Annotated in this window: 42 protein-coding genes, 1 tRNA gene and 1 pseudogene; 26 read left to right on the top strand and 18 right to left on the bottom strand. The window is 43.8% G+C overall.

Annotation, left to right across the window (positions count from 1 at the left end):
• The first annotated feature begins 228 nt into the window (after nt 1-228).
• From H6F42_RS08060 to hemH, 3 genes are all read left to right on the top strand, one after another.
• Nucleotides 229-1,194 (top strand): DUF362 domain-containing protein, encoded by a 966-nt coding sequence (locus H6F42_RS08060; RefSeq protein WP_190398840.1) that lies wholly within the window; start codon nt 229-231, stop codon nt 1,192-1,194.
• Nucleotides 1,181-1,567 carry a response regulator gene (locus H6F42_RS08055; protein WP_190398839.1) on the top strand — a complete coding sequence of 129 codons (387 nt, stop codon included), beginning with the start codon at nt 1,181-1,183 and terminating at the stop codon, nt 1,565-1,567. Before H6F42_RS08060 ends, H6F42_RS08055 begins: the two co-directional genes overlap by 14 nt.
• Before the next feature lie 209 nt (nt 1,568-1,776).
• Nucleotides 1,777-2,790 carry a ferrochelatase gene (hemH, locus tag H6F42_RS08050; protein WP_190398838.1) on the top strand — a complete coding sequence of 338 codons (1,014 nt, stop codon included), beginning with the start codon at nt 1,777-1,779 and terminating at the stop codon, nt 2,788-2,790.
• A 58-nt stretch (nt 2,791-2,848) separates the two neighbouring features.
• Here hemH and H6F42_RS08045 read toward each other — a convergent pair whose 3' ends face one another.
• Nucleotides 2,849-4,036 (bottom strand): DNA double-strand break repair nuclease NurA, encoded by a 1,188-nt coding sequence (locus H6F42_RS08045; protein WP_190398837.1) that lies wholly within the window; start codon nt 4,034-4,036, stop codon nt 2,849-2,851.
• 281 nt (nt 4,037-4,317) lie between these two features.
• Here H6F42_RS08045 and H6F42_RS08040 point away from each other — a divergent pair, with 281 nt between their 5' ends.
• On the top strand, nt 4,318-5,076 hold the full coding sequence (locus H6F42_RS08040) for a HEAT repeat domain-containing protein (RefSeq protein WP_199288954.1): 759 nt from the start codon (nt 4,318-4,320) through the stop codon (nt 5,074-5,076).
• 89 nt (nt 5,077-5,165) lie between these two features.
• Nucleotides 5,166-5,236, top strand: a tRNA-Gly gene (locus tag H6F42_RS08035).
• A 46-nt stretch (nt 5,237-5,282) separates the two neighbouring features.
• On the opposite strand, the gene dprA is transcribed toward H6F42_RS08035, so the two are convergent.
• The 3 genes from dprA to map form a co-directional block, all read right to left on the bottom strand.
• Nucleotides 5,283-6,317 carry a DNA-processing protein DprA gene (dprA, locus tag H6F42_RS08030; RefSeq protein ID WP_242018372.1) on the bottom strand — a complete coding sequence of 345 codons (1,035 nt, stop codon included), beginning with the start codon at nt 6,315-6,317 and terminating at the stop codon, nt 5,283-5,285.
• Nucleotides 6,318-6,460: 143 nt separating this feature from the next.
• On the bottom strand, nt 6,461-7,708 hold the full coding sequence (locus H6F42_RS08025; RefSeq protein ID WP_190398835.1) for a SufS family cysteine desulfurase: 1,248 nt from the start codon (nt 7,706-7,708) through the stop codon (nt 6,461-6,463).
• Between the two features lie 296 nt (nt 7,709-8,004).
• Entirely contained in the window at nt 8,005-8,850 is an 846-nt protein-coding gene (gene map, locus H6F42_RS08020) for a type I methionyl aminopeptidase (protein WP_190398834.1), read from the bottom strand.
• Nucleotides 8,851-8,964: 114 nt separating this feature from the next.
• On the opposite strand from map, the gene H6F42_RS08015 reads away from it, so the two are divergent.
• The gene (locus tag H6F42_RS08015; protein WP_190398833.1) at nt 8,965-10,452 is read left to right on the top strand and encodes a type IV pilus twitching motility protein PilT; all 1,488 of its coding nucleotides are present in this window, start codon (nt 8,965-8,967) and stop codon (nt 10,450-10,452) included.
• Nucleotides 10,453-10,520: 68 nt separating this feature from the next.
• On the opposite strand, the gene H6F42_RS08010 is transcribed toward H6F42_RS08015, so the two are convergent.
• Nucleotides 10,521-11,318: an ABC transporter permease gene (locus H6F42_RS08010; protein ID WP_190398832.1), complete on the bottom strand. Its 798-nt coding sequence runs from the start codon at nt 11,316-11,318 to the stop codon at nt 10,521-10,523.
• Nucleotides 11,319-11,372: 54 nt separating this feature from the next.
• Between H6F42_RS08010 and H6F42_RS08005 the strand changes: the two genes are divergently transcribed.
• Nucleotides 11,373-12,188 (top strand): inositol monophosphatase family protein, encoded by an 816-nt coding sequence (locus tag H6F42_RS08005; RefSeq protein WP_190398831.1) that lies wholly within the window; start codon nt 11,373-11,375, stop codon nt 12,186-12,188.
• 40 nt (nt 12,189-12,228) lie between these two features.
• Here H6F42_RS08005 and H6F42_RS08000 read toward each other — a convergent pair whose 3' ends face one another.
• The 12 genes from H6F42_RS08000 to H6F42_RS22095 form a co-directional block, all read right to left on the bottom strand.
• The gene (locus H6F42_RS08000; RefSeq protein WP_190398830.1) at nt 12,229-12,867 is read right to left on the bottom strand and encodes a histidine phosphatase family protein; all 639 of its coding nucleotides are present in this window, start codon (nt 12,865-12,867) and stop codon (nt 12,229-12,231) included.
• A 71-nt stretch (nt 12,868-12,938) separates the two neighbouring features.
• Nucleotides 12,939-15,386, bottom strand: coding sequence for a phosphoketolase family protein (locus tag H6F42_RS07995; RefSeq protein WP_190398829.1), 2,448 nt, complete (start codon nt 15,384-15,386; stop codon nt 12,939-12,941).
• A gap of 163 nt (nt 15,387-15,549) precedes the next feature.
• Nucleotides 15,550-18,168, bottom strand: a complete 2,619-nt coding sequence (gene adhE, locus H6F42_RS07990) for a bifunctional acetaldehyde-CoA/alcohol dehydrogenase (protein ID WP_190398828.1) — start codon at nt 18,166-18,168, stop codon at nt 15,550-15,552.
• Nucleotides 18,169-18,266: 98 nt separating this feature from the next.
• Nucleotides 18,267-18,596: a type II toxin-antitoxin system PemK/MazF family toxin gene (locus tag H6F42_RS07985; RefSeq protein ID WP_190398827.1), complete on the bottom strand. Its 330-nt coding sequence runs from the start codon at nt 18,594-18,596 to the stop codon at nt 18,267-18,269.
• Complete coding sequence (locus tag H6F42_RS07980; RefSeq protein WP_190398826.1) at nt 18,584-18,844, bottom strand: AbrB/MazE/SpoVT family DNA-binding domain-containing protein; 261 nt, start codon at nt 18,842-18,844, stop codon at nt 18,584-18,586. The genes H6F42_RS07985 and H6F42_RS07980 overlap by 13 nt, the downstream gene beginning before the upstream one ends.
• 80 nt (nt 18,845-18,924) lie before the next feature.
• Nucleotides 18,925-19,665: a pyruvate formate-lyase-activating protein gene (gene pflA, locus H6F42_RS07975; RefSeq protein WP_190398842.1), complete on the bottom strand. Its 741-nt coding sequence runs from the start codon at nt 19,663-19,665 to the stop codon at nt 18,925-18,927.
• A 349-nt stretch (nt 19,666-20,014) separates the two neighbouring features.
• On the bottom strand, nt 20,015-22,243 hold the full coding sequence (pflB, locus tag H6F42_RS07970) for a formate C-acetyltransferase (RefSeq protein ID WP_190398841.1): 2,229 nt from the start codon (nt 22,241-22,243) through the stop codon (nt 20,015-20,017).
• A 225-nt stretch (nt 22,244-22,468) separates the two neighbouring features.
• Nucleotides 22,469-26,068: a chromosome segregation protein SMC gene (gene smc, locus H6F42_RS07965; RefSeq protein ID WP_190398825.1), complete on the bottom strand. Its 3,600-nt coding sequence runs from the start codon at nt 26,066-26,068 to the stop codon at nt 22,469-22,471.
• A gap of 333 nt (nt 26,069-26,401) precedes the next feature.
• On the bottom strand, nt 26,402-29,071 hold the full coding sequence (locus H6F42_RS07960) for a DUF3536 domain-containing protein (protein ID WP_190398824.1): 2,670 nt from the start codon (nt 29,069-29,071) through the stop codon (nt 26,402-26,404).
• A 295-nt stretch (nt 29,072-29,366) separates the two neighbouring features.
• Nucleotides 29,367-29,705: a XisI protein gene (locus H6F42_RS07955; protein ID WP_190398823.1), complete on the bottom strand. Its 339-nt coding sequence runs from the start codon at nt 29,703-29,705 to the stop codon at nt 29,367-29,369.
• Nucleotides 29,690-30,109, bottom strand: coding sequence for a XisH family protein (locus tag H6F42_RS07950; RefSeq protein ID WP_190398822.1), 420 nt, complete (start codon nt 30,107-30,109; stop codon nt 29,690-29,692). The genes H6F42_RS07955 and H6F42_RS07950 overlap by 16 nt, the downstream gene beginning before the upstream one ends.
• A gap of 26 nt (nt 30,110-30,135) precedes the next feature.
• Nucleotides 30,136-30,261: a hypothetical protein gene (locus H6F42_RS22095; protein ID WP_277873833.1), complete on the bottom strand. Its 126-nt coding sequence runs from the start codon at nt 30,259-30,261 to the stop codon at nt 30,136-30,138.
• A gap of 39 nt (nt 30,262-30,300) precedes the next feature.
• Between H6F42_RS22095 and H6F42_RS07945 the strand changes: the two genes are divergently transcribed.
• From H6F42_RS07945 to H6F42_RS22085, 19 genes and pseudogenes are all read left to right on the top strand, one after another.
• Entirely contained in the window at nt 30,301-34,092 is a 3,792-nt protein-coding gene (locus H6F42_RS07945; RefSeq protein ID WP_190398821.1) for a TaqI-like C-terminal specificity domain-containing protein, read from the top strand.
• 56 nt (nt 34,093-34,148) lie between these two features.
• Nucleotides 34,149-34,421, top strand: coding sequence for a hypothetical protein (locus H6F42_RS07940; RefSeq protein WP_190398820.1), 273 nt, complete (start codon nt 34,149-34,151; stop codon nt 34,419-34,421).
• On the top strand, nt 34,418-34,828 hold the full coding sequence (locus H6F42_RS07935; RefSeq protein WP_190398819.1) for a PIN domain-containing protein: 411 nt from the start codon (nt 34,418-34,420) through the stop codon (nt 34,826-34,828). Before H6F42_RS07940 ends, H6F42_RS07935 begins: the two co-directional genes overlap by 4 nt.
• Before the next feature lie 5 nt (nt 34,829-34,833).
• On the top strand, nt 34,834-34,986 hold the full coding sequence (locus H6F42_RS07930; protein ID WP_190398818.1) for a hypothetical protein: 153 nt from the start codon (nt 34,834-34,836) through the stop codon (nt 34,984-34,986).
• A gap of 12 nt (nt 34,987-34,998) precedes the next feature.
• Nucleotides 34,999-35,253: a DUF433 domain-containing protein gene (locus H6F42_RS07925; RefSeq protein ID WP_190398817.1), complete on the top strand. Its 255-nt coding sequence runs from the start codon at nt 34,999-35,001 to the stop codon at nt 35,251-35,253.
• Between the two features lie 63 nt (nt 35,254-35,316).
• A complete protein-coding gene (locus tag H6F42_RS22090; protein ID WP_277873832.1) occupies nt 35,317-35,442 on the top strand; it encodes a hypothetical protein in 126 nt (41 codons plus the stop codon).
• Nucleotides 35,443-35,498: 56 nt separating this feature from the next.
• On the top strand, nt 35,499-35,720 hold the full coding sequence (locus tag H6F42_RS07920) for a hypothetical protein (RefSeq protein ID WP_190398816.1): 222 nt from the start codon (nt 35,499-35,501) through the stop codon (nt 35,718-35,720).
• A gap of 2 nt (nt 35,721-35,722) precedes the next feature.
• A complete protein-coding gene (locus tag H6F42_RS07915; RefSeq protein ID WP_190398815.1) occupies nt 35,723-36,163 on the top strand; it encodes a putative toxin-antitoxin system toxin component, PIN family in 441 nt (146 codons plus the stop codon).
• Between the two features lie 198 nt (nt 36,164-36,361).
• Nucleotides 36,362-36,595 (top strand): hypothetical protein, encoded by a 234-nt coding sequence (locus H6F42_RS07910; RefSeq protein ID WP_190398810.1) that lies wholly within the window; start codon nt 36,362-36,364, stop codon nt 36,593-36,595.
• Nucleotides 36,588-36,932, top strand: coding sequence for a type II toxin-antitoxin system RelE/ParE family toxin (locus tag H6F42_RS07905; RefSeq protein ID WP_190398814.1), 345 nt, complete (start codon nt 36,588-36,590; stop codon nt 36,930-36,932). Before H6F42_RS07910 ends, H6F42_RS07905 begins: the two co-directional genes overlap by 8 nt.
• A 156-nt stretch (nt 36,933-37,088) precedes the next feature.
• Nucleotides 37,089-37,322, top strand: a complete 234-nt coding sequence (locus H6F42_RS07900) for a DUF433 domain-containing protein (protein ID WP_190398813.1) — start codon at nt 37,089-37,091, stop codon at nt 37,320-37,322.
• 286 nt (nt 37,323-37,608) lie between these two features.
• A complete protein-coding gene (locus H6F42_RS07895) occupies nt 37,609-37,950 on the top strand; it encodes a nucleotidyltransferase domain-containing protein (RefSeq protein WP_190398812.1) in 342 nt (113 codons plus the stop codon).
• On the top strand, nt 37,947-38,243 hold the full coding sequence (locus H6F42_RS07890; RefSeq protein ID WP_190398811.1) for a HEPN domain-containing protein: 297 nt from the start codon (nt 37,947-37,949) through the stop codon (nt 38,241-38,243). Before H6F42_RS07895 ends, H6F42_RS07890 begins: the two co-directional genes overlap by 4 nt.
• 127 nt (nt 38,244-38,370) lie before the next feature.
• Nucleotides 38,371-38,604, top strand: coding sequence for a hypothetical protein (locus tag H6F42_RS07885; RefSeq protein WP_190398810.1), 234 nt, complete (start codon nt 38,371-38,373; stop codon nt 38,602-38,604).
• On the top strand, nt 38,597-38,941 hold the full coding sequence (locus H6F42_RS07880; protein WP_190398809.1) for a type II toxin-antitoxin system RelE/ParE family toxin: 345 nt from the start codon (nt 38,597-38,599) through the stop codon (nt 38,939-38,941). Before H6F42_RS07885 ends, H6F42_RS07880 begins: the two co-directional genes overlap by 8 nt.
• Nucleotides 38,942-39,103: 162 nt before the next feature.
• Nucleotides 39,104-39,430: a DUF433 domain-containing protein gene (locus H6F42_RS07875; protein ID WP_190398808.1), complete on the top strand. Its 327-nt coding sequence runs from the start codon at nt 39,104-39,106 to the stop codon at nt 39,428-39,430.
• Nucleotides 39,431-39,433: 3 nt separating this feature from the next.
• Nucleotides 39,434-39,565 (top strand): DUF5615 family PIN-like protein, encoded by a 132-nt coding sequence (locus H6F42_RS22290; RefSeq protein WP_347272293.1) that lies wholly within the window; start codon nt 39,434-39,436, stop codon nt 39,563-39,565.
• On the top strand, nt 39,562-39,774 hold the full coding sequence (locus H6F42_RS21865) for a DUF5615 family PIN-like protein (RefSeq protein WP_242018371.1): 213 nt from the start codon (nt 39,562-39,564) through the stop codon (nt 39,772-39,774). Before H6F42_RS22290 ends, H6F42_RS21865 begins: the two co-directional genes overlap by 4 nt.
• Before the next feature lie 204 nt (nt 39,775-39,978).
• Nucleotides 39,979-40,122: pseudogene (locus H6F42_RS22085) on the top strand (DUF433 domain-containing protein).
• Between the two features lie 15 nt (nt 40,123-40,137).
• Here H6F42_RS22085 and H6F42_RS07860 read toward each other — a convergent pair.
• Nucleotides 40,138-40,379: transposase (locus H6F42_RS07860; RefSeq protein WP_190398657.1), on the bottom strand; the 242-nt coding region annotated here is incomplete at its 5' end.

Raw genomic sequence — 40,379 nt, 5'->3', positions numbered from 1 at the left:
GCTTGGTTGAAGCATCGAATTCGCAAACTTTTACGCAATTCTGACAATTTACGTGATGCCATGGAATCTGTTCTGGCCGCTTCTGCGTCCTAATACACTTGGCGACAGCTATACATTCTGTTTTTAATAATGGTGCGTAGCAAAGCCACGCACCATATAATTATTTCCTCAGAAGAGTAGGGTATATTTTAATAAGTTTGCTGACCTCAAAACCTTCTAGAAACTTCCATGAAACCAATTGTCAGTCTTTTACATACCTCTAGCTATGAGATTGCATCATTGATACAATCTCTGGAGGCAGTACTTGCACCCCTAGGAGGTATGTCCAGCATCGTCAAAGCAGGCGATCGCGTTCTCCTCAAGCCCAATTTGCTCACAGGCTCTCGCCCCACCAAAGAATGTACCACTCGTCCTGAACTGGTGTATTGCGTAGCCAAAATGGTACAGGATGCTGGTGGCAAGCCCTTTTTAGGCGATAGCCCTGCCTTTGGGAGTGTTAAGGGTATTGCCAAAGCCAATGGCTTGCTGCCTCTGGCGGAGGAACTAGGAATTCCCATCGTCGAATTTCATGGCAAACGTTACGAAACCGAAAGTGAAGGCGAACTACAGCATTTACGCTTGAGCAAAGAAGCGATGGAGGCGGATGTAGTCATCAACTTGCCCAAGGTGAAATCTCACATGCAATTAACCCTCACCCTTGGCGTGAAAAATCTCTTTGGTTGCGTCCCCGGAAAAATGAAAGCATGGTGGCACATGGAAGCTGGCAAAGATGTCGAAAGATTTTCGCAAATGCTGGTGGAAACTGCGAGAACCATTAACCCTGAGCTAACGATCCTTGATGGCATCATCGGACATGAAGGCAATGGTCCTAGCGCTGGCGAACCCAAAGATTTAGGAATTTTAGCTGCCGCCTGTGATGTATTTGCCCTCGATCGCGTTATGGTGGAAATCTTAGGCGTTAAACCTCATGATGTGCCAACCGTGGCTGCATCGATGCGATCGGGGCTATGTAGTGACTTGAACGCCATTGATATTGTTGGTGATCAAGTCGCGCAGTTACGTTGCCTCGATTGGAAACTTCCTGAAACTATGTTGGAAATTGACTTTGGGATGCCTAGAGTCATTCGCTCAACTTTTAAACATCTCTATATCAAGTTCATCAAAGAACCGCTCAGCACCTATGCCCGCATTTAACAAACCGCCGCTAATCTTAGTGGTCGAAGATGCCCCTGACAACCAAGTTTTGGTGGAACAGGTGTTTCAAGATTCAGGCTATCGCGTAACTTGTATCCAAGATGGACAAGCGGCGTTGGATTGGCTGCAAACTAATCATCCAGATTTAATTCTGCTAGATTTATCTTTGCCAGAAATTGATGGATGGGAGGTAGCCAGACAATTAAAGGCTAGCGATCGCACTGCGAAGATTCCGATTGTGGCGGTGACAGCACATGCGATGAAAGGCGACAAGGAAACGGCGATCGCCTCAGGTTGTGATGATTATCTGACAAAGCCCTTAGATATTGATTTGCTAGAAGACTGTGTTAAGCATTGGTTAGGCAAGCAATAGGGCGATAACCTTAGAGTAGCGTTTATTTCTACGCGAGCTTATTGGTAGGTCTTTCAAAGTAAAGGCTAATATCTAGCTATAAACTTAGACTAATATTTAGACTAGGGCGCTTTTCATTTTGTCTACGGCAAAACGAAAAGCGCAAACCCTTATTTTAATTTTTTTGCTATTTTTTATCTTTTTATAAATCCATTAATTTAGGAAATTTTATGTCTGGTCGCGTTGGAGTAATGCTATTAAATCTAGGAGGTCCTGAAAAGCTAGAGGATGTCTATCTTTTCTTGTACAACTTGTTCGCCGATCCAGAAATTATTCGCCTCCCAATTCGCTTTTTGCAAAAGCCGATCGCCTCATTGATTGCTGCGAGCCGCGCCCCCATTAGCCAAGAAAATTATCGGATGATTGGTGGTGGTTCACCCCTGCGTCAGATTACAGAGGAGCAGGGCGAAAACATTGAGAATGTATTGCAGCGTAACGGGCTGGATGCCAAGGTTTATGTGGCGATGCGCTACTGGCATCCCTATACCTCCGAGGCGATCTCCCAAATCAAGCGAGATGGCATTACTCGATTGGTGGTCTTACCTCTATATCCGCAATATTCCATCAGCACTAGCGGCTCTAGCATTAAGCAACTTGATGAGCTATGGGCAAATGATCCCGAATTGCAAGCGATCGAGCGCATTACGATTCAGTCTTGGTATGAGCGCAAGGGTTACATTCGGGCGATGAATGAACTCATCAATGGCAAGTTACAAGAATCCGCGAATCCTGACAATGTGCATATCTTCTTTAGCGCCCACGGCGTACCTGTGAAGTATGTCACGCAATACAATGATCCCTATCAATCGGAAATGGAAAACTGTGTTGATGGCATCATGAAAGCTCTACGTCGCGACTATCAGCGCTACAACGCCCATACCCTCGCTTACCAAAGTCGTGTGGGCCCCGTGGAGTGGCTCCAACCCTACACCGAGGAAGCGATCAAAAGCCTTGCAAAGCGAGGTATTAATGATCTGCTGGTGGTTCCCATTAGCTTTGTTTCCGAACATATTGAAACTCTGCAAGAGATCGATATTGAATATCGTGAAATTGCCGAAGAAGCAGGGATTCATCACTTTGATCGCGTTCCTGCCTTAAACAGCCATCCCATCTTTATTAATGATCTTGCCGAATTAGTAATGGAATCTCTCGGCACAACTAAAGTGGCAGCAGTTCCTGCCTAAATTAATCGCACTCCATCGCATAAAAGGAAGAGATAGCGCTATGCGCTATCTCTTCCTTTTATGCAATACTGCTGCGCTTGCGAGATTCTTTATAGGAAGTGGCAATATTCCGTAAACCTGACTTCACCATTTGCTGTTCTAAAATCGCAAAAAATCGGCGGCGATCGCTACCTGTGACTACGGCTTGATTATGTGCCTCTGCCAAGGCTACAGGGTAGCCATAGCCCTTTTGTACTTGCGCGAGGATAATTTGCAAAGCTTGCGATCGCAGGTTAGGATTTAGCGCCGTCCAAGCGGGCATCTCCACTCTGGCAACTTCCGTTCCTACATGGAGATAGCAAAAATATATTTGATGCTCGCCATACTCTTCCATAATTCTGGCGCGACTTTGCCAAAGAGGACTACTTTCTCCTACTTTTAAAAAACGACTCCATAATGTGGCATCTCGCAAGGGTTGCAATTGACTACAGGGCGAAGCATCAAGGGGCTTAGCCGCACAATGTCTCTGGCATTCTGGCTGCTCAAATGGGCAGAGTTGCAATCGCAAAAAGTTAGTTGCTTCTGCTGCACGGGGTGCGCTGATATAGCCCGCAAGCGGAATTTGTTGAGCTTTTAACGCATCCCATGCGCTGAGAATATCTGGCAAGAGTTGCGATCGCGCCTCGGTAGGAATCTCATCAAGTTCCCAATGAACTAAAGCTCCATCACTAAAAGCTAACATCGGTGCAGCAGGATAGCTAGCAAGAGTTGCGATCGCTAAACTGGCTAGGGCAACATTTTCGGCAACTGTGCGCTTGAGAGTCATCCATTGCTCGGTCTGAATTCCCCATTGACGCGCCTTATATAAATCTTCTGTTTTATAAAATACTTCTGGAACATTATCCAATAACGGATAGATTCCAGAGTTATAGTAAATGGCAACCCGACCAATATTAATCAAATAGCAATAGGCGATTTCGTGGCGACTTGGCGCAATCTGAGAGCCGTCGGTTGCCAGAACAATATGTGGGGTGGTGATGGGCGCGATCGCCGTAATTTGTTCTAAGTCTTCCACTGGCTGAGCGCAATTAAAGACAAAGCGATCGCCCCCTTGCTGAAGACTTTGAAGAAGAGATTGCTGATTGGTTCGGGCTTGATGAAATATATTTTCGGCGCGATCGAGTTTGGTTGTCAATTGCTGCGCTTCCCTTTGCAATTGCTCGGACATGCCTTGCATCTGTCCCATCAATTTCTGTAAATCCAGCATTTATACCTCTAGCTCAATTCAGAAACTCAAGTTATGTAGCTGGGCATAATTAAAAACCCAGAATCAAAACCTGTGGCGCATGCTGCGCGTGCGCCACAGGTTTTGGGGTTTTATATTTAATTTTGCCTAGTTACTTATGTGAAATAGCTTCTCTCCAGTCAATTGTTCCACAAAAAAAATATTGATGCTGTCTAGGCAGGGAGTAGTTAACAAATCAGGACAAAGCACTGTAAGATAACAACTACACATCGGGGCATCCCAACTATGCCTGACTTTTTGCCATGACGATCGCCATGACACTCAATGACGACCTAACTATCTTAGATATTGATACAAATCCCCTTAGTCCCTTGGATTTGCCACCCGAAGAGGAAATCCCTCTTCCCGATCCTGATGAAATGTTAGCACTACTTAATTCAGATGTAATTCTTGAAAGGATGCAAGCTGCGAGAGCTTTTTGTGAATTAGAGGATGAGCGAGCCATTCCCCGCCTGATCGAATTACTCCAAGATGAATGTCCGCTAGTACGGGTTAGCGCTGCCTATGCCTTGGGTCGCAATAAGAGCGATCGCGCGATCGTCCCATTAATCGACCAACTCAAGCAGGACTGGAATGGCTATGTCCGTAAAGGTATTGTCTGGGCTTTGGGAACCTGTCACGCCGCTTTAGGGTTACACCCATTAATTTCGGCGCTTAAGTATGACATTACGGCAGTACGCCTATGGGCGGCTAGCGCGTTGGGACAGTTGGGAGACTTACAAGCGATCGAGCCTTTAGTTGATGCTTTAAGTAACGATCCCATCTCGGCGGTGCGCGGTAACTGTGCTTGGTCATTGGGTAAGTTGATTGTGCAGAAGCGTCGAGAATTTACTCAGGATGAAATTTATCATGATGCCTTGGATGCGCTGATCTATGCCCTTGATGATGACGATCTTAGCGTGCAGACTGATGCTCGTAGTGCTTTGCGTAAACTAGGCGATCCGCGAGGGCTAAAAGTGCTAGATCGGATTGAAATGGATCAGGGCTATTGCGAGTTTTAGCAATCCACCTTATCAAATTTGCCAGAAATTCTTTGACAATGGTGCAATTGCTGCTATAATTAGTAACTGCTGATGCAAATCTGAATTGTGCGAATGTAGTTTAGTGGTAAAACCTCTGCCTTCCAAGCAGATGTTGCGGGTTCGATTCCCGCCATTCGCTTACACAAAAAAGAAGGTGTAGATATTTAGTATCTACACCTTCTTTTTTAGGCTAGGCGTTGATAGCGCATTCCTGGGTAGGGCGCGATCGCCCCTGCTAGTTCTAATTGCGTTAAAGCGCCTAGCACTTCGCCCGAAGGTGATTTGACCTGCTCGACAATCCAATCTAAGCCCACAGGATCGCCAAAACCGATCGCCTGTAGAACATTTTGTTGTAGTGGCGGTAGTTGCGAAATGGCGATCGCTGGCATAGGCGTATCAAGATTCGGCAACATCCCTAGAGCTTCCAGTAACTCATCCACCCCTAAAATCGCTTGAGCGCCTTTACCGAGTATCTTTAAGCATCCCTTTGCCTCATGCACTTCTAAGGAATTGGGCAACGCATAGACATCGCGACCATATTCATTGGCTTGATAAGCGGTAATTAAAGCTCCCGAGCGATCGGGCGCTTCCATGACTAAGGTAACGCGACTCATGCCTGCAATAATGCGATTGCGGGCTGGGAAATGTTTTTTGTCAGGGGGTGTGCCTTGGCGATATTCGCTCACTACTAAGCCTGTATCCAGAATTTGCTTATACAAATCCTTGTGTTTGTAAGGATAAACCTGATCGACTCCCGTACCAACGACAGCGACAGTTTGTCCACCGACCTCTAAACAAGCTTTGTGAGCTTCGCCATCAATGCCCTCAGCCATACCCGAAATGATCGTAAAACCCCGCTCGGCAAGGGCTGTCACAATTTTTTTTGTCCATCGCCGACCATAGGGAGTAGCGCGGCGCGTGCCGACGATCGCCACCGTATTACGCTCATTCCATTGAGTAAGATGTCCGCGATAGTAGAGCAGGGGTGGCGGATCGGGGATTTCCCAAAGTAGTTGAGGATATTCCCGATCGCTGGGAGTCCAAAAGTTTAAATTATGATGCTCATGGTCAGCTAATAGTGCCACTGGCTCAACTTCTTGCTGGGCTTGTCGAATTGTGTCAAGGGTTTGTCCGCCAATTCCTTCCACTTCTTGTAATGCGTTGGGTTCAGCTTGCCAAGCCTCCGACATTGAGCTAAATGCTTGATAAAGCCGTTTCATTAAAACAGGCCCAATACCCCTCACTTGTGACCATGCTAGCCAATAGGCTCTTTCCATAGGATTTACAGCACCTTGCGATTGTGGCGAATTTTGTTTATCACAAGAGAGGGTTGGTGCTTCGCACCAACCCTCTCTTGTGTGGTTTAGATGACGCTTTTGAAAAAAGAGATCGCATCTTTAAGGGAAGCGACAAAAGTATCTACTTCTGCTTTGGTGTTATAGAAATAGACACTCGCCCTAGCAGTGCCGCTAATTCCTAAAAAGCGATGTAAGGGCTGAGTGCAATGATGTCCAGAACGAATCGCAATACCATCTTGATCGAGCATAGCTGATAAATCATTGGCATGAATACCATGCGCGATCGTGAAAGCCGCTAGACCCGCGCGATCGTGGCGGGGCCCATAAATTTTAATATCGGGAATCTCTACCAAATAATCCATCAAATAATTGATTAATTCCTGTTCATAGGCGTGGATTTTATCCATGCCGATCGCCATGAGATAATCTACTGCTGCACCAAGGGCGATCGCCTCACCAATGGCGGGAGTTCCTGCCTCAAACTTATGTGGTAATTCCGCATAGGTAGAATGATCGAGAAAGACTTCCGAAATCATTTCGCCGCCGCCCATAAAGGGAGGCATCTCTAGCAAGCGATCACGCTTGCCATAAAGAAAGCCAATTCCCGTTGGCGCACACATCTTATGTCCTGAAGCAACGAGCCAATCGCAATCTAACTTCTGGACATCAATGGGCATATGTGGCACGCTCTGACAGGCATCCAGTAATACTTTTACCCCTTGAGCATGGGCGAGAGAGATGATCTCTTCTACTGGGTTAACACAGCCTAAGGTATTAGAGACATGAACGATAGAAACTAACTTAGTTTTTCCATTGAGCAAGGATTTGAACTGTTCTATCGTTAATATTCCATCCTCATTAGGTTCCAGAAACTTCAAGACTGCGCCTGTGCGTTGAGCAATCAATTGCCAAGGCACAATATTGCTGTGATGTTCCATCACCGAGAGAATGACCTCATCCCCCTCCTTCAGATTTGCCCAGCCCCAAGTATAGGCAACTAGATTAATCGCTTCGCTAGCATTGCGAGTGTAGATAATTTCTTGAAAGGATTTCGCGTTCACAAACTTGGCGACTTTTTCTCGCGCTCCTTCGTAGGCATCAGTGGCTCTGGCGCTGAGGGTATGTGCGCCTCGATGGACATTGGCATTATCATGCTCGTAATAATACTTCCATGCGGCGATTACTGATTTGGGCTTTTGGGAACTAGCGGCATTGTCAAAATAAATGAGGGGCTTGCCGTTGACCTGTTGATCTAGTATTTCAAAATCTGCTCTGACTTGATCCGCCAAAGTCTTTTCGTAAGTTAATGTCATGACGCTTGCGTCGTTTAATACCGTAACTGCTATATGCATCTTAACAGTTATAGGAATCTTAAATGATAGGCGTGTGCGGCTTCGCCGCGCACGGCTAATTATTCACTTTATACCGCCTATTCTTTGGGTAGAAAGGGAGTAAATGAGAAATATATTTTTAGAAGGCATATAGCAAAGTAAGTTTTGCTTAGGGCATAAAACCAAAAAAGCGAGTTGCGGCGCTTCGCGCCGCAACTCGCTTTTTTGGTTTTGGTTTGTACTGGCTAACTCTAGCTTTGCTATAAAATGTCCTTTGCCTAAACTTTAGTGCGATCGGTAAAAATTTCATAACCAGTCTCAGTAACTAAAACTGTATGCTCAAATTGAGCAGAAAGCTGATTGTCGACCGTTACTGCTGTCCATTTATCCGCCAAGATCCGTACTCGCTTAGAACCAGCATTTAAAATAGGCTCGATCGCTAGGGTCATCCCGGGACGAAAACGCACATTAGGCAACTGGTAGGTACGGAAATTGAACACAGACGGCTCTTCATGGAGATTACGCCCCACACCATGCCCCGTAAAATCTTCCACAATGACAAAGCCATTAGCCTTCACATGATCCTCGATCGCCCCAGCCAAATCAAGCATACAATTGCCGGGCTTTACCTGCTCAATGCCCTTAAATAGAGCTTCTTCAGCCACACGCATCAACTTAGAGGCTTTCTCGCTAATCGTGCCAACGCCTACCGTGATGCAAGAATCTCCATGAAATCCATTTTTAAACGCCCCTGTGTCAATTTTAACTAGGTCACCTAGCTTAATTACCTTCTTTGCGTTAGGGATGCCATGTACCACTTCGTTATTAATGCTAGAGCAGATGCTCGCAGGGAAACCGCAATAGCCTTTGAAGCTAGGTACAGCACCCATCTCTCGAATCCGTTTTTCGGCATAGGCATCTAGATCCTTAGTGGTCATCCCAGGGGCAATTATCTCGGAAATTTCCTTGAGGACTGTTGCTACAATGCGAGAAGACTCACGCATAAAGTCCAACTCCCGTTGTGACTTTATTTCAATACCTTTATTTTGCTTAGGGGCAGATTGTTGAGAAGCTTTTTTGCTTTCTGCGTTCGGTTTCGATCGCAGGGCACTGAGAATATTCATTAATTATTTGAGGATAGTATTTACAACAGCTAATATATTTTTAGCCTATGAAGTAACAGGATTGGTTATTTTTTAGGTCAAATCGCGAAAACTGATTTAGAAAGAGGTTCAACTATGACGCAATCTGGGATGCCTCCCTTACCACCACCTTCTTCTGGGGGAGGTGTGCCACAACAGCCACGTAACCCCGCCGCCCCACCGCCCGCCCAGCAGCGTGTCGCTCCACCCAACAACCCTCAAGTACCTCCTAATCCTCAATCAGGACAGCCTCGCGCCGCTAATCCTCAACAGGCGCAAGCCGCTCAAGCTCGTGGTGTTGCCCCAAATCCTGCATTGACTCCCGCCCAAATTCAGCAAGCCCAAGCTGCCCAACAGGCTAGAGCCGCAGCCGCAGCCCGTCAAGCACAGATGGCGATCCCCACGGATACCCAGATCACCAATGTGCCACCACCACCAAATCCTCGTCCTCCCATTCGTCCCGGTCCACCTCCAAACCTTCCAGGCTTAGGTGTGCCATCGATTTTACAGCGCAGTTCAGGACAGCCCACCCTTGCTCAAATTGTCAAGGATGCCCATGAACAAGGATGTTCCGATATTCATGCTGGCATAAATGAGCCTGTGAGATTTCGGAGTCGAGGCTTAATGGTCACGCAGGAACAGTATCCTGTGCCTGATAAGCAGACCTTTGATACTTGGTTGACGGAAATTATGGATGATAAGCAAATCCAGCAATTTCGCGACACCCTAGAGTTTGACGGTGCTACTCAATACGAATTTGCCCGTTGTCGGATCAATGTTTTTGATTCTTTGCGGGGTTCGGCGATGGTCTTGCGACTTATTCCCCTCAAGATTTTGTCGATCGATCAGTTAGGGTTGCCTGAGGTATTCCGTGAGCTTTGCTATACCCATAAGGGATTAATTCTGGTAACGGGCCCCACGGGTTCGGGTAAGTCTACGACCTTGGCGGCGATGGTGGACTTCATTAATACGGAAATGCAGAAGCATTTGATTTCCATTGAAGATCCGATTGAATTTGTGCATCAAAGCAAAAAAGCCCTGATTAAGCAAAGGGAAGTCGGTATTCATACGCTCAAGTTTGATAATGCTCTGAAGGCGGCTTTGCGTGAAGATCCCGATATCATTCTGATTGGGGAAATGCGCGACAAGGAAACAGTCAATACGGCGCTAAAAGCTGCCCAAACAGGGCACTTAGTATTTGGAACTTTGCACACCAACAGTGCGGTTAAGACGATTGAGCGGATTCTCAACCTCTTTGAGCCTGAACAACAAGCGCCCATGCGGATTCAGGTGGCGGAGTCGCTAGTGGGTGTTATTGCTCAGTCCCTAGTAAGAACGACCGATGGGAAACGCGCCGCCGTCCATGAAATCATGATTAATACCGATGCGGTGCGGGACTATATCAAGCGTGGTGAAGTGGATGAAATTGAGGCGATCATTCCTAAGTGTACCTATGAGGGCATGGTCAATATGAACCAGTCTCTCTATAAGCTCTATGAGGATGGACGCATTACGGAGGAGACAGCCGTAGAGAACTCACCGAAACCAAACGAAATGGCGCAAATGTTGCGTGGTCGTATGTAAGCAAAAAAGCCGCACATGGTGCGGCTTTTAATTTTAATAAAATGGCGACGCGAAGCGTCGCCATTTTATTAAAATTGGCGACGGGCGAAGATGAAGATAGCGATCGCTAAGGTCAACAGAGCATAGCTCAAGATATAAATGCCATTGTTGAACATGTCGGCAAGGCTGGGCAGAATGTTATATACCGCTTCGTTTTTAAGATTTGCGCGAGATAGGTCGGGCAGAATCATATACAAAGTGCGGGTGATCAGTTGCAAACTAGGATTTTTGGAGATTTCGCCCAATAGCAATAAATCACGGCTGAAATTACCAATCATGTAGGCGGCAAGGGTCAGTAAGGATGCGATTAGGGAACCTGTAAAGGAACCAAAAAATATGGCGATCGCCCCTAGTAGCATAATCTGCCAAAAGATAAAAAAGTTAGCCGTGAGAATGGCAGGAATGGGGATGGCGATTTGTTTAATCGTCATCAGCACAATAAAGATGATCGTCATGATCGCGACTAGCGCTCCGACTACAGCCGTTAAGCCGAGATGCTTACCGAGAACAAATTCGGTGCGATGCATGGGCTTAGCAATCAAAATAAAGATGGTGCGCTTATCGATTTCTTTGTTAATTAAGTTTGTGCCGACCAGTACTGCCACAATTAAGCTCACGATTTCGATCGCCGCAATGCCTGTATCAACGATCATCTTGGCGGATGAGTCATAGGAAAATTCTGGCAACATCAGCATTGCTGATACGACAATCAGGGTATAAAGCAAGGACAGATATAAAACCTGTTCGCGTACTGTTTCGCGAAATACATTGGTTGCGATCGCCCAAATGCGACCTAAACTTAGACTCAAATTTAAGCTAAAGTTCATAGGTCTATAAAATCCTCATAAGTCCTAATATCATTGCATTTTATCGCAATTACTATGAATAACTGGTCTGAAATTCTTCCCTTTATCCAAGAACTTACGCAGCAGGTGGGTGATCGCCTACTGGCGGATTTTGAACAGGCGCGAGTGGCGATCTCTAAGGATGATGGCAGTTTAGTTACTCAAAGCGATCAATGGGCGGATGCCTATATCAAATCGGCTCTAGAAATAGAATTTCCTGACTTTGGAATTTTAACCGAGGAATCGACGCAGACTTTACCTGATCGCGAATGGGCTTGGGTGGTTGATCCCCTTGATGGCACAACTAATTTTGCAAGGGGAATTCCAATTTGGGGCATTTCTCTAGGCTTATTGCATTGGGGTACGCCTGTGTTTGGCTATGTCGCTATTCCGCCCTTGGGTCAGAATATCTATGGTTGGTCCGATGAGAATGGTGCAGCGGCTTTTGTGAATGGCAATCCACTACATTTAGCAGAAAGCTCACCCGATCCTGATGCATTGGGAAATTACTTTTTTAGTGCCTGTTCTCGCAGTTTGGGAAAAATCGGTAGATCGAAGTTCCCTTTCAAGTTAAGAATGTTGGGAGTGGCAAGTTATAACCTCTTGACGGTCGCGCTTGGTTCGACAATTGGCGCAGTGGAAGCTACACCTAAGATTTGGGATATTGCGGCGGTTTGGGTAATTCTTAAAGCGATCGGGGCGATTTGGATTCCGCAAGAAGAATTATTAAATATTTTTCCATTGGAATTAGGTAAGGATTACAGCGATCGCAATTTCCCTACTCTAGTCGTCAGTCATACTGAACTTTTACCAATTCTCCAAGAAATAGCAAAGCCCCTCAAGGCAAAATAGGCGGCGCTTCGCGCCGCCTATTTTGTCTTGATTTTTTGTATTAAGTGCCTGCTAACGATCGCAGATCGGCATCCATAAAACTGCGATCGCCTAATACCTTCAGCATCGGACCCAATGCGCCAAACTGGACAATGCTCAGCGAGGCGGCCGGAACATCAATGCGATCGCGATAGCGACCCAGATCAATTCCCAATAAACCACAGAGAATGACGCGAATTGTCGCCTTGTGGGAAACAACTAACACGTTACCCGATGGATACTTCTCTTGGATTTCGGCAACTACCAGCGAAGCTCGGCTAGCAAGTTGGACAGCCGTTTCGCCACCTGTGGGCGGATTCCATGCGGGTTCTGTTAACCAGCGTAGATAGTCTTCGCTATAGTTCTCTTTGACAAACTCATTCGCTAAGCCTTCCCATTTGCCATAGCGCAGTTCGCGCAAGCCATCACGAAATTGCATTTCCATACCACTCGCTTCGCATAATGGTTTGGCTGTGGCGATTGTGCGTTTCATGGGGCTGACAAATACGGCATTCCAAGCGATCGCTTGATAAGCTTTACCGAAGGCGGCTGCCATTTTCTGTCCATTATCCGTTAGCTCAGGGTCAAGATCGCCACAATAGCCACCAGTGCGGCTATAGATGGTTTCACCATGACGGAGTAAGTATAGTTTTAAGCTCATAAGTTAGTTTAGGCGCAACGATTTTAAATAAGAAAAAATTAAAAAAGCCTTGCGAAGCAAGGCTTTTTTAATTAATGGGGATAGCGCCAGTTTACAATTTCGGGCTTATCGATGCCATGCTCGTAGGCATATTGACGACATTCGATTTGTTGATTGCGGAGGGCTTCCTTCGCATGAGCGCCGATATTTTGCAACTTGGGTACGCGATCGATCACATCGATCGCTAGACTAAAGCGATCAACTTGGTTATTAATCGCCAATTCCAAAGGTGTGTTGATGTTGCCTTTTTCCTTATAGCCACGCACATGGAGATTTTTGTGGTTTTTGCGGCGATAGGCGAGACGGTGAATCAACCAAGGATAGCCGTGGAAGTTGAAAATGATCGGCTTATCGGTGGTAAAGAGCGAGTCAAAATCGCGATCGCTTAAACCGTGAGGATGTTCGGTATCAGGTTGTAACTTGAACAGATCCACCACATTGATAAAGCGAATCTTCAATTCGGGGAAATGCTCCCAAAGTAAAATCGTTGCGGCTAAAGCTTCCTGTGTGAGAATGTCGCCACAGCCGACCATCACCACATCAGGCTCAGTACCTTGATCATTACTTGCCCAATCCCAAATGCCTAAGCCTTTGGTGCAATGCTTGATCGCCTCATCCATATCCATGAATTGCAAGTGCATCTGCTTATCGCAAACAATCACATTTACATAGTCGGTGCTGCGTAAACAGTGATCGGAAACCGAGAGCAAGCTATTGACATCGGGTGGTAAATAGATACGGGTGACATCGGGACTCTTGTTTACCACCACATCTAAAAAGCCTGGATCTTGGTGGGTAAAGCCATTGTGATCTTGTCGCCACACCGTCGAGGTGATTAACAAATTGAGCGAAGCGATCGGCGATCGCCAAGAAATATCCTTACTGATTTCCAGCCATTTACAATGCTGGTTAATCATCGAGTCAATTACATGGACAAAGGACTCATAGGTCGAGAAGAATCCATGTCTACCCGTCAGCAAATAACCCTCTAGCCAACCCTCAAGGGTATGTTCGCTCAAGATTTCCATCACCCGTCCATCGGTCGCTAATTCGCCACCGTCGGCATCTTCAGGGAGATATTCGGCAATCCAGAATTTCTTACTGACTTCGTAAATGGCTTGCAGCTTATTCGATGTATTTTCATCGGGTCCAAAGACACGGAAATTTTCCATGTTTTGTCGCATCACATCACGGAGGAAAACACCAAGGGGCTTAGTATTTTCGGCTTCCGTAGTTCCCGCTTTCTCTACCTTTACGCCATAGTCACGGAAATCAGGCATTCTCAAGGCTCGGCGCAAGACACCACCATTGGCGATCGGGTTTGCGCTCATGCGGCGATCGCCTGTGGGCGCAAGCTCCTTCAATTCAGGAATTAATTTACCCGAAGCATCAAACAACTCATCAGGTTTATAGCTCTGCATCCAATCTACGAGCATCTGTAAATGTTCAGGATTGTTGTGCATTCCCGACAGTGGTACTTGGTGCGCTCTCCAGAAACCTTCGACCTTATGACCATCGACAACATCGGGCCCCGTCCAACCCTTGGGAGTCCGCAAGACGATCATCGGGAATTTTGCGCGTTTAGGAATTCCCGTACTTCGAGATTCTTGCTGGATGCTGCGAATTTCATTAACGCAATGCTCTAGGGTGGCAGCGATCGCTTGGTGCATCGACTCAGGATCGGAGCCTTCCACAAAATAGGGCTGATAGCCATAGCCCACAAAGAGACTTTCTAGCTCCTCATGGCTAATTCGGGACAACACGGTGGGGTTATTAATCTTGTAGCCATTCAAGTGCAGAATTGGCAAAACTGCGCCATCGCGAATGGGGTTAATAAATTTGTTAGAATGCCAAGCCGTAGCCAGTGGACCCGTTTCCGACTCACCATCTCCCACCATCACGACAGAGATCAAATCAGGATTGTCAAACACTGTGCCGTAGGCATGGGAGACGCTATAACCAAGCTCACCGCCTTCATGGATCGAGCCTGGGGTTTCTGGGGTGCAGTGGCTCCCAATTCCGCCGGGGAAGGAAAATTGCTTGAAGAAGTGCTTCAAGCCTTCTTCATCTTCACTGACATCATGGTAAACCTCTGAATAGGTTCCTTCTAAATACACAGGACCCAAAATTCCAGGAGCGCCATGTCCTGGTCCTGCTAAAAAGATGGTGTTGAGGTCGTATTTTTTGATTAAACGATTGAGATGGGTGTAGACAAAGCTCATCCCTGGACTTGATCCCCAATGTCCCAGCAAGCGATTTTTGACGTGAGAAGATAATAATGGTTCACGCAATAAAGGGTTCTCGCGCAGATAGATCATGCCGATCGCCAGATAATTGCAAGCACGCCAGTAGGCATCAATTTTACGCAACTCTTCCGCACTGAGAGGAGTTCCTGACACTGTAGAACGAGCCTTACCATAGCAACTAATAGACTGATTTGATAAGTCGGTTACTGCTGGTTTGATAGGAGTAGATACCATAAAATTACGATTGTTCCTGTCGATAATTGGAGTTTTTGAATACTCACATCACAACCTTAAATGAAGTTTGGGTTTCTTGAGGTTATGTGTGGATTTAATTTAGATTCTGAGGAGCTAGATTTGGGAATCTCTTGCAAAGCAACAGATTCCCAAATCTGGAGAATTATTGGCGAAGGGCTGGCTCGGTATAGGCGACTACCATCAAATGCTTAAGATCAGCAATTAATGGATAACGGGGATTTGCGCCTGTGCATTGATCGTCAAAGGCTCGATCAGCCATGTCTTCCACATGAGCCATGAAAAATTCTTCGCCCAGCCCCTGCTCAGTCATCGCATCTTTAATGGTGACGGGAATATCCACCTTGCGCTTAAGCTCTTCTACGGCGGCGATGAGCTTTTCCACTTTCTCATCATCGGTTTCGCCACCCAAATTGAGATAGTTGGCAATTTGAGCATAGCGCCACTTGCTATTGGGATATTTATTTTGCGAGAAGATCGCCTGTTTAAAGGGAACATCAGTGGCGTTATAGCGGATCACATGGCTAATCATCAGGGCATTGGCTAGGCCGTGAGCCAGCTTGCAAGTGCCGCCGAGTTGGTGGGCGATCGAGTGACAAATGCCCAAGAAAGCATTCGCAAACGCCATTCCTGCGATCGTGGCGGCGTAATGCACCTTTTCCCTAGCCTTGGTATCTTTGCCGCCATTTTCATAGGCACTAGGTAGATATTTAAAGAGTAGCCGAATCGCTTCGAGGGCTAAGCCATTGGTATATTCGGAAGCCAAGACCGAGACATAGGCTTCGATCGCATGGGTGAGCGCATCAATACCACCATAGGCGGTGAGACGCTTCGGAATATTCATCGTCAATTCGGGATCAACGATCGCCATATTCGGAGTCAGCGCATAGTCGGCAAGGGGATATTTAATATGGGTCTTCTCATCGGTGACAACCGCAAAAGGTGTTACTTCCGAACCCGTTCCCGAAGTGGTAGGAATCGCGACCATCATTGCCTTACCACCCAAAGGAGGCAATTCATAGACTCGTTTCCGAATATCCATAAATCGCATGGCTAAGCCTTCAAATTCAATTTCAGGATGTTCGTACATCAGCCACATCACCTTCGCGGCATCCATCGGTGAACCACCACCAAAGGCAATGATCACATCAGGATGGAAACTATTGCAGATGGTCAAGCCGCGCCGCACTGTCGCCAAGGAAGGATCGGGTTCCACATCATAGAAGGTGTGGTGAGCGATCCCGATTTCTTCTAAGCTGTCGGTTACTTCCTTGGTTAAGCCCATTTCAAAGAGAGGGCGATCGGTGACGATCAAAGCCCGTTTTTTACCTGCGAGATCCCTCAGGGCTACGGGTAAACATCCAAATTTGAAGTAAATCTTCGGGGGAATACGGAACCAGAGCATATTTTCTCGACGCTCGGCGGCGGTTTTGATGTTCAGCAAATGGTGTGGGGTGACATTTGCTGAAATCGAATTGCCGCCCCAAGTGCCACAACCAAGCGTCAGCGAAGGATCGAGACGGAAGTTATAAAGATCCCCGATCGCCCCTTGCGAAGATGGGGTATTAATCAATACTCGCGAAGTTTCCAGCTTGTTTTCAAAATAGCGAATATGCTCTTTATTGCTAGGTGCTGTGTAGAGAACCGAAGTATGTCCATGTCCACCAAAGATGACTAGAGCTTCGGCTTTATCTACGGCATCATGAAAGTTGTCCGCCCGATACATGGCAAGAATTGGCGACAATTTCTCATAGGCAAATGGCTCATCCTTAGAAATTGTTTCCACTTCGCCAATTAAAACTCGCGTATTTTCAGGAATTGCAAATCCTGCAACTTCGGCAATCTTCAGTACTGGCTGACCAACGATCGCCGCATTTAATCGACCATCCTTTAAAATCACGCCCCGAATGCGATCGCGTTCTTCGGAATTAAGAAAATAGGCTCCCCGCTTAATAAATTCCTGCTTCACTTCTTCGTAGATAGGATCAACTACCACCACCGACTGCTCCGAAGCACAGATCGTGCCATTGTCAAAGGTTTTGCTGAGAATGATCGAACTTACCGCCATTTGGATATGGGCTGTTCCGTCAATGATTGCAGGCGTATTGCCAGCACCAACCCCAATGGAAGGATGTCCCGAAGAATAGGCAGCTTTGACCATCCCAGGTCCACCCGTCGCCAAAATCAGTTTGATCTCTGGGTTCTGCATCAAGGCTTGCGAAAGCGGAACTGTAGGTTCATTAATCCAGCCAATAATATTGGCGGGCGCACCTGCGGCTACGGCTGCATCAAGCACAATTTTCGCGGCAGCGATCGCGCATTCCTTGGCATGGGGATGGGGGGAGAAGATAATCCCGTTGCGAGTTTTAAGGGCAATTAAAGCTTTGAAAATTACCGTTGAAGTGGGATTAGTGACAGGTACAATCCCTGCCAGAATACCAACGGGTTCAGCAATGCGCTCATAGCCAAAATGCTTGTCCGATTCAATGACACCACAGGTTTTATCGTTCTTGTATTTGTTGTAAATCATCTCCGAAGCAAAGTGATTCTTAATCGCCTTGTCTTCGATTACGCCCATGCCCGATTCCTTTACGGCAGCCTTCGCCAGAGGAATTCGCGCCGCATTCGCGGCTAACGCTGCATGTTTAAAGATGCGATCGACCTGTTCTTGCGTAAAACTGGCAAATTCTGCTTGAGCAATTTTTACGCGCTGAATCAATAATTCCAGTTCTTCAACATTCGTAACTTGATTCGTAACTTGCATTTTGGACTTTCTCCTTACTTATTCTGATTTAATTCTTGATGGATTTCTATTCGATTTGTGGGTAAATGCTTACTAAAGAATCTCTTTTGAGAAAGAGCCTACTCAGCAAACAGCTTCGCTAAGGTATCAAGCACAACTCTTTGCTCATCTTGGTGAATTCGCCCCAATTTTTTGATCAATCTAGTTTTATCAATAGTGCGAATTTGATCTAGAACTATTTGCCCATTTTTACCTTGGAACTGACATGAAATACGAGTAGGATACGCTTTACCTTTTGTCGTCATCGGGGCAATTATTATTGTGGAAATATAGAGATTGATTTCATCGGGGGAAATGACAACACAGGGGCGTGTCTTCTGGATTTCACTGCCAATAGTGGGATCAAGACTCACTAAGAAAATATCAAATCTCTTAATTACCATTCCCATTCAACTTGATCCCAAACCGTTGCACTAACTCCATCTAAAAGCAGATCATCATGGTTTTGTGCCATCTCCGCAAAGGATTGCTCCCATCCTGATCGGGGGTGAGCAGCTTGGCGAATAGTTAAATGATCGCCATGAAGTTCAATTTCTACCTCTGTATGAATCCCGCTTTGCTCTAGTAGCAATTTAGGAATACGCACACCTTGAGAATTTCCAATCTTGATAATTCGAGTTCTGATCGCTGTACTCATATCTAGAGAGTGATTTAAAGAACTTAGAAAATGAGAAGTAATTACATTGTAGGTACAATCAAACAGATTGTCAATGCTGACTAAACGCCGATCGCCCCTAAAGCATATATTCCGCGATCGCGAAATATATCAACCGTTTGCTGGACAAGTTGGGGATCGGCTGGGGGGGTGTCTTTTAGGGAATAGGGCAAACCTAGTTGCTCCCATTTATACTCCCCCATCTTATGAAAAGGTAATACTTCTAATCTCTCAACATTGGTGAGAGTAGCGATAAAGTCAGCTAATTGATTAATGTTAGCGATGTTGTCCGTAAGGTGCGGCACTAATACAAACCTAATCCAGACTGGCTTGCGAATCTCACTGAGATGCTTTGCCATCGCTAAGGTTGGCTCGATGGATACATTGGTAACTTTGTAATAGAGTTCAGGAATATAGGATTTGATATCTAATAGCACTAAATCGGTTTCATCCAGCACGGGTTGCGCGACCTCGATCGCACAGTATCCAGAGGTATCAAGGGCTGTATGTAAACCTAATTGATGGCAACGGGCAAAGATTTCTCGCGCAAATTCTGGTTGCATTAAGGGTTCGCCACCGCTTACGGTTACGCCCCCTTTACGAATGAAGGATTTACATTTTTTGATCTCATCAATTAAATAATCTACGGTGACTTCTTTGCCTTCATGAGCATTGCGACAATCGGGATTGTGGCAATAGAGGCAACGAAGTGGACAGCCCTGAGTGAATACGATAAATCTAATTCCTGGTCCATCCACCGTCCCGAAGGTTTCAATTGAGTGAATGCGTCCCGATTGAGAAATCATGAGAGTTCTCAGTAATTTTATGTCTTCTATTTTACTATAAAAGTCGAAAGAGATTTCATTGTTTAGGTCGATTTATTTAGTATAAAGTTATCGACAAAAGGCGCGATCGCCTTTCCCATAAAATTAGCTAACCAAAAGCGCGATCGTTTCGATTATGCGTTCCAGCCATTGTGATTATTTAGAGATATTGTCTTAGAAAAGGGCGCTCGCTAATTGATGATAATTTCACTCTATTTGATGGTCTTGGTTTGCTGAGTGGCGAGATCGCTTCCACAACGATGAGCGCTCCCACCACAAAAGATAGGAGCGCTCACTAGAAGGGAAAGAAAGTTTGCCAATCAGGAAACTATACTCGTTCGTGGAATGTGCGTTTAATCACATCTAGTTGTTGCTCACGGGTGAGCTTGATGAAGTTCACCGCATAGCCCGAAACGCGAATTGTAAGTTGTGGATAATTTTCAGGATGTTCCATCGCATCTAGTAAGGTATTGCGATCAAGGGCATTCACATTAATGTGATGACCGCCATCGTGGAAATAGCCATCTAGCAAATTCACAAGGTTATTGGTGCGATCGCTTTCTTGTCTACCCAGAGCCGAGGGCAAGATCGAGAAGGTATTAGAAATACCGTCCTGACAATCGCTGTAGGGAAGTTTCGCCACCGATGATAGCGAGGCGATCGCGCCACAGCAATCTCTTCCATGCATAGGATTTGCCCCAGGAGCAAAGGGTTCACCTGATTTGCGCCCATCGGGAGTGCTACCTGTCTTCTTGCCATAGACAACATTAGAAGTAATTGTCAATACCGACTGCGTGGGGACAGCGTTGCGATAGGTCTTGTGCTTGCGGATTTCATTCATAAATCTCGCTACAAGGTCAATCGCTAGACTATCTACGCGATCATCGTTATTGCCATACTTGGGATATTCGCCGACCGTTTCATAATTTACTGCCAAGCCTTGTTCGTTGCGAAGAACTTTGACCTTAGCGTATTTAATCGCTGAGAGCGAGTCCGTAACCACTGACAAGCCTGCAATTCCACAAGCCATCGTCCGATAGACATCGCGATCATGTAAAGCCATCTCAATCCGTTCGTAGCAATACTTGTCATGCATATAGTGAATGACATTGAGCGTATTGATATAGGCTTTGGCAAGCCAGCCCATCATCTGTTGCAGACGATCATTAACTTCTTGATAGTCGAGATATTCGCTGGTAATTGCGGCAAACTGTGGAGCGACTTGATCCCCAGACTTTTCATCCTTACCACCATTGATTGCATAGAGCAAAGTCTTGGCGAGATTCACCCTTGCGCCGAAAAACTGCATCTGCTTACCAATTCGCATGACCGATACACAACAGGCGATCGCGTAGTCATCGCCATAGGTCGGACGCATCAGATCATCATTCTCGTACTGAATAGAACTCGTAGCACTCGAAACCTTCGCACAGAATTGCTTAAAGCTTTCTGGCAGATGCTCTGACCATAGCACCGTCAAGTTAGGTTCTGGAGCAGAACCGAGATTAACCAGCGTATGTAAGAAGCGGTAACTGGTCTTAGTCACTAAGGTGCGTCCATCGGCACTCATGCCCCCGATCGCTTCGGTTACCCATGTCGGATCACCTGAGAAGAGATCGTTGTAGTCAGGGGTGCGTAAAAAGCGCACCATCCGCAACTTCATCACGAAATGATCGATGAGTTCTTGCAATGTTGATTCGGCGATCGCGCCATTGCGAAGATCCCGCTCAAAATATATGTCTAAAAAGGTCGAAACCCGACCGAGGGACATTGCTGCACCATTCTGTTCCTTCACCGCCCCTAGATAGGCAAAATATAGCCATTGCACAGCTTCTTGAGCAGTCATCGCAGGACGACCAATATCAAAGCCATATTTCGTCGCCATTTCCTTGAGTTCAAAGAGGGCGCGAATCTGTTCTGAAATTTCCTCCCGCAGACGAATGGTGTCTTCATCCATCAAGTCAAGATCAAGAGATTCCTGTTGGTTTTTCTTGTCATCAATTAGGCGATCGACTCCATAGAGAGGTACGCGCCGATAGTCACCAATGATGCGTCCCCGACCATAGGCATCGGGTAAACCTGTGATGATTCCTGATCGCCTTGCCTTTCGCATTTCACTCGTATAAACATCAAATACGCCATCATTATGGGTCTTGCGATATTTCGTAAAGACTTCTTCTGTTTGGGGATCAAGCTGATAGCCATAGGCTTCTAGTCCCGCCTTGACCACCCGAATGCCACCATAGGGCATGATTGACCGCTTTAGAGGTTTGTCGGTTTGCAAGCCCACAATTTGTTCTAATTCTTGATTAATATATCCCGCATCATGGGCGGTGATTGAGGATGGTACTTTTGTATCTACGTCCAAGATTCCTTGTTGACGCTCTAATTTCATCAATTCAAGGACTTCATGCCAAAGTTGTTGAGTTTTCTTGGTGGATTCAGCAAGAAATTCCGCATCCCCTTCGTAAGGAGTGTAATTCTTCTGAATAAAATCTCTGACATTTATTTCTCTTGTCCAACTGCCTTCCGTAAAGCCCTGCCATTCTACATACATAGCTTTAGCCTCCATAGCTTTAGCCTTTAAATTTTGCGATTTTTCGAGAAGATAAAGAATCGCTTGCTTTCTTCCATTATAGATTTACCTTCAGATTCTCATAGGATTGCTGGCAGTTTATTACAAAAGTTAATCCTTATAGCTAGCTTATATCTAGCTATAGCCCCCATACAGCAACCCAAAGATGAGTAGCTGCCCAAAGTGTCACAACTCGTCTTCTGGCTTTTAGCTGGAGGATCTTAGCTCTAAGCCCAATACTTGAGTATGTGCGCCACGAGCCTGAGTCACACCAATCGTACGCTCGGATGCCTCGATCATCGGGCGACGGAGACTGACTACAATAAACTGAGCCAGACTGGCTTGCTTGCTGACCATCTTTGAGAGACGTTCCACATTCGCGCCATCCAGAAACATATCAACTTCATCGAAGGCGTAGAAAGGCGAAGGGCGATAACGCTGCAAGGCAAAGATGAAACTCAGGGCGGTGAGAGATTTTTCACCACCAGACATTGACGAAAGGTTTTGAACTTGTTTACCTTTGGGATGAGCGACTAGGGTTAAACCGCCACTCAGAGGCGCATTGGGATTTTCTAATTGCAAATAACCATCGCCATCGGATAATTCCGAGAAAATTTCTTTGAAATGTCCATTCACCGCATCAAATGCTTGCATAAAGGCACGTTGACGCAAAGTGGTGAAGTTCTCGATTCTAATTAAGAGTTCAGTCCGTTCTTGATTGAGAGTTTCTAAGCGGCTACTAAGTTCCTCAAGACGTTGTGATGTTGCCTCGTATTCGGCAATTGCCATCATATTCACAGGTTCCATTGACTGAATCCGCTTGAGCAGTCGGCGTTGCTCTAGTTGCAACTGTTCGAGAGTCATCGACTCAGGCACTTCAGGAACGATGTCAGGAAGTTCAATTAGCTCAAGTTGTTCGTTAAATTGAGCAATTTGTTGTTCTAGCTCCCCTTGACGTTCGCGATTTTTTTGTAACTGCCATTCCTGTTGTTGCAGTTGCTGTTGTTGAGCGCGTAGCGATCGCTCGGCAGCATCACGCTCTTGTTTGGCTGCACCGATGGTTTGTTCTAGGGTCTCCAGACGAGATTGATAGGAGGCGATCGCATTTTCAGTTTGCTTAATTTGTAGTTGAATTTGCGAGGTGCTGTTAATCAATTCTGTTTGGGTGCTGCGAAGTTCTTGCAAACGGGTTTGACGTTGCGCCATCTTCTCAAGGGCTAGCTTATGCTGATTCTCTAATTCTCCTAGTTGCTGTTTAGAAGTCCTCAGTTCAATTTCAGCACTGTTTAATAGAGCTTCTTGACTTTGCAGAGCTTCTTGAGCCTGTAGCCAACGGGTGTGGGTTCCCGATTTTTCTAGTTCGGTTAGTTCCGCACGCTTAACAAGTAGCTTTGCTTCGAGTTCTACAATGTTGCTATCAAGAGTGTTGAGTTGAGCTTGACCGATTTCAATGGCGGTACGAGTTTGTTGGATTTGATCTTGCAGCCGAGAGCGATCGCGGCTATTGCGTTCGATTTGTTCATATATGCGATCGCGCTTGAGTTGGGATTCACGATGGGTAGTTCTGGCGGCTTGGAGTTGCTCTTCATATTTGGCGATGCCCGTCAAAGCACCCCGCAAACGTTGATTGAGTCTTGCCAACATTTGATCAATTTCTAACAGGCGATCGCGTAGTTGCTTAGTTTCTGATGACTCCGCAGGCTTGGCATTACCGAAATGTAAGCTCGTATGCAAGGGAGCGCTACCACCCGTCATCGCTCCCGAAGTTTCAAGGATTTCACCTTCGAGAGTCACCATGCGATATTTACCGATGTGGAATCGAGCTTGATCGAGATGCTCAAATACTAAGGTATTCCCAAAAACAAAAGAGAAGACATCCTGATAACGATCTTCGTAGGTGACCAGATTAAACGCATAGTCGATCGCGCCTAGTTTTTGAGCTTCCATGCGGGAAGGGAACTTTGCGGGTTGGAGTTTGTTTAACGGAAGGAAAGTTGCTCGTCCAGCCCTCTCTCTTTTGAGCAAGGCGATCGCTTCGGCAGCAATCTGATCATTTTCCACTACGAGATTACCTAGCCGTCCACCTGCACAGATTTCTAGAGCTAATTGATAGCGAGGTTCGACTAGCCCTAACTGCGCGACTAGTCCATAAACTCCCGACATATCCGCTTCGATAATTATCTGCGAGGCTTTTGTACCTTGAACTTCACGGCTGGCTTGTACCTGCGCCTCGAGCTTATCGAGTTGGCGAGTTTTGACCCTTTGTTCTTGGTTGAGGCGATCAATCGTCTCATTCTGTAGCTGAACTTCTAATTGGGCTTCAGCAAGATTCTTGGCAAGATTCTGTACTAAGGTTTCCGCGCCGCTAACCTCGGCTTCCTGCAATCTGAGAGCATCCTCCAGAGACTGATTAGACAACATATCCACAGCATAGCGCCCTTCGCCAGCCATGATTTCTTGCAGTTCTTTTTCCTGCGATTCTAACTGTTGCGATCGCTGATTGAGTACTTCGCGAATCCTTGTTTGCTCTTGCTTTTGGGGATCAAGTTCGGATTGAGCTTGATCGACTTCTTGCCGTAACTGGGTTTGTTGACGTACCCATTCGGACGATGCTGAGGCGATCGCTTGGACTTCCTTGCGATATTGGGAAACAATTGCCGACTGTTGATCGCGAGCTTTCTCAGCAGTGACTACTGATTCTTCTTTAAATTGCTTTTGCGATTCCAATTGCTCAGATTCGCGTAGGAGGCGATCGATTTCCTCTTGAGTACTAACAATATGATTTTGATTGTTTTGATAGGTACTAGTTAGAGATTGTTGCTGACGTTGCAAGCCCCGCAATTCCGCCTGTTGAGCCGACAGGTTGCTGGATACCGAGAGATATTCTTCTTCGCCAAGGGTATGGACGCGATCGCTTAGTTCATTAAGCTGGACAGTGCCTGTCTCAATTGTCTGGGAGAGTTCCGTTAAGGACTTCTCAATATTGCCGCATTGTTCACGATTATTAACTAACTCGACATTGCGAAGCGATTGCTGATAGGTAATCTCACGCTGTTGTAGCACCGCTTCCGATGCCTCCATGCGCTCATATTCTAATCGAAGTGCTTTATATTTTTCCGCCTTAACGCGATCGCCTTTCAACTTCTCCTTATTCGCAATTAATTCCTGCTCCACAATCCGAAATCTTTCTTCCTGAGCCTTGACATCATCGAGCTTATCCTTTGCGGTCGCAATCTTGCGATCGAATTCCCCCACACCTGCCAACTCATCAATAATCTCGCGTCTCTCCCGCGAGTTCATGGAAATAATGCCCGTGACATCCCCCTGCAACACCACATTATAGCCTTCAGGATAAATACGGAACTTGGCTAACTGCTCATGTAATTCACTTAAGTTACAAGGTGTTCCATTAATGTAATAGGTAGATGTATAGGTTCCCTGCGTAGTTACACGCAACTTCCGCATGACCGTCCATTCACCCATAGTCTGCCCCTCAGCCTTGGGAATATCCTCGCCTTCGCTTTGCAGCGCCACCATTTCTGCTTCTTCCAGTGCAAAGGTGACGATCACGCTCGCCTCGACCATGCGCCCTTTTTTGCTATGGGCTTGGTTGACCAAATCTGGTAAGCGATCGGCGCGCATCCCCTTTGACCCTGCTAGCCCAAGGGCAAACAGCAACGCATCTAAAATATTCGACTTGCCCGATCCATTTGGCCCTGAAATTACCGTAAACCCTTGCAACAATGGGATCGACACGGTTGAGCCGAAGGACTTAAATCTGGTTAGTTCTACATTTTTAATGTACATATGCAATATACGCAGTAGCGATCGGGGGGCTTGCCAAGCTCAAAAATTAGTTACGCTAATTTTTAAGGTTTCTCTAGGATGCCAATTTCTGACAGCACGAAAGTGCCAATACGTTATCACATCTTGTCAAAAATGGCGTAGGTTCTCTCAAGATTTTTTTGTATAGCTGTTGTCATTTTTGTTAGCGCACCGAACCAGAAGCGAGTTGCGGCGCTTAGCGCCGCAACTCGCTTCTTAGGTTTTGATTTGTCCTAACCAGAATGGCAACAGCTAGGGATTCCGCTCAAAAATTAGCAGTGCGCGGCGAAGCCGCGCACTGCTAATGGGGAAGTATTAAGGAAGTAACCAAGCTTCAGTGGCAATGCCTAGCTTGCCAGCAGTATCAATTAACTGATGCAATTCCAAATTAGAAATAGTCTCACAGAGATTTACTTCGATGTGAATTGGTTGTTTCTGCACAGATTCTAAATCCAGAATCTGTCTGGCGAGTACACATTGAGGTGCAATCCTTCCCGATAGATATCTCAAAAAAGCTTCCTGAGAGAGATTAAGATTGAGCTTTAGAGCTAGGCGATCGCTAATGGCGAGAGATTCTTCAATTTGATTGAGATGATCAAAAAGTGCCTTCTCATGGAGATCCTGAATTTGCGAAAGTTCTTTAATCTGCTTCAAGATATATTTTTCAAGGATTTTGGCATCTTCATCATGGATAAACTTGCAACCCAGATTAATCGCCTCGATCGCTACAGCATCTAATCCCACATTGGGTAGTGATGCTCCTGTTTCCAGTTTTTTCAATTCCTCGGTCAGGCGATTATTAAGAACAATATCCGCAGCAACGCGCAATTCGGGCGGCACAGGCAAGTCATCCCGACGGAAGGAAATGAGAATCCCATAGTTATCGCGATAAACCTGTTCGTATAGCTGATCCAGTCTAGTTAGCGTTTCGTCAGCTAGCATTTGCAGAATTCGATGGCGTTCCTCCGCAAAAAGATGATGCAGGTTGAACTGCTCACCACTAAAGTTACTTGCCATTGCTAAAATTACTGAAGCCGTATTTGCTTGCTTCAGGGTTTTAAAGAGAGTTGCCTTAATCTCTTCATATTCCCTTCGACCTGTAAAGGGTTGGATGCAGCAATGGAAGTCATCACCACCGAGATGTAATACGGCAAAAATATAGCTAACGCATTCTTGAGTAATGCGCGAAGTTAAATAAATCTGCCCGATCGCTAAGGACATGGAGCCAATTCTTTGCAGTTGGTAATCCTGCTGTTGAATTTGGTAACAATAGAGTTGTTGCGATCGCCCGTAATTTCCTAAAGTGGAACTCAGCGCGTATTGAGCCGCCACTTGAGCAAGACTAATGCGATTAGTGATTACCTGCTTCCGATAAACCCCTTCTCCATCCTTAAACTCCGCGAGATTACTCGGAGCCTTTGCCATGCGCTGAATAAATTCGTCCTCTAGCAATACTCCCGCCACATCGGCGGCTAGCTCGATCGCTCTGGCGGCATACCGCAAAATCTGCACAGTTTCAGGGCGTGACAATTCCTCAAAAAACCACCCGCAACTGGTGAACATCAAAAGCGCATGACGTTGCATTTCCAAAAGTCGCAGGGCATCAATTCTCTGGGCTGGAGAAGTAACTTTGGTTCCGCACTGCTGCTCAAAGAACTTATCCAAAATGGGAGATAGGTCAGGGATATTGTCGCGGAGGGAATATTGCAACACTTCAATGTAGCGATCGCGGGCTTCCCAAGGATCATTAAAGTATTTGCGTCCAATATCTACATAAACGGTGGCAAGGCGATCGCGTAACCAGTTAAGGCTTGCGCGTAAAGGTTTGCGCCACAGTAACTGATAGCCCGAACCTTCACCACCACAGGCGCATCCACCCTGCCAGCGATCGACTCCATGGGCGCAACTCCATGCGGTCACTGATTTTAACTCTGCTTCCCATGTAGGCGGAAATAGACTCAAATAGTGAGCGTAATTAGTTACTGTCCAGCCACGCTTTGGAAACTCTTCCACAAAGGCATAGGAGAGCGTCTTCTCCGTAAAGTGCTTGTGATGTCCGAAAGTTTCGCCATCAGTTGCCACTGAAACCATTTGATGAGGACGGTTATCATTGCGGACGGCTTGGCTAAGGCGCTTAGCGAAATTATGGGAACTTCCCAGCAAATCCCCAAATCCCATATCTCGCGAGATGGGTCCATCATAGAAAAATACATCAATATAAGCGTCGGTATCGGCAGGCAAATGGAACTGCCCTAATTCTGAGACGTTACTAATACTGGTGCTATGGCGGCGCAAATGACAACGATAGGGGCGATTGGGATCAATCTGTGCCCCACCCACTTCATTCCATGCGGGGTTCGGATTGTCTTTGGTGGGTATAGGGCGACAGCGTTGAGCCTGTGAGGGCGCAAGCACAATAAACTTGATCCCCTCTAAAACTAAAGCCTCCAGCGTTTCATAATCAACACCAGTTTCCGCTAACCACATTCCTTCGGGATCACGTCCAAATCTGGATTTGAAGTCTTCTTTACCCCAGCGAATTTGGGTTACTTTGTCCCGCCAATTGGCTAGGGGCATGATGATGTGGTTATACACCTGTCCGATCGCATTGCCATGTCCGTTCAGGCGCTCGGCACTGCGTTTGTCGGCATCAAGAATAGCCTGATAGGTGTCGCGATCGTGAAATTCCATCCATGAGAGCAAGGTGGGCCCCATGTTGAAACTCATGTATTCATAATTGTTGACAATCTTTACGATTTTGCCGTCATGACGCTCAATCCGTGAGAATGCGTTAGGGCGATAACATTCATGGTGAATCCTTGCATTCCAGTCATGAAAGGGAGCCGCGCTTTCTTGCCGCTCGATCGCATTGAGGTAAGGGTTTTCACGGGGAGGCTGATAAAAGTGTCCGTGAATGGTAATAAAAATTCCCGAGTCGGTCGGAATCTTGACATCAGGCGAAGAAACAGAAGCAGCAACAGTCACGCAAATCTTCCCTTATAAGCAAACGTTATGTCCTATCTTGGCAGATCTTATTAGTGGTTCGCAAGAGATTATAGAAAAGTTTTAGAAATTGACTCTAGATGAGGGTATGGCTAGTTACGTGTTTACAGGTTTGTGAGGATAGCGATCGCCATAGCTGCAAAATTTCATGTAAATCTAAGCATTTTCCTATTGTCGTTGTTTGCGGATGCTATGGAATGGCAAAGTATATAGGTTCGCCTATTGTTTGTTGAGAAGTTCATGAGTGTGGCGATCGCATTGTCACCAGATTTACTTATCATGCGACAGCAAATCCTGTATGTAGTCTAACTTTTGGGTGACGAAATCCGAGGACGATATCATTTTTTGATACGCCCTCATCTACCAAATCAGTAACTATTCCTTCTTCGGTGTCATCATACTGAATCCAGATTTTATCGTTAACTAAACTCAGATGAATGGGGGTACTGTGAAGATATTGATCGCCATTCCAACCAATGTCGAGAACTAGATATTGCCCTCGCTCATCATCAAATAAAACTTGAGATGTATAAGCATCAGGTATTGCAGAGCGATAGTCGGCATGATTTTGGAGTACTTGTTTAATGATCTGACGATATGTTAATTGGGTATCCATTGAATAATTACCTCCCTTTCATCATCAAAAACAATTAATTTGATAATCTGATTTGTAAGCAGCATTTGACCTAATTGTATCCTGAACACGCTGTTGAATGTTAAGAGTGAGACTGCAAGATAGAGATCTCGCTCAATTTTTGTTTCATTGAGAATTTGGCGATATAAAACGTACTGCCCTAAAGCTTGTTCTAAATCCTTAACATCCGATTGCCCTACAAAGCTTTTTACTTCCACAACAATTTTTTGGATGCCTTTCTCAGCACTAATGAGGCGTTCTGCTCCTAAGTCGGCAGATAAACGCTTTTTCCCAATCTGTAATGGAAATGGATCGTGGGTGATTGTCCAGCCATCTTTTTCTAAGGCTGTTTTGACAGTATTGTGATAGATATCTCTTGCTGGCACAAGTTAAAAGTGTAAAGTTGTGTTTTTCAGTATATGCGATCGCTTGATTGCTTATTGATAGATTTATGGGTGTGGCGATCGCTTTGGTATAAATGGGCGCGAGTAGATATACCAAACAATTGGGAGCGATCGCTGGCTACAAAATTAGGCATAATGGGGGTAGCCAATAGTTTCACTAAATATAAGATTTAATGATCGTCAATAAGCTAGAGCTAAAGCAAGCATTAAATAAGACGTATTTGAAGATTAAGCCTGATGGGGAAAATATTCAGGGGTTTAAGGCTAATTTGGGGCGGATGCTTGAGCTTTGTGATAGCAAAAAAGATGAAGAGTTTAATAAAAATCTGCTGAGTGATTTTTTAAAAAAGACCTATTACATTGATCGCTATTTCATTAATACGAAAGAAAATAGTGATTTGGTGATCCACAATGATAAAAATGTAGAAAGTGCGGTGGGGGTGATCTTTGAGATTAAGAAGCCAACTAAGACGGGCAGTGTGGAGATGCCGAAAGTTGGCAGTCTAAATGATAAGGCGGTGCAGCAGTTGGTTTTATATTTTTTGCGGGAAAGGCTGACGCATGGAAATGTTGGTATTAAGCATTTGGTGGTGACGAATATTTATGAGTGGTTTATTTTTGATGCGCGGATTTTTGAAGAGTTGTTTTATAACGATAGTGCTTTAAAAAAGAAGTTTATCGAGTTTCAAGAAAAGCGGTTAGGTGGAGATAAGACGGAATTTTTTTATAAGGAGATTGCGAAACCTGCGATCGCGAATGTTATCGATCAAATTAAATTCACGCATTTTGATTTGCGCGATCTTGAGAAGTTGGATCTAATCGAGCTTTATAAGATTTTTTCGCCTGAGCATTTGCTGAAGTTGCCTTTTGTGAATGATAGCAATAGTTTAAATAAGCCTTTTTATAATGAGTTGCTGTATATCATTGGCTTGACAGAATTTAAGGATAAGGGCAAGAAGTTAATCGATCGCAGGGCAGAGGGCGATCGCGATGAGGGTTCACTGATTGAGAATGCGATTAGTCGTTTGGATAGTTTGGGGAAACTGTCGCGGCTGTCTAAGCCTGAAGAGTTTGGGGTGACTGATGATGAAAAGTTATTTAATGTGGCTTTGCGATTGTCGATTAATTGGATTAATCGGGTTTTGTTTTTGAAGTTATTGGAGGCGCAGTTAATCAAATATCATCAAGGCGATCGCGAGTCTGCCCGTGAATTTGCATTCTTGAATTTGGCAAAGGTACAGAACTATGATGATCTTGATAGTTTGTTTTTTGATGTATTAGCAAAGGAACAGGATAAGCGCGAGGCAAAGGTGAGAGATGCTTTTGTTAATGTGCCTTATTTGAATAGTTCGTTATTTGAACCAACGGAGACAGAGCAGGAGACAATTTTTATTGGCAATCTCAAGGATCGGGATCTGCTAATTTTTGGGGCGACAGTTCTTAAAGATGGTAATGGCAATAAGCGATCGGGTAAGTTGAATGCATTGGCATATTTATTTGAGTTTTTGGATGCTTATAAATTTGATCGCGATGAGTTGGAAGATACGCAAGAAGATAGTGAGAAGTTGATTAATGCTTCGGTTTTGGGGTTGATTTTTGAGAAGATTAATGGCTATAAGGATGGTTCTTTTTATACGCCGAGTTTCATTACGATGTATATGTGTCGCGAGACGATACGGCGGGCGGTGGTGCAGAAGTTTAATGAGGAGATGGGCTGGAGTTGTGAGAATATTCAGGATCTCAAGGATGATTTGAGTAACTATATTAGGAAGTCAGATCGAGTGGTTCGCAGAAATGAGGCTAATGGAATTTTTAATAGTCTTAAGATTTGCGATCCTGCGGTGGGTTCGGGGCATTTTTTGGTGTCGGCTTTGAATGAGATGATTGCGATTAAGCATTATCTGGGGATTTTGCGCGATCGCAAGGGTGAGGTTTTGAGTCAGTATGAGATTGAGGTGGTTAATGATAAGTTGAAGGTGACTTTGGATGGTAAGTTGTTTGCTTATAATCCTAAAAACAAGGAAAGTCAAAGGGTTCAGGAAGCGCTGTTTCATGAGAAGCAGTCGATTATTGAGGGTTGTTTGTTTGGGGTGGATATTAATCCCAATTCGGTGACGATTTGCCGTTTGCGGTTGTGGATTGAGCTTTTGAAGAATGCTTATTATAAAACCCCCCCTAGCCCCCCCTTGCAAAGGGGGGGGATGGAGAGAGATTCCTTGCAAAGGGGAGAAATGGAGAAAAAAACGGGGAATCTAATCCCCCCCCTTCCAAAGGGGGGGCTAGGGGGGGTAGATCTGGAAACTTTGCCGAATATCGACATTAATATCAAGTGTGGGAATTCTTTGATTAGTCGGTTTGGGTTGGATGTGGATGTGAAGCAGGTTTTGCAGAAGCAGAAGTTTAGTATTGAGCAGTATCGGAATGCGGTGCAGACTTATCGCAGTGCGGAAAGTAAGGCACAAAAGCGAGAGATGGAAAGTTTGATTGCGAAGATTAAGACTGGTTTTAGTTCGAGTTTGTTGGCTGGTGATCCTAAGAAGGTGAAGTTACGGCAGTTACAGGCGGAGCTTTATGGCGTGGAAAATCAGATGTTGTTATTGGAGGAGACTAAGGCGGAGGTTAAGGCTAGGGAGAAGCGGGTTAGTAAGTTAAATAATGAGATTGATAAGTTAAGTGCGGAGATTGAGGATATTGAAAGCGGTCGGCTATACGAGAATGCCTTGGAATGGCGGTTTGAGTTTCCTGAAGTTTTGAATGATAATGGTGATTTTGTCGGATTCGATGTAGTTATTGGTAATCCGCCTTATGGAGTGAAATTAAATAAACAGGAAGACTTTCTATTTAGGCAAAACTATCAAGTATCAAATTATCAAATTGATACATATACTTTATTTACCGAACTAGGTATAAAGATTAGCAATCCTAAATTTATTTTGTGTTTTATTATTCCTAATACTTGGTATGCATCAATTTATGATACTCAATACAGAAAATATTTGATAGACAATAAATTTATTGATAGTATTACAACTTGCCCAGTTAATACCTTTGATGATGCCGTAGTTGAAACCTGTATTTTAGAATGTGTCCCAAAAAACAACAAAGATTTTTTTGAAGTTTATTCTCTTAAAAAAGAAGAATTAAACAAGGTTTTATTTGATGATATTATATCCAATGAAAGATATTCAATTAGTTCATTTTCAAAATCAAGTGATTTTACACTGACAAAAAAAATAATCAATTCTAACGAAAAAGTTAATGATTATTTTGATGTGATATGGGGAATAAAAGTTTATAAAAAAGGTCTTGGAAACCCTCCTCAAACTGGTGATGAATCACAACAGAAAATCTTTCATTCAGCAAGGCATCTCACTCCTACACATAAGCCTTTAATTGGAGGTAGTGAGATTTTTCCATATAGCTTGTCATGGAAAGGTGGCTTTGTAAATTATGGAGAGTGGATTGCTGAACCTAGAAAGCCAATATGGTTTGAGGCTAGTCCCAGAATTGTTGTTAGGGAGGTTACATCAAAAGGACATATTTTTGCAACATTAATATTTGATGAATATGTTTTCTCAAATTCGGTTGATGGAATAAAAAGCAAATCAAATAATCTTCAAGATTTAAAAGTCTTGCTTGCTATACTTAACTCTAAATTTGCACGATTCTTTCATTTAAATAAATCTGGCAATAGCTCAAAAGATACTTTTCCTAAAATTTTAATTCAAGATCTCAAAGAATTTCCGTTTCCTAGCAGTAAAAGTAATTTTCAGAAAATCTCCATGCTTGTTGACGAAATTCTTACTGCTAAAAAAGGCGATCGCCATGCTGACACGACAAAAGAAGAAAAGGCGATCGATCGCTTAGTTTACAAACTTTATCAACTCACCTATGAAGAAGTAAAAATCATTGACCCAGAATTTGAACTAACAGAACAAGAATATACAGCAATTAAAATGGAGTAGAGCCTGTGATATAGATAAAAGAATCCCAAAAACAAAAAACAATAGGAGTAATCACCATGTCAGACAAAGAACAACTAATTAATGAACTAGATCAAGCCCCAGACTTTTTAATACGCGAAGTCTTGAATTTCTTTTTATTCATCAAAACCCGAACCAACGAAATCTCCAAACAAGAACCTATTCAAAAAGCTAAAGAATCTAATATTCCAGATTTTTTGAGCTTTATCGATCAAGTCAACTCTGAGATCCCAACAGAAACAAATATTCCCAAAGACCTTGCCAAAAATCTAGATCATTATCTATACGGCACACCCAAAGAACAAGCATGAAGAAAGTATTTGCAGACACAGGCTACTGGATCGCCCTGCTCAACCCCGAAGATGACCTACATCAAAAAGCACGACAAATATCAGTTACCTTAATCTCAACTCCTATAGTTACCAGTGAAATGGTATTTACTGAACTACTCAACGCCTTCTCTGGCAAAGGTAAATCCTATCGACAAAAAGCCGTTAGATTTATCAAACACGCCTTTACAAATCCTGAAATCGAAGTGATTTTGCAAACTGACGCGCTATTTCAGAATGCTCTTGAGCTATACGATCAACGACGCGATCAAGCTTGGAGTCATACAGATTGCACATCATTTCAAATCATGCAGCAACAAAACATAGTAGAAGCGATTGCCTATGATAAACATTTTGAACAAGCAGGATTTATAGCCTTGCTACGATAAACCTAATGAGCGATCGCCATGCTGATACGACAAAAGAAGAAAAGGCGATTGATCGCTTAGTTTACAAACTCTATCAACTCACCTATGACGAAGTAAAAATCATTGACCCAGAATTTGAACTAACAGAACTAGAATACACAGCCATTAAAATAGAATAAGAGGCAAAAACAATGAAAGCAATAGCAGGACTAGATCGCATCACCTTTGACCCCAAAATTATGGCAGGTCAAGCTTGCATTCGCGGAATGCGAATACCCGTATCCGTAGTCATAAACCTTATCGCCAACGGTTTATCAATAGCAGAAATAATTGAAGACTATCCCTATCTTGAACCAGCAGATATCCAGCAAGCGCTTAGATATGCCGCTTGGCTCCCCCAAGAACGAGTCATCTTTTGGCAAACCGCCCAAGCAGACAGAACTTAAAAATGATGTAATTATCTCTGTAAGCGATGTTTCAATTCGATTCAGGTACTTACCGATTTAATTATGAACGTCAAAAAAGGCGATCGCCATGCTGATACGAGAAAAGAAGAAAAGGCGATCGACGATTTGGTTTATCAACTTTATGGGTTGACAGAAGAAGAGATTAAAATAGTAGAAGGAGAGAGGTGATAAAGAAAAATTATGCAAGTTAAAGTCATAGACAACAAATTTTTATGGTGAACCAAATGATTCAACTACCAATAACTCTAGAGCAACTGATTACAACCGTACAACAACTACAACCTAGCGATCGCGCCCAGATAGCTAAAGCCCTAATTCAAATAGAATTAAAATCAGATCTGACCAAATTACTTGAAGAACTGTATAGTCAACCACCCATCAATGAAATCACAGATGTCGAGATTATGAACGAAATTAAAGCCGTGCGTCAGCAATCAAAAAACTAGACATGAAATTTCGAGTAGTCATAGATACAAACATTTGGATTCGCATCCTTTTAAAAGGGCGCGTTACCCTCCCAATCTTAGAAGCATTTAATCAAGACAAATTCCAATTAGTCATGAGCCAAAATCTTTTGGATGAACTACTTGAAGTATGGAACCGACCACGATTAAGCAAATATATTGACCTAACTCAAGCTATGCGCCTAGAGCAACAGTTAACAAATCGTGCCATCTGGATTGAACCAAAAACAATCCCCCCTTATTGTCGCGATCCCAAAGATTTACCCGTATTAGCTACCGCCATTGACGGTAAAGCAAAAATTATTGTATCGGGAGATGACGACTTACGCGCCGATGAAACATTGAGAGAAGCAATGGCATTATATTCCATCGAATTATTAGGAGTTAATTCTTTTCTAAACTACTTAAAAGAATTTGAAGAATAAATCTAACAGTCACCCGCTAAAAAAGGCGATCGCTATGCTGATACGACAAAAGAAGAAAAGGCGATCGATCGCTTAGTTTACAAACTCTATCAACTCACCTATGACGAAGTAAAAATTATCGACCCCGAATTTGAACTAACAGAACCAGAATATACAGCAATTAAAATCGAGTAAAACTTTTAATTAAGGAATAAAAACATGAAAGCACTTAAAGCAATGGCAACCATCAACGAACAAGGACAAATCACCCTAGACAGTCCCCTCCTAAAAAACAAAAACAGTCGAGTAGAAATCATCGTGCTGATTCCAGAATCACCAGAAGACTTCACCAAAGAAGAAATAATATCTGACTTTCGCCAAGCATGGCACGAAGCAATGACAGGTCAAACAATTCCACTATCTCAACTTTGGGAAGGGCTAGAAAATGACTAACCCAATCCAAATTGAAGCCTCACCCGTTTTTCAAAAAAATATACGCACTCTTGCCAAAAAATATCGCAACATTCGCCAAGACCTCCAACCAGTTATCAACCAACTAGAGCAAGGAGAACTACTCGGTGATCAAATATCAGGAATTGGCTATCCTGTTTTCAAACTCAGAGTTAAAAATAGTGACATTAAGAAAGGAAAAAGTGGAGGTTATCGCCTAATTTATTATCTCAAAACATTAACAGGAATAGTTCTGCTAACTATTTATCCTAAGTCTGAACAGTCAGACATTGAAGCTGAAGAGATTAGGAATATCATCACAGAATATCAACAACCCTGACACGACAAAAGAAGAAAAGGCGATCAACAATTTGGTTTATCAACTTTATGGGTTGACAGAAGAAGAGATTAAAATAGTAGAAGGAGAAAGGTAACAAGAAAAAAGACAAGGTGTTGATTTCTGTAAAAATGTTTAGATTGAATAAGGAAATAGATTATGAGAAAAAGCATTCTAACTGATGTAATTACCATCGACAACGAAATCCAACATGGTAAACCCGTACTAAAAGGAACTCGTCTTCCGATCGCCGTGATTATTGGCTCCCTCGCAGGTGGCATGACCTATGACGAAGTAATCCAAGAATACGCAGTCACCCGCGAACAGATTCTTGCATCCCTTGCCTACTTCTCCGAGCTTTTGCGGCTTAATTATTTTAAGATTTCCTTTTGAAGCGATCGCTATAGAAATTCGACAAGCATTAGAGAAATTTATCGATCAAGTCAACTTACCAGAAATAATTGGTGCAACCGTAATTGTCGATCAAAATAAATTTAGAATCAGAAAGAGGTAAACAGTAATCCCCATGCTGATACGACAAAAGAAGAAAAGGCGATCAATAATTTAGCTTGCAAACTCTATCAGATCACCTATGACGAAGTAAAAATTATTGACCCAAAATTTGAGCTAACAGAACAAGAATACACAGCAATTAAAATAGAATAGGAATAAATAAACCATGCTTTACAATCAAAATACTATTAGTCCAAAATTACATAGATTACTTGATGAACTAAAAATAAATTTAATTCATCTTTATGGACAGCAATTGTATTCCTTAATTTTATTTGGTTCACAGGCTAGAGGAGAAGCAACCCCAGACTCTGATATTGATATCATGACTGTTCTCGAAGATCCCGTTGATGTAGTCAAAGAAGTATATAAAACATCTGATATAAGATTTTATTTTATTGATAAATATGGAGAGCTAATCTCAATTATTCCCGTATCTAAATCAGAATTTATATCATCATCTATTTCCTTGATAAGAATAGCTAAATGCGAGGGAATTAAACTATGAGTGAAATAAGTAAGTTGTTGAATTTAGCTTTTGAAGACTTAGAAACTGCTGAGTTTCTATTTGCAGGACAACGTTATCGATCCTGCTTATCTCGTGCTTATTACGCCATGTACTACTCTGCTCAAGCATTATTGCTATCAGAGAATGTAGAAACATCAACCCATAAAGGAGTCATTAAATTAATAAATCTGCATTTTGTCAGAACAAACCAACTTGATCGCAAAATATTTAAGCTTTTAAATGATGCCTATGATCTTAGACAATTAGGAGACTATAGTCCTAACTTTAGATAATTTAGTTTGCAAACTCTATCAACTCACCTATGACGAAGTAAAAATCATTGACCCAGAATTTGAACTAACAGAACCAGAATACACAGCCATTACAATCGAGTAAAACTTTTAACTAAGGAATAAAAACATGAAAGCACTTAAAGCAATGGCAACCATCAACGAACAAGGACAAATCACCCTAGACAGTCCCCTCCTAAAAAACAAAAACAGTCGAGTAGAAATCATCGTTCTGATTCCAGAATCACCAGAAGACTTCACCAAAGAAGAAATAATATCGGACTTTCGCCAAGCATGGCACGAAGCAATGACAGGTCAAACAATTCCACTATCTCAACTTTGGGAAGGGCTAGAAAATGACTAACCCAATCCAAATTGAAGCCTCACCCGTTTTTCAGAAAAATATACGCACTCTTGCCAAAAAATATCGCAACATTCGCCAAGACCTCCAACCAGTTATCAACCAACTAGGGCAAGGAGAACTACTCGGTGATCAAATATCAGGAATTGGCTATCCTGTTTTCAAACTCAGAGTTAAAAATAGTGACATTAAGAAAGGAAAAAGTGGAGGTTATCGCCTAATTTATTATCTCAAAACATTAACAGGAATAGTTCTGCTAACTATTTATCCTAAGTCTGAACAGTCAGACATTGAAGCCGAAGAGATTAGGAATATCATCACAGAATATCAACAATCCTGATACTAGCGAATTAGAAAAAGAATGCGATCGCTTTAGTTTATCAACTTTATGGGTTGACAGAAGAAGAGATTAAAATAGTAGAAGGAGAGAGGTGACAAGTAAAAAGTAGAAAGGAAAAAGGAAAAATTAGAGCAGATTTATAAATATCCAATTCAAAAAACTATGACACTTAAAGAACTAGAACCCCAACTACTCGCACTCTCACCCACAGAAAAATCTCAAGCAATTCAACTAATTCTCAACAGCCTATTAAATAGTTGGCACGGCATTGAGAAAACATTAAACGTATGTGGCGGTGATGCTTGTATCCGTAGCACCAGAATCCCCGTTTGGCTATTAGTCAGCTACCAACAACAAGGGCTTAGTGACGCAAAAATATTAGAAGCATATCCAACCCTAAACGCAGTTGATCTAGCAAATGCTTGGATATACGCCGAAAGCCATCCCCAAGAAATTGCCACAGCTATTCTTGAAAACGAGACAGATTAAGCAATGATTAAACTCTATGCAGATGAGCAATTTCCATTGCCCGTTGTCAAAATTTTGCGTACATTAGGGTATGACATCCTGACCGTACAAGATGCAGGAAAAGCAGAAAAAAAATACCCGATCCTGAAGTCTTGAGCTATGCCATTAGCCTCAATCGAGCCGTTTTAACCATGAATCGCCGAGATTTCATTCGTTTACATACTCAAATCCCTCAACATAAAGGCATCGTGATTTGCAAAAGTAGCACCAACTGGGAAAAAATCGCCCAAGCCATACATAATCATCTCTCTCAATTTGAGACTATAGAAAAACAACTCATTAGAATCAAATTACCATCGGTGTAAAACTATCAACTGTAAGGCGATCGCCATGCTGATAGTAGCGAATTAGAAAAAGAATGCGATCAATTAGTTTACAAACTCTATCAACTCACCTATGACGAAGTAAAAATTATTAATCCAGAATTTGAACTAACAGAACTAGAATACACAGCAATTAAAATAGAGTAAAACCCTTGACATCAGCTTAAAAAACAAAAAGAAAAATATATAAAAACTACCCACTCACTACTTACTCGAATCACCTAAACTGCTGGACAATGCGGCGGTCGTCCCTGCCTTCGAGGAATGCGAATCCGCGTCACCGATATATTAGAAATGCTTGCCGAAAACGTCAGCATTACTGAAATATAGCAAAGAAAGAGATAGTTAGGACAAATGACAGAAAGCTTGTTGAACAGCATTCCATAAACTTTTACATTGTCCAATAATCTTACTGACATAACTCTTCAATCTAGCCCAGAATTTCTCAATCTTGTTTAAGTCAGGAGAATAGGGAGGCAAAAATATCACCTCACAGCCAGCCTGACGGACTAATTGCCTAATCCTTTCCTGTGGATGAAAACTAGCATTGTCGATAGCCACTATTTGCCCTGGTAATAGTTCTGGGA

The sequence above is a fragment of the Pseudanabaena sp. FACHB-1998 genome (assembly GCF_014696355.1).
Lineage (GTDB): Bacteria > Cyanobacteriota > Cyanobacteriia > Pseudanabaenales > Pseudanabaenaceae > Pseudanabaena.
The sequence above is the reverse complement of the archived record's forward strand: the minus strand, read 5'-3'. Positions and strand labels throughout refer to the sequence as shown.

Excerpts from the sequence above, each read along its gene's own strand:
- H6F42_RS08060 (WP_190398840.1), top strand. The coding sequence starts at position 229 with ATGAAACCAATTGTCAGTCTTTTACATACCTCTAGCTATGAGATTGCA.
- H6F42_RS08055 (WP_190398839.1), top strand. The coding sequence starts at position 1,181 with ATGCCCGCATTTAACAAACCGCCGCTAATCTTAGTGGTCGAAGATGCC.
- hemH (WP_190398838.1), top strand. The coding sequence starts at position 1,777 with ATGTCTGGTCGCGTTGGAGTAATGCTATTAAATCTAGGAGGTCCTGAA.
- H6F42_RS08045 (WP_190398837.1), bottom strand. The coding sequence starts at position 4,036 with ATGCTGGATTTACAGAAATTGATGGGACAGATGCAAGGCATGTCCGAG.
- H6F42_RS08040 (WP_199288954.1), top strand. The coding sequence starts at position 4,318 with ATGACGATCGCCATGACACTCAATGACGACCTAACTATCTTAGATATT.
- dprA (WP_242018372.1), bottom strand. The coding sequence starts at position 6,317 with ATGAAACGGCTTTATCAAGCATTTAGCTCAATGTCGGAGGCTTGGCAA.
- H6F42_RS08025 (WP_190398835.1), bottom strand. The coding sequence starts at position 7,708 with ATGACATTAACTTACGAAAAGACTTTGGCGGATCAAGTCAGAGCAGAT.
- map (WP_190398834.1), bottom strand. The coding sequence starts at position 8,850 with ATGAATATTCTCAGTGCCCTGCGATCGAAACCGAACGCAGAAAGCAAA.
- H6F42_RS08015 (WP_190398833.1), top strand. The coding sequence starts at position 8,965 with ATGACGCAATCTGGGATGCCTCCCTTACCACCACCTTCTTCTGGGGGA.
- H6F42_RS08010 (WP_190398832.1), bottom strand. The coding sequence starts at position 11,318 with ATGAACTTTAGCTTAAATTTGAGTCTAAGTTTAGGTCGCATTTGGGCG.
- H6F42_RS08005 (WP_190398831.1), top strand. The coding sequence starts at position 11,373 with ATGAATAACTGGTCTGAAATTCTTCCCTTTATCCAAGAACTTACGCAG.
- H6F42_RS08000 (WP_190398830.1), bottom strand. The coding sequence starts at position 12,867 with ATGAGCTTAAAACTATACTTACTCCGTCATGGTGAAACCATCTATAGC.
- H6F42_RS07995 (WP_190398829.1), bottom strand. The coding sequence starts at position 15,386 with ATGGTATCTACTCCTATCAAACCAGCAGTAACCGACTTATCAAATCAG.
- adhE (WP_190398828.1), bottom strand. The coding sequence starts at position 18,168 with ATGCAAGTTACGAATCAAGTTACGAATGTTGAAGAACTGGAATTATTG.
- H6F42_RS07985 (WP_190398827.1), bottom strand. The coding sequence starts at position 18,596 with ATGGGAATGGTAATTAAGAGATTTGATATTTTCTTAGTGAGTCTTGAT.
- H6F42_RS07980 (WP_190398826.1), bottom strand. The coding sequence starts at position 18,844 with ATGAGTACAGCGATCAGAACTCGAATTATCAAGATTGGAAATTCTCAA.
- pflB (WP_190398841.1), bottom strand. The coding sequence starts at position 22,243 with ATGTATGTAGAATGGCAGGGCTTTACGGAAGGCAGTTGGACAAGAGAA.
- smc (WP_190398825.1), bottom strand. The coding sequence starts at position 26,068 with ATGTACATTAAAAATGTAGAACTAACCAGATTTAAGTCCTTCGGCTCA.
- H6F42_RS07955 (WP_190398823.1), bottom strand. The coding sequence starts at position 29,705 with ATGGATACCCAATTAACATATCGTCAGATCATTAAACAAGTACTCCAA.
- H6F42_RS22095 (WP_277873833.1), bottom strand. The coding sequence starts at position 30,261 with ATGCCTAATTTTGTAGCCAGCGATCGCTCCCAATTGTTTGGTATATCT.
- H6F42_RS07945 (WP_190398821.1), top strand. The coding sequence starts at position 30,301 with ATGATCGTCAATAAGCTAGAGCTAAAGCAAGCATTAAATAAGACGTAT.
- H6F42_RS07940 (WP_190398820.1), top strand. The coding sequence starts at position 34,149 with ATGTCAGACAAAGAACAACTAATTAATGAACTAGATCAAGCCCCAGAC.
- H6F42_RS07935 (WP_190398819.1), top strand. The coding sequence starts at position 34,418 with ATGAAGAAAGTATTTGCAGACACAGGCTACTGGATCGCCCTGCTCAAC.
- H6F42_RS07930 (WP_190398818.1), top strand. The coding sequence starts at position 34,834 with ATGAGCGATCGCCATGCTGATACGACAAAAGAAGAAAAGGCGATTGAT.
- H6F42_RS07925 (WP_190398817.1), top strand. The coding sequence starts at position 34,999 with ATGAAAGCAATAGCAGGACTAGATCGCATCACCTTTGACCCCAAAATT.
- H6F42_RS22090 (WP_277873832.1), top strand. The coding sequence starts at position 35,317 with ATGAACGTCAAAAAAGGCGATCGCCATGCTGATACGAGAAAAGAAGAA.
- H6F42_RS07920 (WP_190398816.1), top strand. The coding sequence starts at position 35,499 with ATGATTCAACTACCAATAACTCTAGAGCAACTGATTACAACCGTACAA.
- H6F42_RS07915 (WP_190398815.1), top strand. The coding sequence starts at position 35,723 with ATGAAATTTCGAGTAGTCATAGATACAAACATTTGGATTCGCATCCTT.
- H6F42_RS07910 (WP_190398810.1), top strand. The coding sequence starts at position 36,362 with ATGAAAGCACTTAAAGCAATGGCAACCATCAACGAACAAGGACAAATC.
- H6F42_RS07905 (WP_190398814.1), top strand. The coding sequence starts at position 36,588 with ATGACTAACCCAATCCAAATTGAAGCCTCACCCGTTTTTCAAAAAAAT.
- H6F42_RS07900 (WP_190398813.1), top strand. The coding sequence starts at position 37,089 with ATGAGAAAAAGCATTCTAACTGATGTAATTACCATCGACAACGAAATC.
- H6F42_RS07895 (WP_190398812.1), top strand. The coding sequence starts at position 37,609 with ATGCTTTACAATCAAAATACTATTAGTCCAAAATTACATAGATTACTT.
- H6F42_RS07890 (WP_190398811.1), top strand. The coding sequence starts at position 37,947 with ATGAGTGAAATAAGTAAGTTGTTGAATTTAGCTTTTGAAGACTTAGAA.
- H6F42_RS07885 (WP_190398810.1), top strand. The coding sequence starts at position 38,371 with ATGAAAGCACTTAAAGCAATGGCAACCATCAACGAACAAGGACAAATC.
- H6F42_RS07880 (WP_190398809.1), top strand. The coding sequence starts at position 38,597 with ATGACTAACCCAATCCAAATTGAAGCCTCACCCGTTTTTCAGAAAAAT.
- H6F42_RS07875 (WP_190398808.1), top strand. The coding sequence starts at position 39,104 with ATGACACTTAAAGAACTAGAACCCCAACTACTCGCACTCTCACCCACA.
- H6F42_RS22290 (WP_347272293.1), top strand. The coding sequence starts at position 39,434 with ATGATTAAACTCTATGCAGATGAGCAATTTCCATTGCCCGTTGTCAAA.